Source organism: Chroococcidiopsis sp. [FACHB-1243] (assembly GCF_014696895.1).
Lineage (GTDB): Bacteria > Cyanobacteriota > Cyanobacteriia > Cyanobacteriales > Chroococcidiopsidaceae > Chroococcidiopsis.
This window is the reverse complement of record NZ_JACJQX010000038.1, coordinates 1-57,671: the sequence shown is the minus strand read 5'-3', so window position 1 is coordinate 57,671 and position 57,671 is coordinate 1. Positions and strand designations below refer to the sequence as shown.

Genomic DNA, 57,671 nt, shown 5'->3' with positions numbered 1-57,671 from the left:
TGATAACTTACTCTCTGGTCCAAAAGATGGATCTGTCAGTACTACCATTCCCCAAGGAACAACACTGCGGGATCTAAAGGTGGAGAAAGATGGAATTCACGTCAATTTATCAGAAGATTTCACCGCTGGTGGTGGTAGTACTGCTATGACAGGGCGAGTAGCACAGGTGATTTACACAGCAACAAGTCTCGATCCAAATGCCAAAGTTTGGATTGAGGTGGAAGGAGAGCCGCTGGAAGTTTTGGGCGGCGAAGGCTTAGAGTTAGAGCAACCGCTGTCACGCCAAAGTTTAGGAGAAAACTTTACACTTTAGCCTGCTACATTTGATAAGAATTATGAAATTAGCAGCGATCGCAGCGATCGTTGGCAGCAAACTGTGGCATAGTTAACCCCTCAACGTTTTCCATTTCCATTGAGTACCCGAAATTGGCGGGCTTGATGTTCGACTCGGGTAGCAAGTCGATGACAGACAAGATTCCATAATTGGAAGATCATGTCATCCTCAACGCGGTAGTAGGCGGAAGTGCCTTCACTACGGCGACTGAGAATGCCTGCCTGCCACATGATTTTTAAATGTTTGGAAACGTTGGCTTGGCTAGTCTGAGTTGCATCCACCAATTCTTGAACGCACTTTTCACCATCGCGTAACAGGCTGAGCAGCCGTAGGCGCATTGGTTCGCTTAACAAGCTGAAATACTCTGCTACTTGTTGCATGACCTCTGGAGGTACAGGCTTGGTTAATTTCATTAGAATTGACCCGTAGAAAGATGTCGCAAGATAGTTGGCAGTGATGCCAAATAGTTAACTGGTAATTAAAGTAGTTAACCATTAATCGGGGTTTATGCGCATCAGTGGCTGTCCGTATTCCACTGGTTCGCCATTTTGCACCAAAATTTCCATGACTTGTCCAGATACTTCGGCTTCAATCTCGTTCATCAGCTTCATAGCCTCGATAATACAGACAGTTTGACCGGATCTAATGCGATCGCCAACTTCTACAAATGGCGGTTCGCCTGGGGCAGGAGCGCGATAAAAAGTTCCTACCATAGGAGAAGGAATTTCCGCAAACTTTTGTTCTATGGGTGCTGACGCAGCCATTGAGACTGTGGTGGAATTAATCGCAGTAGAATCAACTCGGCGAGAAACTGAATCCATGCCAGCAGGCATTTTAGCAGAATCGAAGTGTAACTCCGTTGTACTTAGGTTACTGCTGTCTCCTGCTACAGCGGATGCAGGTGCAGCACTTTGACTACCCGTACCCTTACGTACTGTCAGTTCAAATTCCTGAGTTTTTAGGGTGAGTTCCTCAATTTCAGTTCGATCCAACGCCAAGAGTAGTTGACGTATTTCATTTAAATCCAGTGACACAGCAAATCCCTCTTCAATGTCATTTGTCATCAGTCATCAGTCATTTGTTGTCATTCCACTCATGACACATGACAAATGACAAATGACTCCTAAAAGCAATCATTCTCCCCGACCGAGATAAGTATCGTTACGGGTATCGATCCGAATGCGTTCCCCTTGAGAAATAAATAAAGGAACCATAATAGTAGCGCCAGTCTCGACAACAGCAGGCTTAGTACCACCCGTAGCCGTGTCGCCGCGTACGCCAGGATCGGTTTGCACGACTTCTAGCACGACGGAATTAGGCAATTCTACTTCCAACACTTGCTCGTCCCAGCGGACGACATTCACTTCCATGCCATCTTTGAGGTACTTGACGCGATCGCCAATTTGTGCCGCCGTCAATCGTGCTTCCTCGTAGGTTTCCATCTCCATAAAGACGAAATCATCGCCATCTTTATAGGTATGTTGCATCGTACTCTTTTCTAGATTGGCTTGGGGAACTGTTTCACCAGCACGGAAGGTTCGTTCCACTACGCTACCAGACTGGACGTTTTTTAACTTTGTCCGCACAAAAGCCGAGCCTTTCCCTGGCTTTACATGAAGGAATTCCACCACCCGCCAAACAGATCCATCTAGGACAATACTTACGCCTGGTCGAAAGTCATTACTAGAAATCATGGAACAATAGACTCACTCATCGTGCAGGACAATCGGCAATCTATTTTACCTCCTTTGTGTCGGGTTAGAGATTAGGGGTGAGGGATTAGGCATTTCACGCACCACTCTCTATGGCAAAATGACGATTGGGTCTTACTAAGTTATGCGCGAAGGTCGCGTTGCGCGTATCCGCGCCCTGCCATTGCCGCAGTGCGATGGAGAGCAAAAATTCCTCGCAGCATACCCCTTATCAGAGCTAGATCATGACAAAATTTTGCCAACGCTGGCTAAAAAATATTTCGATTGCAATTAGCATGATTGCCTTTTGTTGGAGTCTGAGTGCAGCAGCCTGGACTCCAACCTCCTACGCTGCACTACCAGCAGGAAATGCCATCACTGATGGTAAAGCTCTGTTGCGTTACGCCCTGCCAATTGACAACCAACCCGTCAGGCAACTGCAAGCAAGTTTAGAAGATATTGCCAATCAACTGCGAGCCAACCGCCGTTGGGGTGCGATCGCTAACGACCTCAAAGGCGCTTCTAGGGCAATCTCTAATCCTGAAAAAATTCTGAGTAGCGTTCCCGCAGAACGCCAGCCTCAAGCAGGAAAGATAATTGCTCAAATTAAAGATGGCATTCCCAAACTTCAAGCAGCAACAGATAAGAAAGATAAAGAAAATATCTGGGTCGAACGCGCTAACATACTCAATTTAGTTAGCGAGTTAGAAGAGTTGATGGTCAAAGAATTTCCCTATGAAGTTCCCGCTCAATACTCTAACTTGCCTCAACTCAAAGGACGGGCAACGATCGCATTTAACACCAATAAAGGTGACATTACTGTAGTTGTAGACGGCTACAGCGCCCCCGTCACCGCAGGTAATTTTGTCGATCTCGTTCAACGGGGCTTCTACAACGGATTAGAATTCATCCGTGCTGAAGATTCCTACGTTTTGCAAACAGGCGATCCCCCTGGTAAAGACCAAGGATTTATCGACCCCAATACGGGTAAGTACCGCGCCGTTCCTTTAGAAATTCTGGTCAAAGGCGATTCGGAACCTACATACGGCGTAACATTAGAGCAAGCCGGTCGTTACACTGACGAACCAGTATTGCCCTTTTCTGCCTATGGTGCAGTTGCAATGGCAAGACCGGAATTTGAGCCTGACGGTGGTTCTTCCCAATTTTTCTTCTTTTTGTTTGAGCCAGAACTAACTCCAGCCGGACGTAACTTACTAGACGGGCGCTACTCTGTATTTGGTTACGTTACCGAGGGTAAAGAAGTTCTAGAAAAGCTGAAAGCAGGTGACAAAATCGAATCAGCAAAAGTCATCCAGGGTGCAGACAAATTAGTTCAACCCCAAGTAGCATAACTAGGGAGTAAGGATTTGTAGGGGCGGGTTTAACAGATATGCCTAAAGACAAACAAAAAATTCAGCTAAACCCGCCCGCAGAAGAGCCAGTGGAAAAGAGAGCTGAGGGAGCTGAGGGAGAGAAGAGAGCTGAGGGAGCTGAGGGAGAAAAAACACTTACCACGTACCACTCACCACGCACCACTCTTTCCCGACTGCCGACTCCCGACTCCCGTACGGGCGGGTTTGGAAACCCGCCCCTACCGACTCCCGATTCCCGACTCCCGACTTCCCACAAACTATCAACCCAAATCGAAGCAATTCTTTACCTAAAAGGCAAACCGCTATCAGTCGCAGAAATTGCCGAATACGCCCAGTGCGATCGCCCTACGGCTGAAGAAGGACTGATCGAACTGATTGAAGACTACGCCCGTCGCGACAGCGCCTTAGAGGTCGTCGAAACGCCTACAGGCTACAGTCTGCAACTGCGCTCTGGTTTTCAAAACTTGGTACAGAGGTTAATTCCTCTCGAACTCGGAGTGGGGGCTTTACGCACGTTAGCAGCGATCGCCCTTCACAGCCCAATTGCTCAAAATCAACTCGTCGAGCTGCGCGGCTCTAGTGCTTACCAACACGTTCAAGAATTAGTAGAACAAGGATTCGTCCGCAAACGCCGCCAGTCAGATTCTCGCTCCTCCCTACTTCAATTAACCGAAAAATTTCATCAATACTTCCAAGTCGAACAACTACCGCAACTTCTGGGGCAGGAACGCAAGCAATCTAAGTATCAGCAGCTAGAGCTGGGTGACGATTTAGAAGATAGCTGAGGGGATTGAAAGTAATTTATCTCGTTGAGCAAACATAAGGACTAGGGCAAATATCTCTTTTCTGTAGCTTGTTTCAGGTAAAATAGCTCGATTCTGCGGTTGTTAATCGCATTTTGCCGATTATTACTAGTTTTTTACTATCCTGCTCTATTCTGAGGACGTAAACTCTCTATTCGAGCCTCAAAACATCTGATACAATTTATTTAATGAATCAGTAAAAAAAATTAATATTCTAGTCCGCAAGGTTTGCCTGTAACAGGTTCAGCTCTAACTGAGAAAACACCAAAAAGCGAGTGTTGGGTATATTATATCGGGGTTAGTTGACGTACCAAGAATGATTCTAGCTCTCACCCAGCCAGGGAAATTTGACCGAGCGGTAAACTAAACTGCATTCCCAACGCAGGTAAAAAAAATGAGTTGCCCTAGCGTGAAAGCTACAATAGCTAAATGTTAGCACTTAGTTATTAGTTTTTAGTATAGAAAAATCCTCAATCCCATAGATTCGATACTACAGCAACAAGACACTGCTTATGACCTTTAATCCTGACTTTTTGAGCGATCGCGAAGAAACGCAAGCTAACTCATTGTTGAAATATCTCCAACAGCAATCGCCGGAAATTCTAGCCCGCGTTGCTAAGTCTGTCAGCCCAGACATTCAACAAATCATCTCCCAAAACGTCCAAGGGCTGGTAGGAATGTTACCTTCAGAGCAATTCAACGTGAAAATCGTGACCGATCGCGAGAATCTAGCAGGAATTTTAGCATCAGCCATGATGACAGGATATTTTCTGCGGCAAATGGAACAAAGAATGCAGCTAGAAAATTTAGCTGATGCCGCTACCTCGCCTCAAGAGTCTAATGGTGGAGATTAAGCGCTACAAGCTTAACTGAGTTCGTCGGCGGGATAAGCGCCTGGTTTGACATGAAAAGTCTGAATGACACCCTGGCGATTGACTTCTAGTGTCAAAGTTGTTCCCAAGGTCGTTAATTCCACCTGTTCTTGAACTTGCAACGATTTAGCTACCATCTTGCCGTTGATTTTTTGAATCACGTCTCCCGCCCGCAGCCCAGCTTGAGCCGCCGGAGATTCAGCGATCGCGCGCACGATGAGTACGCCAGAATCGATTTCGACCTTTAAATCGGTTTCCTGAGCGATTTCAGTTTTCGATGCGGGGGTTAAATCGATCATTTGAATGCCCAAAAAAGGATGGCTAATGCGTCCTTTGCTAAATAACTGATTGGCAACGCGGGCAGCAGTTTCAATCGGAATGGCAAAACCGAGTCCTTGAGCATCGGTACGAATTGCCGTGTTGACACCCACGATCTCCCCTTCAGTATTTAGTAAGGGTCCACCAGAATTACCAGGATTGATTGCCGCATCAGTTTGAATAAATGTAACCCGCTTATCTGGTACGCCAACTTGGGCGCTCGTGCGGTCGGTAGCGCTGATAATTCCAATCGTGACGGTGTTATCTAAGCCTAAAGGATTGCCGATCGCGATCGCCCACTGCCCAGGAATTAAATTTTTTGAGTTACCGAGCTTGACTCGCGGCAAATTACGAGCGTTAATTTTGACAACAGCAACATCCGTCACCGGATCGACACCGACAACTTTGCCCTCAAATGTGCGACCGTCTTTCAACGTGACTTGAACCGTTCTTGCCTCGGAGACGACATGGGCATTGGTCAATAACCGACCGTTAGGACTGAGAATAAATCCAGAACCAGTCCCGCGTTCGATTCTTTCGTCAGGAATCGGTTTCTGTCCGCCAAAAAAGCGGCGGAATAGAGGATTGTTAAATGCTTCGGGTAATTGATTGGCAACTTTACGGGTCGCATTAATTCTCACGACAGCTGGTCCCACTTGCTGGACGGCAGTAGCGATAAAATTGCGATCGCTTGCGACTGCTAACCCACCTACTGAAGACGTTCTTCCTCCTGAAGCAGTTGGTGGTACGGCAACAGCAATCGTTTTTGGTTGGGGAGAGAAATGAAAATCGACATAGCGACTGCCCCAAAAACCAGCACTGCCACCCAAGACAAGTAAAGTAGAAGAGAAAGCCAGTGTTTTTAACGACAAACCCATAAATTTTGCGCCTATAGCCAGAAACGTAGATGCTAATTACTAAGTGCGATCGAGCAATAGCCTTACACGCTTTCCACCTTAAGATTTCGTGCTGGAGGCTACTCCTACTAGCAACACTTTTAGAATGTGTTATTCCAATAATGGCTCAAGCCAATCCGAACGGCACTAGTCAGACGACAACTTGTCCCCCAGCTGCTTTATCTCGCCTAATTCGCCATTCAGTCAAACCAGGCGATACTTTAGACAGCATAGCTCGACAATACAATCTTATTCCAGCTACTTTGATCGGAATGAATCCCATTTTGCAAAGTCGTAATTTGCCAAATGGAAAGTTGCCAGTTGGCAGTAAGATAGTTATTCCTCCCTATAACGGCATCAAAGTCAATGCCACGCCAGAAGAAACATGGCAGCAGCTAGCCGAAAGGTATCAAGTTCGTTCTGATGTCTTGTTTGAAGCCAACGGCTGTCAACCAGTTGCCAAAGAGGTTTTCGTTCCTGGGGTGAATTGGTCGCCCCAGCTGCCTTCTAATACTGCCAAAGGCATTCTAACAAGGTATCCACTGCCAAAAGCAGCAACAGTAGCTTTGGCTTATGGCTGGCAGTTGAATGCTAGTACGGGAAAAGTTTTCTTTCACAGTGGTTTAGACTTAGAAGCCGCCATTGGAACCCCTGTGAGGGCAGTAGGCGTGGGAACAGTAGCGTTTGCTGGCGAACAAGGGGCTTATGGCAATTTAGTCGTCATTAACCACCAAGAGGGTAAACAAAGCCGCTATGCCCAACTACAAAAGATCGGTGTCAAAGCTGGTCAAACTGTTAAATTGGGGCAAATTTTAGGAACGGTAGGTAATACAGGTTCACCGACATCGACTCAATCCCACCTACATTTTGAAATTCGCTACGCTTCCGATTTGGGATGGGTAGCAGAAGATCCAACGGGATATTTAAAGGTAGTAAAGCGGTAGTCAAGACATAAGATTTTGCATTTTTATACTTGAAGTAGTTAGCGATCGCGAAGACTATTAAATTGGTAGCCATTGACCGTGTTGACAAATATAAGAACCTATGCGAGTACCATGCTCGTACCATCTTCCATCTAGATAACATGGCTCGTAAGCAGCACGAGCAGGGGGCATACTACAAAAAGTAAGTAAACTAGCTAGCATCAGTACTTTGAATTTCATCATAACCTCCAAAAATCAACTGTAAAATTTTTTGATTGAATCTGCTTCAAATTGATGAAGATTATTCATCGCGAGGCACAAACTTTCCATCTTTGCAGATAAACTTCACCCCATCTCTTTGAATTTCTTCACCTTCTTGATAGTCTTTACCTTCATCTGTGCAAGTTTTTTTTGGAGGGGGAGAATTTCTCGAATTGTCTGTACGTCGTCCGACGATAATTTTCTGTTTGCTGCAATTAGAGAGTTGCTGACAGTTCTTAGTTTCAACAGATAAATTAGAAAGAATAGGCAAAAATAGAAAAAGATTCAAGCTCAAAGAAATTGTTTGAAATAACATTGAAAACCTCTCAATCTATTAAAAAAATGGTCGAAATTATTATTTGGCTAACATTGAGAAGAGTTCTTCACCTGGAATTTCTCTTAATGATTGTTGCTCGTATTTTTTAGGATTGAATTTTTTCGGAAAAGACGTGTCGTAATACTCAGTTCCTTTAAATGTAGCTTTTGAGAGTTCCTTGACATCACTTAAATCTACGGATATAAGTCTAGAAGTAGTTAGGTTAGCTCCTTTCATCGTCGCTCTTTGCAATGTTGAGTTAGATAAATCAACTGATATTAAATCTGTTTCAGTCAAATTTGCATCATTTAGATCGACGCGACCCATCGAACAGCTATTTAAAAGTGTGCGGTTTTTGCGGTCAATACTATTTAGTTGTACGCGACTCATCTTTGCTTCTTCAAAGTTAGCGGCGTATGCTTTAATTCCATGCATTGTTGCGTCTTGCAGATTAGAGCCTTGAAAACTTGTTAGGGTAAGCTTTGCCTTATCTAAACGAGCTTTTACTAAAGTTGAATTTTGTAGGTTTGTTTTAACTAATTTTGCGCCAATCAAATTTGCGTCAGTCAAATCTGTGTTTTCTAGAATAGCTTCCGTTAAGTTAGCTCCACTTAGTTTAATTCCTTTCATAGACGACCCTTCTAAGTTAGCAGCAGTTAAGTCAGCGCCTGTCAAATCTAGGTTATCCAAATTCATGTTACTCAGATCCTTCCCGCGCAATTCCCTTTTTAGAACAACTTCTTTACGCACGATCTTCATTAATAACTGTAATTTCTCGCTCAATCCTTTTGCAGATTCTAATCCCTTAGCATCATTGATGTTCACTCGGTCAAGTATGGCATCTTTTAAATTAGCTTGACTTAGATCGGCTCCAGCTAATTTTGCCGACGATAAATTGCTATTTTCTAAATTAAAATCTCTGAGGTCGGCATCTGAAAAATCTAAGTTTTGCAAATTTGTCTTGGATAAATCTTTACGATTATAAAAAAAGTTATTAATGGTTAGAGACTTACTATTTTCAGAATTTTCTGCTTGCAATCTTTCTACTGTTTTCGGATCTTTTTTCAATCTCTTTAAAACTTTCGGATCTTCATGAAGCATCATAACTAGTCTATATTTCCAATCGATATCTCCGACATAATCAAATTCAATATCAGTAAATTTTGCCCAGTCCAGGTTTACTCTAGTTAAGTCTGCGCCATTGATGTTCGCTAAAGTAAGATTTGATTCAGATAAGTTTGCTTGATTTAATCTCATCTTACAAAAATTAGCCTTTGTGAGATTCCTTTTACTTAGATCGACTCCTTCAAAATTTGCATTTTCAAGTTGAATCGCTGATTCAAAAACATATTTATTTCCGACTGTTCGTGAAGGTCTAGTACATTTAACTTCTTTCTCTCCAATTTTTTTATTTCCCGTGCTTGGAATCTCTAATCTGATCAAACCGATATCATATAAATATCTAAACACTTGACTTTTACGTTCGCTATCTAACTCTTTGAGGATTGTATATGTTAAAGATTTAACTGTCTGTAAGTCTGGGTTGGCATTAATTTGGATTTTTTCTATCTCCTCTAACTGGCGATCGGTGAAAACTATTTCACCTCTGATTTCGGTAAGCTTACGTAAAAGACTTCGTACATATGGTCTATCTGTGTATGTTTTCATTTGGTCAAAATATAACCTGAGTATTTCCTGTTGTTTGCGAAGATCTGTTTGCTTTGCTTCTCTTCTATCTACTTGATTACCGATTAGAAAGCTTCCCGTAGCAACAAGTATAGGGAGAATCAATAATTGCATCCAATCCCAAAGCTGTTTGTCTTGAAAACCAGACCATTTAAATTTGTAGAGGAAAGCCATGATTCTGCCCGCTACTAGCCCCAAGACTCCTCCAGTAATGAGAAGCGCGATCCAACTAGAGAGATTCAAGCTATCAATAGTAAGTCCCACTACAAATGCGATCGCCGAACCAAAAAGACAACAAGTTATATCAATCCAAAACTTTGTACGTTTCCAAAGATTCCTCTTGATATAATCAGAGCAACCTAACTTATAAAGTGAAGTTGCGATCGCACCCGTTAATAACCCTAATGCTACTCCAATTACTAAACGTAAATTCCAAGTAATGTTTAAGCTGATAACATTCAAATCTAATTTAAATGCCAGGGCTAAACCAAAAAGAAAACAAGTTATATAAATCCAAAATTTAGACTTTTTTACGTTGTCACTAAGAAATTGTACAAAGACATTGTTACTCATAACTAACCCTATTAGTTCGATCTTTGGTTATTAGTATCACTTTTTCGTATTCTGTTTCAGGAATAATTTTAAAAAACTCCTGTTGCCTCAAGCCCAATGTTTACTGATTCAGCGCAAAATAGATTGGAGCTTAAGCACTTTACCAACCTTTATCATCTATATTCTTAAATTGCTAAATGTTTATACAGAAGGGGTGATTTCTTTTGCGAAAAGTCGCCGATATTTGTAATTCTTTTTAATAAATAAAGATGCTGAAACTTGAGGAGAAAACACGCAAGTAATTTTAATTACTACATATTTAAAAGAAAATACGGAAATCATCAGTAAAATAATACTGTTGTACGTTGCTTTGATATATGAGTCGAACTATTTTTTACTAAGTAGTTGAACGGGATTCTAGACTAAGAAATACCTAGCTATCTGCCGCCATTTTTTGTAATATTTGAGACACTATGTTCGATGATACTTTATCGCTAATTTCAACCGCACCAATTTGAGTCGGTAAAATAAACCTTACTTTCCCGTCTTTGACTTTTTTGTCAGTTTGCAAAGCATCGATAATTGCTGCAATATCTATCCCTGGTGGTAACTGTGTAGGCAAACCAGCTTTCTGAATCAATGCATCTTGACGAATAGCATCTTCTGAGGAAAGCATTCCCAGTGTGACAGCAATTTGAGCGGCGGCTACCATTCCTATCGCTACAGCTTCGCCGTGGTTGACGACACGATAACCAGTCAAACTTTCTACAGCATGACCGATAGTATGACCGTAATTAAGAATTGCCCGCAGTCCTGCTTCTTTTTCATCCTTGCTCACCACATCAGCTTTTGCTTGACAAGAACGATTGAGAATATTTTGGAGTAAATCCGCACCCAAATAGCGCATTTGGTCTAAGCGTTTACTCTGTTCCATCTGAGCGAATAACTCTGCATCCCAAATCACACCATACTTAATTACCTCTGCCATTCCCGCCCGAAGTTCTCTTGCAGGGAGAGTTTGCAGGACTTGCGGATCGATGAGAACTAATCTTGGTTGATGAAATGCCCCAATCAAATTTTTGCCTTGGGGGTGATTCACACCCGTTTTCCCGCCAATGGCTGCATCTACCATTGCTAGCAGGGAAGTAGGAACTTGAATGAAATTAACCCCTCGCAGCCACGTAGCAGCGGCAAAACCCGTCATATCGCCAATCACACCACCGCCCAAAGCTACCAAGGTTGAAGACCGTTCTAAGCGCTTTTCTAGGGCTGCATTGTAAATCTTTTGAACTGAAGTAAGGGTTTTATATTGTTCTCCAGCTGGGAGGATACAGCTAGTGGCATCAAAACTAGCCGCTTGCAAAGAAGCGATCGCCCTTTCCCCATATTGTTTAAAAATCGCTGGGTTAGAAACCAGCAAAACCTTTTTCCCCAAGTTGAGTTCGCCCATCCACTCACCTAGACGATCCAATCCTGGCGCTGCGATCGCGATTTTATAAGCCTGCTGAGGTATATTTACATCAATTATATGCATATCAGTTATGAGGGAGCAGGGAGCAAGAGGAGCAGAGGAGGCGCAAGGTTGCTGAGGGAGACATTGCCAACTACCAATTACCAATTACCAACTACCAATCGTCTGTAGGCTGTATTCTATCTCAATAAATGTTTCAATAGTTTTAGTTATTTTTGGGAAAATTACAGAAATGTTGGGAGTTGTTGCTTACATCGGCTTTTTAGGTGGATTCTTCGCTCTGGCTGTAGGTTTATTATTCGGTCTGCGAGCTGCCAAGATCATCTAAATCTAAATCCATGACCATAAAGCGATCGCCTCTTTACTCAAGATAGTAAAGAGGCGATCGCCTTGTATACTGGAACTATTAGCTTTCTGGTTTTTGCTGTGCTGGGGCAATTTGGGCATTAACGCTCACTTGCTGTACCCCTTTAATTTCCCTTGCCAGAGGCTCAATGCGATCGAGTTGCTCTTGAGTCGGCACTGTACCTGAAACTTTCACGGCTCCGTCTTCAGCTTCAACCGCTAATTGGCTTGCGGGTAAATTTGCCTCTAACTTGCTACGGACTTCGCTTTCTAAATCTGCGTCAGCTCGTTGAGCATCTCCCCCAGTAGCGTTGTTGCGCTGCTCTCTAGCTCTAATATCAGACTCTAGCTGTCTTTTGCGAGTTTCATCTGTCGCGTCAGCTTGATTTTGCTGAGCAGTTTCAGTGTTAGCTACCTCACCAGTTTGATTAGCTGAATTAGGAGCTTCGGTACTGGTTTTTTCTACACCCGCTTCACACCCAAATGCACCAAGGGCAATAAAGCCACCCAGTAATAATGGAAATAATCTTTTCATTTCTCAGTCTCTCAATGGAAAGTAGTTCAAACAATTTTATTGAGTATCTGTTGACAGTTAACGGTTAACATTCAGCCGTCAACTGTCAACCACAACGCTTATAGAGTCGAGTCGCGTTTATCAACGATGATGACTTTAGGGTCGTTAGGATCGACTACACCCGAGTCGTAATTAGTGCGACGAGTATCGGTTTCTACTACGTCTGCGTCGTAAGTGGTGCGACGGGTATCGGAGTCAATGACATCACCCGTACGAACGGTGTCGCGGGTGTCGGTTGCAGCATATTCGCTCCGGCGAGGAGTATCGGCATCGGGTGCATCGTAGATCCCCCATTCTTGAATCCCACGATGATGCAGAACTGCCTCAGCTTGACGAATTTCTTCCTCCGTACCATCTACGAAAATTAAATAATCTCCTCTGGAGAGTCGATCGTTGTAAACTTTGGCGCGTTCTTCAGGAATGCCTAAACCAACCAACGCACCCGCAAGACCTCCTGCTGCTGCACCAATAGCACCACCTGAAAGTGCGGTAGCTATGGTTGTTGCTGTTGCACCCGCAAGCATAACTGGACCAATTCCAGGGATCGCTAAAGCGCCTAAACCAACTAAAAGACCGCCAATTCCCCCAATAGCACCACCGGTTAACGCTCCGGCAGCTGCACCCTCGTCAGCTTTATTGCCAACGTTCTTCTTTACATCTGCACCAGCAATATTATCGATTCGGTCTGCGTTCTTGGATACTACGTTCACGTTATCCATCGGAAAACCAGATTCCCGCAATTGATTAAGTGCGGTTTCCGCATCGTGGCGGCTGGTAAATGCACCCACAGCCCGCTTTCTACGATACAGCGATCTATCTGCCGCAGGCATTACAGTTCCAGGTGCGACAGTTCCAGGTGCATAATCTGCGGTTGGAGTCATCCCTGGCATATAACCAGCACTGTAACCAACTGGCATTCCTGTAGCGGCAGGAGTATAGTCGGCAGTTGTGTCTGTATAACTGCTCCCCATAGGCGTAGCGGAGGGCGTTGGATCGACATCGCGAGCGTCGTACACGCCATATTCCTCAATCCCACGATGGTTGAGAATTGCTTCTGCTCTAGCAATTTCTTCATCAGAACCTTTGACAATCACGAGATAATCGCCTCGATCGACGCGATCGCTATAAACTTGAGCGCGTTCTTCTGGAATTCCCAAACCGATTAAAGCACCAACAAGACCACCCGCAGCCGCACCGATCGCACCACCTGCTACTGTAGTCGTCAAAACTGTAGCTAACTCCCCAGCTACCATAATGGGACCGACTCCAGGTATTGCCAAAGCTCCTAGACCCACGAGTAAACCAGTTATACCTCCCAAAGTTCCACCCGTGAGCGCTCCGGCGGTTGCACCTTCATCGGCTTTGTTGCCAGCTTGGTTTTTATCTTGAACGTTTACGCCAGCAACATCGGCTTTGCGGTCTGCATCTTGGGCGATAATCGTGACCTTGTGCATGGGAAATCCCGCACTTTTTAGCTCCGCGATCGCAGTTTCCGCATCGTGGCGATTGGCAAACACACCGACAGCTCGCTTGTGCTGACCTACTGCCATTTTTTTACCCCCCTTTTGTTCGGTATCGACAACACTGGCACAAATACAAATTCTTGTTTTGTTGTTTGTGCTGTTATTCCTATTTATTACTTACAGAACTTTAAATTTCCTCAGTCCGAAGTTGGAAACATGACTCTACCAATAGGGAGGTTATATTTTCGTCAATCTATATAACTTAAGATGGGGCTAGTTACTACTGAATTTGTCGTTGATTATCATTAATTCGCACTGAATTTTTTCTTTATCTAAAACAGATTTTTACCAAATCGAGCCAAGTTGAATTCTTCAGATTTTGATTTTCCCGAACCAACTTTCTACGCCTACCTTTCTCGAAAATTGTTTAGGAAATGGATAGTACCCTAACTCGTTTGTATTTTTGCAAAAGTACATCTAGTGTTTGATGAAAATTTACATGTTTAGTAATTCTAAATCATTCGTAGCTCTCAAATGCCGCTCTCTGAAAGCCGATCGTTTATAGTTCAACACTCTGGACTACAAAAATAGTTTGTCGCTTCAAGAGAAACTTTACAGGGTGACAATAAAAAGATCGAGATTGTTCCAGCAAAACGATCGCAGCAACATAACTTCTTTTTCGCCAACAAACTCTTGCCGATCGCCTCGCACATTTATCGAGCAACTGTAATTGGTAGCTTTGTCCTCAAACACTATTTCTGCGCTCGGACTGCGATCGACAACAAATAACCAATCGTTACCGATCGCCAGTTCCCAATCTGATTCAGATGAATCCCCCTCCAGATAGGTCTTTTTTATGTGAAAATTCCATTATCTTCATAGTGAATTTTCACTCGCTGGCAGGGTAGGGTCTACCACCCTGTTATTTATTTACTTATCTGGCGCGATCGCTGCCCGCTCGAATATACATGGAACATCTACTACACGTATTTGCTGCTGCACCAGCCTCTGAAAGCATCACCAAAGAACCAATAGTTCCATTTTTAATTCTGCTGTTAGTCATCTTATTCGTACCACTGGTATTCGAGCGTTTCTTGAAAGTCCCAGGATTAGTCGGATTGCTAGCAGCAGGGGTAGTGCTGGGTCCCCAAGGGTTAGGGGTACTAGAGCGGGGAGCGCCACCAATGGATTTGTTGCCAGAAATCGGGTTAGTTTATCTGATGTTTGTGGCAGGCTTAGAAATTGATATGGAGCAATTTCGGCAAACACGGAATCGCTCGTTAACTTTTGGTAGCTTTACTTTCTTAGTCCCCCTAATCATGGGCACAGCAGTAGGGCTAATTTTCTTTCCTGGTAAATGGAACACTTCTATCCTCATTGGTTCCCTGTTTGCTTCTCACACCTTACTGGCATATCCGATCGTCAGCCGCTTGGGAGTCGTGAAAAATGAAGCTGTCACCGTTACGATTGGGGCGACTATCTTCACCGATATTGGTGCGTTGTTAGTACTAGCCATTTGTGTAGCTATTCATCAGGGGGATTTCTCTGCTACCCGACTAGCCACTTTAATTGGCTCTTTGGTCATCTATTCAGTCGTAGTTTTGTTTGGATTCGATCGCGCAGGCAAAGAATTTTTCAAGAGATCGAGTGACGATGAAGGCAATCAGTTTTTATTTGTCTTACTAGCAGTATTTCTTGCAGCAGTAGGCGCTCAGTTAATTGGTGTAGAAAAGATTGTCGGCGCTTTCCTGGCTGGTTTGGCAGTGAATGATGCCGTTGGGGAAGGACCAGTCAAAGAAAAAGTGCTGTTCGTCGGCAGCGTCTTGTTTATTCCGATTTTCTTTGTCAGCCTTGGATTGCTCATTGATATTCCCGCTTTCATTGCCAGCGTTAACTCCATCACGCTAACTTTAGCTATTGTCACTGGTTTGATCGTTAGTAAGTTTTTAGCAGCATATTTTGCCAAACTGATTTATCGCTACAAGTGGAATGAAATGCTGACCATGTGGTCTTTGTCAGTACCACAGGTAGGAGCAACTCTAGCAGCTACGCTAGTAGGTTACGAGGCAGGATTGTTGACTAAAGAGGTGTTAAACAGCGTCATCGTACTGTTACTCGTAACTGCAACTCTCGGTCCACTGGTCACGAGTCGGGTAGCCCCCACTTTGATCGATGCTACTCAAGAATTAGAACCAGAGCTAGGATCGCCTTATTGGAGTACAGGTGAAACGGCAACACATCCATTTGGTGTCTTGGTTCCCGTATACAACCCAAAAACAGAGCGTTACTTAATTGAAATGGCAGCTTTACTCGCTCGCCAAGCTCAGGGTAGAATCCTTCCTCTAGCGATCGCCAAAGCTACTGCTCATATGGATGCACCCCAATTAGAAGCAGCCTTTAAACGCGGCGATAGCCTACTAGAAAATGCCACCAACTTAAGCCGCGAACTGGGAGTAGAAGCAGAACCTTTATTAAGGATTGACGATGCGATCGCTCAAGGAATTAGTCGCGCTGCCAAAGAGCAACACGCTAGTTTAATTGTCATGGGCTGGGGACAACGCACTGGTTTACGCGCCCGCTTATTTGGTAATGTCATCGATAGCGTTTTATGGGCAGCTCACTGTCCGGTAGCTGTTAGCCGCTTACTCAAATCGCCCAAAGAATTTAGACAAATCTTAGTCCCAGTAGAGAATATTACACCGCAAGCGGTTAGCGTCTTGAGATTTGTCAGTTTGTTAGCCGCAGCAAATGGAGCGCATATTGTTTTGATCCACATCTGCGATCGCAATACAACTCCAGGCAGAGTCGCTTGGATACGATCGCAACTCTCTCTGTTGGTTGATAAGCTGGCTTTACCAGACCACCCAGAAATTCGCATTAAACCTCACCCTAACGTCACTCAAGCAATTCTAGAAGTAGCCAAGGACTGCGATCTCGTCGTCATACGTTCCACTAGGCGACGAACGAGTGCTGGCGGTTTAACAATCGCCGATACTACAACCCAGTTAATTAAAGCGATCGCTTGTTCTTTGATCATGCTAGGCGAACCACAACCAGCCAGCTTTTCAGCGAGTAGCGAGGAGTGAGGAGTGAGGATAACAGTGTAGAGACGTTACATGTAACGTCTCTACACTGACAACTGACACCTGATGCCTGGCATCTGGTAGCCCCTAGCACATAAATACAACAAATTTTATAAAGATTATTTTTAGATTTCGTGAATTTTGTCCTACTATCATGGTTTTTGTAACTAGCGATCGTTAGTTTTTGTTTAACTTAGGGAATAATCAACTAAGCATGTGTGTTGGTATGCTAGACTTTTCCGTTTAGCACTGCCAATCGAACTTTTGTATGCACGATTGCATCACAGATCGTTTGTCACAGAAGCACAGTTCTGATAAAAATACTTAACGAGTCTAGTTAAGACTGCTGTAACTAACAAGAAAATTTATGAGAATTTTGGTCACTGGCGGCGCTGGATTTATAGGTTCTCACCTGATCGACCGATTAATGGCACAGGGACATGAAGTTATCTGCCTAGACAACTTCTACACCGGACACAAGCGTAACATCTTGAAATGGATGAATCATCCCTACTTTGAATTAATCCGTCACGACATCACCGAACCAATTCGCCTAGAAGTAGACCAAGTTTATCACCTGGCTTGTCCTGCGTCTCCCGTTCACTACCAATTCAACCCAGTTAAAACCGTCAAAACTAATGTGATGGGAACGTTGAATATGCTAGGACTAGCAAAGCGGGTCAAAGCAAGATTTCTACTAGCTTCTACATCAGAAGTCTATGGCGATCCAGAAATCCACCCGCAAACCGAAGAGTATCGCGGTAACGTCAATCCAATTGGCATTCGCTCTTGTTATGACGAAGGCAAGCGCATTGCTGAAACTCTCGCCTTTGACTACCATCGACAAAACGATGTCGATATTCGCGTGGCGCGGATTTTTAATACTTACGGTCCCCGCATGTTAGAAAACGATGGACGAGTTGTGAGTAACCTAGTCGTACAAGCCTTGAAGAATATGCCGATGACGGTGTATGGTGATGGTTCTCAAACTCGCAGTTTTTGCTACGTGTCTGACTTGGTAGAAGGATTAATGCGATTGATGAATGGAGAGCAAATTGGTCCTGTCAATCTAGGCAATCCAGACGAGTATACCATTCTAGAACTAGCTGAAGCAGTTCGCAATCTGGTGAACCCTCAAGCAGAAATCAAATTTGCGCCCCTTCCGCAAGACGATCCGCGCCGTCGCCGCCCAGATATTACCCGCGCTAAAACCTGGCTGGGCTGGGAACCAACTTTGCCTCTATCAGAAGGATTAAAACTGACAGTAGAAGATTTTCGGCAGCGCTTGCAGCAACCCCAGCCAACAACTTACAGCGAGGCGGGAATTGTTAGTAATTCCTAGTAACTATTTGTCTAGCTAGGAGAATGGGCGATCGCTCATATCTGCATCGTTCCCACTCCACACCCAAGCTCACATCTTAAACTTCTATCACCCATACACCGTTGAGGACAAAAGTATATGCGTGTTTGCGTAATCGGTACAGGCTATGTCGGTTTAGTTACGGGTGCTTGCTTAGCTCACATCGGACACCATGTCATCTGCGTGGACAACAATGAAGAGAAAGTCAAGCTCATGAAAGCCGGACAGTCTCCGATTTTTGAACCAGGGCTGTCCGAGATCATGACAGGAGCAATGCAGGCAGGGACGTTAGAGTTTACCACAGACATCGCTGGCGGCGTGGCACATGGAGAAATCTTATTTATTGCCGTAGGCACTCCACCGCTACCAACTGGAGAAAGCGATACTCGCTATGTTGAGGCTGTAGCCCGCAGCATTGGCGCTCATTTGGATGGTGGATATAAAGTAATCGTCAACAAGTCTACAGTGCCAATCGGCTCTGGTGACTGGGTACGAATGATCGTTCTCGATGGCATTGTCGAACGCCAGAAGGTGTTAGTTGGCGCTGGTGGTGGCGAAGTCACGACTTTGGAAAGCGTCCCTGCATTTGATGTCGTGAGCAATCCTGAGTTTTTGCGTGAAGGTTGCGCCGTATACGATACTTTTAACCCCGATCGCATTGTCTTGGGTGGTAGCAGCTCCAAAGCGATCGCCATGATGCAAGAGCTGTACGCTCCAATTATCGAGCGCCAGTACGCCGAAGACAAGTCTTTACCCTCCGTACCAGTTCTCGCCACCGATATTAGTTCGGCAGAGATGATTAAGTATGCAGCAAACGCATTTTTAGCCACTAAAATTAGCTTTATTAACGAAGTTGCCAATATTTGCGATCGCGTCGGTGCAGATGTGACCCAAGTTGCTAAAGGTATCGGTTTAGATTCCCGCATTGGTAATAAGTTCTTGCAAGCGGGCATTGGTTGGGGTGGTTCCTGCTTTCCCAAAGATGTTTCAGCGCTGATTCATACTGCTGATGACTACGGCTACGATACTCATCTGCTCAAAGCTGCTGTTAGCGTTAACCAACGCCAGCGTTTAATTGCTGTAGAAAAACTCCAGCAGGTACTCAAGATCCTCAAAGGGAAAACAGTCGGACTATTGGGACTGACATTTAAACCCGATACTGATGATATGCGCGATGCTCCTGCTCTCAATTTAATCGAGCATCTCAACCGCTTAGGAGCAAAGGTAAAAGCCTACGATCCAATTGTCGCCCAATCTGGAATGCGTCATGGGCTAACGGGCGTTTTGGTAGAAACAGATCCCGAACGCCTTGCCGATGGCTGCGATGCTCTAGTCCTCGTCACTGATTGGCAGCAGTTCCGCAATCTTGACTACAACAAGATGGCATCGTTGATGACTAACCCCGTCATGATTGACGGTCGTAACTACCTCGATCGCGAAGCTCTACAACAAGCTGGATTCTACTACGTTGGCGTAGGACGCTAAAACAAAAGAGCGTGTAGACTAGCTCTATACGCTCTATCCTTTTCCTGGTACGCGCTCGATCTGAGCGTAGCCGCTAAAAACTAACAACTTGCCTTTAGTTTCTAAGCGGTTTAGCCGCATGGTAACGCCATCTAAGTCGAAGCGATCGAGATCGACCATATTATTCAGAATTTCTGCCAAAGCTCGTGCTAAAGCCAGGGAAGTCTCTCGTTGAGATTCTGGTAGCGTCTCTACTTCAAATCTGGGGTTTTGAAATTGTACTCGTCGCCGCCGTTCAATACCTAAAGTTGCTGTGAGGCTAACTGGTACTAATTCCCCTTGAGATAAGTCTGCCTTAGCCCAGATCTTAATTTCATTCTCCGGCAATAACTCTACCCGAACTTCCTGAAACGAGACTGGCTTACCGCCAGATAATTCAGTCAAACTAGGTAAAGTCAAGTTGAGCAGGCGTTTTTTCACCAGTTCTGCTTCAAACGCCCTGTTAATTCCTTCTTCTGATAGCGTAACTTGAGCTACAGCTTGAGTCGGTTGTTTGAGGGCAAGTTTACCACCTAGAACAGAGCTGAAATCTATCGCTACAGCATCCGTCTCAAAAGACATCTCCTCTGCCCAAAATTCGCGCCGGATCAGCAAACCGCGACCGCTCATCTTGAAGCTATCAATGCTACCTTGCAAGAGTTTGCTGGAAGGGTAACAACGAACGGCAACTTCTACCGACTCACTTTGTGTAAATAAGTGACGAATTGTCTTGCTGGCAACAGTATTGAGCATTTGCTCGCCCCAATCAGTGCCAGTAGGATTAGTAAAACCAGTTAATCCGCCAAACATAAGTTTACGCGATTGTAGAAGTTATCCATACTCTCCCTTTGTAACAAAATGTGAACGAGCTAGCAAGGTTTGCACCATAGGTAATACTAATCATTTCTAGGTGGTAAACTAATCATTCCCTCAGCCAGTATAAGTTACAGCGATTTTATGCTATTCTAAAATAGAGAGTACATTCGGCAGTTGTGTTTGTGTTTGCTAATTCAGATGCTCTTCCGAACCGTCATCTCGACAACGATCGGACTCAGGAGAGAGCAGTAATGTCCATATATGTAGGTAACTTGTCATATGACGTTACCCAAGAAGATTTGACTAAAGTATTTGCCGATTACGGCACTGTGACACGAGTACAGCTACCTATAGACCGAGAAAGCGGTCGTCCGCGTGGTTTTGGTTTCGTTGAAATGGAAACAGAAGCCGCAGAAGAAGCCGCTATTTCAGAGCTAGATGGCGCTAGATGGATGGGACGAGTGCTGAAGGTAAATAAAGCCAAGCCACGCGAGGAAGGTGGTAGTAGAACTGGCAACAGCAGAGGTAGCTATAACCGCCGCGAATCTTCTAGAAGCTACTAGGTAAGAAGTCGGAAGTCAGAAGTCAGAAGTTAAGGGCAAAAGCATAGAACTATAGTAGGGTAGGCAACGCCCACTCGCCGCTTAAACTTCTAGTATGTATTCTTTTGAGTCAAGACAAGATACGCAAATCAGTTTGCATTTAAGAGGCTGAAGGAGAGAAATATGTTCCCTTCAGCCTTTTGTATTGGTTTTTTTGTATGAACTGGAGATCGCTACCCTATCTTTACCGTCAGACAGAAGAAATTCACGTAGTGGACTGCCATTGTGAAAAGAACTGTCGCAGAGGACTGAAAATGGAAGCAAAACAACTTCGCCCGCAGCGCAACCCTTTAATTGCATCTGGAATTATCCTTGGGTTGGGAACTGGTGGACTATTTGATGGGATATTGCTCCATCAAATCTTGCAATGGCATCACATGCTCAGCAGCGTTCGACCGACTGTCACTGTTGCAGAAATGAAAGTCAACATGGTGTGGGATGGATTTTTCGATGCTGCTACGTGGATATTAACTTTATTAGGAATATTTTTACTCTGGCGGGCAGGCGAACAAAAAAACGTGTTTTGGTCGGGCAAAACTTTCTTTGGTGCTTTGTTGCTAGGCGTAGGACTATTCGACTTCTTTGAGGGGTTAATCGACCATCAAGTTCTCGGCATTCACCATGTCAAGCCAGGGACTAATGAGTTAATTTGGGATATCGGTTTTCTCGTTCTAGGCGCTATTTTAGCGATCGCGGGATGGATACTGATAAAGTCTGAAGAAAAAGCAATTAGTAAGTCGTAAGTCGTAAGTCGTAAGTCGTAAGTCAAAAGTTACTCACTACTCACAAACGACCAATGACTAATGACCAATGACCAATGACCAATGACCAATGGCAAATAGTGAATTTGAAAAAAATAGTATGGGTTGGCAGTTATCTCAATTACAGCAACAGGCAGGGGAATGGCTCGAACTCCAAACGATGAGGTTGAATAAAAACATTCCCCAGTTGCCAGAAGGCATCCCTTCATGGTTAGTGGAGGGATTCAAAGCGATCGCCTGGATAGCGGCATTTGCCTTGTTGCTGTGGCTAGTGAGGTATGTATGGCGGCGGTTGGAACCTTATTTCATAGAATTGAAAACTAGGCGCGCTGTTGGTGGAAAGACGACTTCTAGAACCAGTGAAATGCCAGTCGAAGCTTGGTTAAAGCGATCGCAAACTTATTTCGATCGAGGTAACTATCGCGAAGCTTGTCGCTGTTTGTATATGGCAATGTTACAACTGTTGCACGAACGAGCGATCGTTCGCCATCAACCCAGTCGCACAGATCGGGAATACTGGCAATTAGTTCAACAACTACCCCAGTCTCAGTCTTATCGCACGCTGATTACTACCCACGAGCAATTATGCTTTAGCAATGGTGAAGTTTTATCAGAAACATTTGAACGATGTCAGCAGGCATATCGAGATATTGCCAGACAAGAATAGATCTATTGCACAAATTCAACTGGGCGCACAGACTAGAATGGCACTACACAAACGTCCGCCTGGGTAGACTGAGTTTGTATAGCTGCGAATTCTCTTCATGGTAGGTGGAGTGTGCGAAATCTACGTCATCGATGGTGGTTAGGGGCAATTGCGATCGCTGCGATCGTCTTTCTCAGCCTAGTTACTGCACCCAATAATCCTTCGCGTCTTGGCTCTACCTACAGCCGCAGCCCCGATGGATATGGAGCTTGGTATGCATACATGCAAAACCGAGGCACACCTGTCCAGCGATGGCAAAAGCCATTTAGTGAGTCAAGCAAACACGATCGCATGACACTGCTGCGCGTCCTCAGCCAACCAAATTCTGGCTTGAATTACGTAGAAAAGCAGTGGGTAGAACGAGGTAACACTCTGATAATTTTGGGCATACCCCAGCCAGTAACACCAGCTGAGTTCAGCACCAAGCAACAAAACAACGAGTTAATTAACATTAAAATCGATACGCGGCGCAGAGCAAGGATAAACCAGCAACAGCGATCGCTATTGGGCGATCGCTATGGTGCAGTTGTATGGCAAGAAAAAATTGGTGAAGGACAGGTCATATTCTGTGTCACCCCTTATTTAGCAGCAAATGCCTACCAAGACTATCCCAATAACTATAAATACTTAGCTCAACTTGTGACTCAAGGAGACCGATCGATCTGGATAGACGAATACATTCACGGCTACCGAGATAAAGAAGCCAGAGAACGAGCGGGTGAAAGGGATTTTCTGTCTTATTTGGCACAAAGACCCTTAGCTGCTGCCTTATTTCAAGCCGTAATCGTGCTATTTGTGTTTATTCTGGCTAGCAATCGTCGTTTTGGGCAACCAGCCACGCTTAAAACAGCGATCGCAGACAATAGCACTGCTTATATTGAAGCTTTAGCAGGGGTGTTGCAAAAAGCCCAAGCCAGCGATTTTGTCATAGATACAGTTGGTAATGCCGAGCAAAAACAACTCCAGCAAGCTTTAGGACTCGGACAAATTCCCTTAGAACGGCAAGCACTGATTCAAGCATGGGTACAGCAAACGGGGCGATCGCCTACCGAACTCGAACAATTGCTGCGGCTGCATGGGCAAAAGCGCCGCCCCAGTGACAAAGACCTATTAAATTGGTTAAAACAATGGCGCACCATCCGCAGTTATGTTAAACCTGATTAGTTATCACGTTTCTTTCAGTAGGGGCGCACAGCTGTGCGCCCCTACTCTAATCCCTACTTACCCCTTCTCATGTCCGAAACCCGTGCTGGATTAAATCGCCTCAGTGAAGCCCTCGATCGAGTTGTTGTCGGTCAATCTCAATTAGTACAACAATTATTAGTGGCAATGCTAGCGGGGGGACATGTCATTTTAGAAGGCGTACCAGGCACGGGAAAAACTCTGCTGGTGAAAGTGATGGCGCAACTCATTCAAGCGGAATTTCGCCGCGTGCAACTGACACCAGATGTCTTACCTGCCGACATCACAGGTACGAATATTCTCGACCTTAACAGTCGCAACTTTACGCTGAAAAAGGGACCCGTATTTACTGAAGTTTTGTTGGCAGATGAAATCAACCGCACGCCACCCAAAACACAAGCCGCTTTATTAGAAGCAATGGCAGAACAGCAAGTGACTTTGGATGGTGAAAGCTTGCCGCTACCAGAATTATTTTGGGCGATCGCCACGCAAAATCCTTTGGAATTTGAGGGAACTTATCCTTTACCAGAAGCCCAACTAGACAGATTTTTATTCAAATTAACGGTAGGCTATCCCGATCGCCAGCATGAAAAGCAAATGCTGCTGAACAGCCAAAAGGGTTTTCAATCTCGACGGCTAGATATTGCTCAAATCGAACCCGTTGCTAACGTGAAGTTGGTTTTACAAGCGCGTCAGGAAGTCAAATCGGTACAAGTAGCAGAGCCAATTGTAGACTATCTCCTTGCTCTGGTGCAGCGATCGCGCCAACATCCCGATTTAACTTTGGGTGCTTCCCCTCGTTGTGCCGTAGCTTGGCTGCAAACCAGTCAAGCCGCCGCATGGCTTGCCGGACGAGATTACGTCACCCCTGATGATGTCAAAGCTGTAACTCCACCTCTGCTGCGTCACCGTCTCATCCTCAAACCCGAAAGTTTACTCGATGGGATTCAAATTGAAACATTAATTACTAACTTATTAAATCAAGTTTCAGTTCCAAGATAATTTGGAATTCGGAATTCAAGACGAATCTAAACTTGAAGTGTAAAATTACACTTCAAGTTTAGATTTAGATATGAATAACTATACTCCTATTACTGAGAAAACACAGAAATTTGCAATTAGAGTGATTAAGGCTTGTAGCTTTTTAGACGAAAAGCCAGGAGTGTGTAGAACTTTATCTAAGCAGTTGTTGAGGAGCGGTACAAGTATTGGTGCAAATGTCCGCGAAGCGCAATCGGCACAATCAGACAAAGATTTTTTAAGCAAGTTAGAAGTTGCACTCAAAGAAGCCCGTGAAACTGAGTACTGGTTAGAAATCCTCATTGAATTTGGTATGGTTAAACTCAACAAATTTCAGCCTTTACTGACTGAAGCATCAGAAATTGTTGGTATTCTTGTCACCTCCACCCGAAAACTAAAACAGAAATAATTCCGAATTCCGAATTCTCCCCAAACAGATCGTTTTTGACTAAATTTGGGGAACCTTTATAGTATGTTCACCATCTCTTAACAAATCTATAGGTAGAGTAGGCAGTATACTGCTTGCGATCGCTAAGTGCATAAGTGTGAGGAATAACGAAGTTAGTATGACAGCAATGTATACAGTTACGACGATCGGTCAGACAGAGCAAACAGCTTTGATGCGGGGAGAAATTTTAGTTCAAACGCGCCCTCATTCGACATGGGGCGGGGCTGTGACAGCATGTATGTATCTACCAATGCAGCGATCGCAAGTCTGGCAGCAGCTTACCGATTATCCTCGTTGGGTACAATATTTTCCCGACGTGATCCAGAGCGAAGTCTTGCAGCGAGGTGATGTGAAGCACTTATATCAAGTTGCCCGCAAAGCCTTTCTCATTTTCACTGCTCAAGTTGAAATCTATTTAAACGTGTTTGAGGAAGTCCAGCAGCGCATTCAATTTCGCATGGAAAAAGGTACTTTCACCGACTTTACAGCAGATTTAAACCTGCAAGATTGCGGAATTGGCACTTTACTCACTTATGCCGTACAAGCTACGCCTAACGTTCCAATTCCATCGATTTTTATTCAACAAGCGATGCAATTTGAATTACCAGAAAATATGCGGAAAATGAGGCAAGCGATTTGTAAGAATCAATAGAGTTGTTTGTCAGCCATGTCATCAGAACAGGCAAAAAGAATTTTAGATTTTTGGTTTGGTACTCCCGAACAGGCTAGTTATGGAAAACCAAGACAGATTTGGTTCATTAAAAAGCCTGAATTCGATCGAGAAGTGGAAGCCCGCTTTCTGAGCGATTACGAACAAGCCGCAGCAGGGAATTTAGACACCTGGAAAAGTTCTCCCCTCAGCTGTCTGGCTTTGATCTTGCTGCTCGATCAGTTTCCTCGCAATATGTTTCGCGGTAAGTCTCAAGCTTTCGCTACTGACTGGCAAGCCCTATCTACCGCACAGTATGCCGTTGCCCAAGGCTACGATCGCGAATTATTACCCGTACAACGCTGGTTTATTTACTGTCCTTTTGAACACAGCGAAAACCTAGAGGACCAAAATCGTTCTGTAGCTCTATTTCAACAACTGAGTGACGATCCTGATAGTGCTGATGCAATTACCTATGCCTTGCGTCACCGCGAAGTCATTTTAAGATTCGGACGCTTTCCCCACCGCAACAAAATTTTAGAGCGAGTCTCTACCCCAGAAGAAGAAGAGTTTTTGCAACAGCCAGGTTCGTCTTTTTAGACTGATTATTTTGTTGCCACAACTGCCAAATTCCAAGCATATCTTTTCATGCCAGGGATTTTTTTCAGCAGCTTATCCCACTTTTCTAAACGTAAATAGGCTGGAGCTAATCTTTGATGTTCAATAATTATTTTTTTCCAGTAACGTTCTTTATTTGGATCGGCTCTTTCTATTAAATAAAACTGCAAAAATATCCAGAGTGTGGCAATCCAAAAAGTATCGTAATTGGTATGAGAAAAATTGCGTTCGACAAACTTAACGATCGCAATATCGAGCGGCATTTCATCTTCCGTGCGAACTTTAGTAGCGATGCGACGGTAAACGTTGATAATGGGATTGTGTTTTAATGGCTCCCAAAAGCAAGCTTTTCCCCCAGGCTTAAGAACTCGATGCATCTCCAATATAGCAGTGTGAGGATCGGGAAGATGGTGTAGTAGATTGGCAGCGTAAACAAAATCAAAAGAATTATCGGGACAATCTAGAGCAGATGCATCCATCGTTCGTCCCTCGATTTTTACACCATTTTTAGCTGCTAAATCTAAAGCAACTTCTACCATACCTGGAGAATAATCAGATGCCATGCATAGCGCCCCTTTTTTAGCAAAATAAACGCTGTTTTCGCCTGCACCGCAACCTAAATCTAAGATTTTTTTTCCTTGCACGTCTCCCATCTGTCTGAGAATAAATCGATTTTCTGGAGCCGTGCAAGCTTCAAAATAGTCTGCTACCCGAATTCCCTCAACATCAATTGCCGCAGCCCAAGCATCGTGAAACTGTTTTTCTCTTTCTAATCTTCGATCTTCCATAAGAGGGGAGCCGGGTCAGGATACTTTTAAAGAATCGATTTCTACAATACAACTTTTGATTAAATCATTTTTATCGCTAGTTTGAACATTTAATAATAAATAAGTTGGTTTAGGAATTTGACTAGCCAATGATACTTGAAGTTTGTGAGACTTATTGGTGAAAGATTGCGATGCGATCGCGCTGACGAGTTGACCTTGGCGATCGCGCATTTCTATAGTGAGCGTAGCACCATTACAGGTTTTGCCAAATAGAGTCACTTTACCTGTGACTTGGGTGCGGTTGGATAAAGTTCCCAAATACAAGAATGATATTGGTTGTATTCCTCTTTCTCGAACAGCATACGCTAGTAATCTATAGGTACGGGTGATGTTTTTAGTCACTTTGTTGTCTTGCCATAGATGACTCAAACTCATCCAATCCAATTGTCCCCCAGGACGCTGCCCAATTCTCTGTTGCATGGTGGCAAGGGTTTGGATTGCCGTTTCTATAGAAGTGGGACGCAAGCGCTGATAAATACTCACAACAGCACCATCGGCTAAGCGAAACTGTACGGGTAAAAGCTGAAAATCTTGGGCTATTTCCCAATTTTGCCGAAAAGCATTAGAGACAACTGTAACAACATCATGTTCTTTGAGAGGTAGCCACTCTCCTACCACTGGAACTTTGGTAAAGTCACTCTCAAAATTCGGTAAGGGGTGAGGGATAACGACATACTCTGCTTGTAAAAGTCTTTCTACAGGATAAAAATCTTGAGAATCAACTTGAGGCACACCTAGCAACAGTAAGTTATCTCGATCGTGTTGTTTGTATACACTACGTTCGACTGCCCGCACCATACCACTGTTGAGCTGCAACCGCTGGAAACCAACAATATAAATTGGCTTTTTATTAGTCGCAATTTGGCGTAAGTAAGCTACTAATCGGATCGCTTCATCATAATCTGCCCGGACTAAGGGAGGAATATTCAGCGTCCATAGAGAACGCAGTGAATGCTGGAAATTCCCAATGGGAGTGAGGGCGATCGCTAAGTTACTCGCGAGATAACAAACAACTATGCCTAAAGCGAGATGACGAAAATTGCCCTTGAGTTTCAAGTAAGCCGTCCAAACACCGCTAGCTAACCCCAGCACCACAATTGGGGTCAAATGGAGGCAATAAAACACGTTGGCATAGCGTAAGAGAATCAACCATTCTACTACTGAGACTACGCCAAACAGCCAGATGAAACTAAATGCTGGAAGATACAGAGTACGAGTCAAAATTCCAGCTAAAAATCCGATCGCGGCAAGTATGAGCGTTGCCCAGCCAAAGTAAGCAGCATAGAGTCCGACAATTGTATTAATTGGGAAACTCCAAGAAGCATACAGTCCTCGATAATCTGTAACCAGCGCGTTATAAGTGAACTGCGAAGCGATCGCGGCGATCGTGAAAAAACAAATGATGGCAATTAAACCAATCTTTACTGCAACTTGCCGTAATTTCTGCCACGCTAGTTGTGGTTTTATACGTTTAGTCGTCAAGAAAAAGATTGATGCTTGCAGAGACATTGCAACTAAAACAGCGATCGCTCCGTAAGTAAAATGACGACGAAAGAGAATCGCCAATCCTAACAAAACTCCAATTGCTGGTACGCGCCACCAGCGTTTAAGTCTCATATCTTGCAAGTAAATCCAAACCGCTAACCCAATTAGTACAGCCCCTCCCGTATCTGGAATGCCAAGAAAAGTTGGTATCCAATTGATAGGAATTAATAAGCTGAAAATTGCCGTTGACCAAAAAACAGCTAGAGAATTGACTGAAATCAATCGCGTCCCCAAACCTCCCATCACCAAGGAAAAGGGTAGTAAATAAATGAGTGCTAAACCAATTTGATAAACCGATCGCGACTCACCAAATAGTAGGATAAATGGTACTAATGGCAGAGTGTAAATTTTATTTCGTTCTGCTCCTAGCGATTGCAAAAAGTTGCTAATGCCTGCGATGGGAGATTGACGAAAGGCACTAGCAACCTCGATAGTTTTGTAATACCAATCGATCCACCAATGAAAGTTACGTTCGCTAGATGTATATAGTGCTGTGGCGATCGCGGTTAGCAGTACTAACAAGGCAAACAAACTCAAATTGACCGAATGCCAATTGACTGAATGTCGAAGTCGGACAGTGGGCATATTTTATCGAACGCAATCTTCAACCTACAGTAAAGGTGGGCGTTGCCCACCCTACTTATTATTAGCTTCAACCTACAGTCAAGGTGGGCATTACCCACCCTACTGACTACTTACTATTAGCCCCCCTTGTAAAGGGGGGATGGGGGGATCTTGTTGCCCCTTGTAAGGGGGGTTGGGGGATCTAAAACTATGCTAACGAGCGATCGCGTTGCTGTTGATGCTGCAATGCCGCATAAAGACGATTCAGGGCGTTAACGTATGCCTGGGCAGAAGCAACGATAATGTCTGTATTCGCTGCATGACCGGAATAGACTTTATCTTCATAGCGCAGTCGGATCGTGACTTCCCCGATTGCATCAATTCCCGCCGTCACGGACTGGACGGAAAATTCGATTAACTGATTGGGGACGTTTACCACCCGATTGATCGCCTTATATATAGCATCCACGGGTCCCGTTCCGATCGCTGCATCGGTGAGTTCTTCACCATCTTGAGTCCGTAAGGTGACAGTTGCAGTCGGACGAGTGCAATCGCCACAAGATACTTGGACTAATTCTAAATGAAAGACTTCTGGAGTTGTCTTGATCTCGTCGTTGACAATCGCCTCTAAATCCCAGTCAGAAATATCTTTTTTCTTATCCGCTAAGTCTTTAAACCGTAAGAAAGCTTTATTTAATTCTGTTTCTGACAGGTTAAAGCCCAATTCCTGCAAGCGCGCACTAAAAGCATGGCGACCGGAGTGTTTGCCTAAGACGATTTGGTTATTGGTCAAACCAATTGACTCGGCATCCATAATCTCATAAGTGAGCTTATTTTTGAGAATACCATCTTGGTGAATGCCGGATTCGTGTGCGAAAGCATTTGCTCCAACAATTGCCTTATTCGGCTGCACTAGCATTCCTGTCAGGTTAGAAACTAAGCGAGAAGTGCGGTAAATTTCCCGCGTATCGATATTAGTTAGCGGTGCTTCTGACTCTGCCGGACGACCTAAAAAGGGGTTGAAGTATTGCCTGCGAACGTGCAGCGCCATCACGATTTCTTCTAGCGCTGTATTCCCAGCCCGTTCGCCAATGCCGTTAACGGCACATTCTAGCTGTCTTGCCCCATTTTTCACGGCTTCGAGAAAGTTAGCAACGGCTAAACCAATATCGTTATGACCGTGAACGGAAATAATGGCGCGATCGATGTTGGGAACATTTTCTTTAATACCTTTAATTAATGCCCCAAATTCACTCGGAGTCGTGTAACCGACAGTATCGGGGATATTAATTGTCGTTGCTCCAGCCGCGATCGCCCGTTCCAAAACTTGATACAAGTATTCTGGATCGGTGCGGGTAGCATCCATAGTTGAGAATTCTACATCGTCCATAAAAGACTTAGCGTAAGCCACCATTTCTTCCGCGATCGCTAAGACTTCGGCTTTCGATTTTTTCAACTGATATTCTAAGTGAATATCTGATGTGGAAATAAATGTATGAATTCTGCCTTTAACGGCTGGCTTGAGGGCTTCGGCTGCGGCTTTAATGTCAGCTTTAATTGCCCTTGCCAAACTACAGACGATCGGTCCATCAATCGTCCCGACTTCTTTAGCAACCCTTGTCACTGCCTCAAAATCGCCAGGACTAGCAAAGGCAAAGCCTGCCTCAATCACGTCTACTCCCAAGCGAGCTAGTTGACGGGCGATCGCTAATTTTTCATCGACGTTTAGCGTTGCCCCTGGACACTGTTCGCCATCCCGCAACGTAGTATCGAAAATTATGACCCGCTCTGTTTTCAATTGATTGTCCATAGATTTACCAGACATTTATCCCTGTTTTAGCTATTAGTAATCGTATAAAAAACACGCACCACGCATCACGCACTACGTCACAGCTAATACGGCGCGAAGACGCTTCACCGCCCGTTGCTGTTCCACTTTTATCTAATAATCAGCTTTCTCAATGGATTCTCTAATATCATTTAGATCGATGTAGCGATCGGTAGCATTCCGTAACTCTCTGGCAATCATTCCTTCTGTAGATACAACTGTAATATGAGTATTTTTTGACCTTAATAATTCTATAGCTCTCTCGAAATCTCCATCACCACTAAATAAAACTACGCGATCGTACTGATCTACTGTATTAAACATATCTACTACAATTTCTATATCTAAGTTCGCTTTTTGCGAATAGCGACCTGAGGTATCGTCGTAGTACTCTTTTAAAATTTTAGTGCGAACGGTGTATCCCAAACTAATGAGTGCATCCCGAAAACCCCTTTGATCTTGAGGATCTTTCAATCCAGTGTACCAAAAGGCGTTAATTAGTACTGTATCTGGTTGTTCTTTCCTAAAGTACTCCAGCACCCTTCGCGGATCGAAAAACCAACCATTTTTTTGTTGTGCGTAGAACATATTGTTCCCGTCTACAAATATAGACAGACGGTTCATCATAGAACAAGGCATAGAAATTTAATACCTAAAAATTTTCCAAAAACTATTTAACGTCGAATTCTCAATTATAACAATTTTTTATGCATCATTTTATGAATTGTATGCTATGGATCTCAATCGATTTTACATTTATCCTTCCTAAGTTTTAGTGAGAATCTCGTCTGGGAAGTTAAACCATGCTTGCTAAACCTTTACCAGGTTAGCTTAAGCGCAACACCTATTTTTAACATCTACCTTTAAATTAACTAAATTCGCAGTTAATTTTATCAGTTGGTTGGTAGTTTCCACAGTTCAGACCGAACGTAGTTGTCACTAGAGACAGCTGGCGATCGCAGAAATTGACACATTGCGCGTAAAATTCTCATAAATTCCAATTGGATGAGACAGGTTTTCTCCCTAGATAGGGAACTCTAACTAATAGGGTCAGACAGTCAAAAAAGAAACTAGGGCGATCGGTAGAGCTGGATTGTGTGGTCTAGTGTATGGTAACTAGTCACGACTTGAAAGTTCCCTTGTTGTAAGCTCCTTGTTAACTGTCTCTATCCTCTAACTCCCAGTCTGACATAACTATATGGGACAAGATCGTACACTGTCCGATGTACAAAAGATACCATCGCTGCTTCAGAAGAGTGAGTCTTTACGATCTTTCCGGTGGGAGCAGCTCATAGCCGGATTTTGGGGAGTGGCTGCGGCAGTAGCTACAGCCACTAATGGGACATTAGTACAAATGATTGAGTACCAAACCCAGGCGCTATTTTTTGAAATTCGGGGCGCTGTTGTACCACCAGAGGATATTGTTATCCTGACAATTGACGAGCAATCTTTATCAATTCCTCAACAATACTATCAAACTAATCCTCAACAATATGCCGCTCTCAAGCCTTTACAAGCTTGGCCCTGGCAGCGACTTGCTTACGCTCAAGCGATCGATCAATTAATGATAGCAGGAGCGCGTGCTGTTGCTTTAGACATAGTATTCGCATCCCCTAGCAGCTATGGAAGTGCAGACGATCGCGAATTTGCGAAAGTGTTACAACGCTACGCTGGCAGAGTTACCTTAGCAGCAGAGTACGAGCAATCGCAATTGCGCCAAGGTAATATCATTCAACTAACTAAACCAGTTCGTTTCTTGTGGACGAAGCCAATGTCAGTTGGTTTTGTCAATTTCCCCCTAGAGTTAGATGGTAAAATTCACAGATTTTCTAGCGAATTTCCTTTAAGTTTGGCAACAAAATATCGACAGCAATTCGATAATTATGCAGCTATGGGGGTAGAAATGCCCTCTTTTGAGCAAGCGGTGGCATCTTCGATTCGTAATTGTAGGGGCGCACAGCTGTGCGCCCCTACTTCCACTAAAGGCGATCGCATTTATTTCTACGGTCCTGCGGGGACGTTTGAATATATCCCTTTTTGGCATGTTCTCGATACCGAGAATTGGAACACGTACTTGCAACAGGGGCGTTATTTTCAGAACAAGATTGTGATTGTTGGCGCAACAGCTGCTTCGCTGCAAGACTTTCACAAAACACCTTTTTCCTACAGCTGGCTGTATCCCAAGCCAATGCCAGGGGTAGAAATTCAAGCCAATGCGATCGCCACGCGGTTACAGCAAAGAGCAATCGCCTTGGCAATTCCCAATCCCTTTTTTCAGGGGTTGTTGGTGTTGCTATTAGGTGCTGGAACGACAATTTTGCTAGCAAAAGCCCAGCACCTCAGATCTCAACTAGGATGGACGATCGGAATTGCGATCGCGTGGGGTGGTATCAGTTACGCCGTCTTCACATATCAGTACTCGATCTTACCCACTGCCGTGCCGATATTAACAATTGTGTTGTGTGGTGGTTCTTACTTGACGATCAAAACGATGAGCGATCGCCGCCAGACAATCCAGCTCAAACCTGCTACCACAGAAAATACTACTGTTTTAGAGTCTCCAGAGGCAAACAACCAACAAGACGAGATCCAAAAATTACTGCCACACGAATTAGTTACGGCGGGGAAAATTCTCAGCGGACGCTACCAAGTTACCAAAGTTTTAGCTTCGGGTGGGTTTAGTGAAACTTACATTGCAGAAGATTTACAACGTCCCGGCAAACCTCTCTGTGTTGTGAAGCGAATGAAACCTTCTAGCAATCATCCTCAGCATTTACAGATGGCTAGCAGGTTGTTTCAACTTGAAGCAGAAACCTTAGAAATTTTAGGTAAACACGACCGAATTCCCCAGTTACTTGCCTATTTTGAAGAAGGTGAAGAATTCTTTTTAGTCCAAGAGTTGATTAACGGACATCCCCTCAGTTGGGAACTCAAACCTGGCAAGCCTGTGAGCGAGATTGCCGCAATCGCGATTCTGCAAGATTTACTGCCAATCCTGGCATTCGTTCACAGGTGCAAGACAATTCACCGCGATATCAAGCCTAGCAACATTATGCGACGGCACTCCGATGGCAAGCTCGTCATCATTGATTTTGGTGCTGTTAAGCAAGTTAGCAATCAAATGCTAGCAACTGGGCAAACTAACTTGACAGTTAGCATTGGTACTCTAGGTTATGCTCCTGCCGAACAAACCGCAGGTCGTGCTTTCTACAGCAGTGATATTTATGCAGTCGGTATGTTGTTAATTAAAGCCTTAACGGGATTTGCACCTCACGAACTTCAACTCGACCCACAAACGGGTGAAGTGCTTTGGTTAGACAAAGCTGAGGTGAGCCAGGAGTTAGCAACTTTTATCGGTAAAATGGTGCGGTATGACTATACGCAGCGCTATCAATCAGCCTCAGACGCTCTGGTTGCTCTTCAAAATTTAACTGGTACTGATAATACTAATAATAATAACTTTGGCGATCGCGACGACTTACTAGCTGTTGCCATACCCGCAGAAGTTGAATCAGAAGATTTAGAAGCAAGTACGGTATTTTGGCGGGCATCATCTAATCCAGTAGGGGCTGTAGAAGAAGTTGATTTAGAAGAGAAAGTGTAAGTTCGTTCTTGCGATCTTTCGTCTCTTTTGATTTAATTCTCAATCGCCAACAATCTCTTTGAGATGTGAGATTTATTTTCGGGATTTGTCGTTCTTATCAGGATTATTATTTCTACCACCGCCGTCACCGTCACCGATGCCATTGTTATCTTTATCGGGATGACGATCTCTGCCACCGCCGTTCCCATCGCCAATACCATTATTATCTCTATCGGGATGACGATTTTTATCTTTGGTAGAACCATCGCGATCGCCTATCGGAATTAAATCATTATCTGAAGCAGATTCAGAATTGCCGGGTAAAATTTCCCAGCGATCGAGAATGACTGTGCCGTTGTCAATCAAGTCTGTAGTCGAATCAGAAGTGTTAATCCGTAAATTATTACTATCTTGTTGTAAAGGTGGTGACGGCGAGTCTGAACTACGGACAAAGCTAGGATTAACAATAATTTCTTCACCCGTAAGCGATGACTGCGCGGCAACGGCGGCACTCGTTTCAGCCTGTACTTGAGCGATCGCAACATCAGCAGCAGTCACATTTTTTTTATTGAGATTCAATCCACTTACTAAGTCACTCGATTCATAAAATGTTTTTAGATCGAAGTTGTAAAGCGCTGTAATTTTACCTTTAACAACGACTGCTAATTGACCCGCTTTCAATACTTGTCGCTGATAGTTTTTTTGATCGACTACTTCAATCTGGCTATTTGTTAATGCGCCGACTACGGTAGTCTTACTATTGGCAATATGACGAATAAACAATGCAGAACCGCGAATTGCTGCTGTTGCGTTTGGTGTCCATACTTCTGTCGTACCTCGACCAGGTGGAATCAGCAGTAATGCAGTACCATTTGATAGTTTCAAATTTCGGTTTTGAGCAGAAAATCTAAATAGTGCTTGCTCGCCAATTCTTGCTAAAGAGCCATCATTAAAACGCAGCTCTGCCAGTGCCTCTCGACCTGTGGATAATGCATCCCCTGGGACTATGCCATCAGCCACCTTTGCTGGACGAGCAGCTTGGCTTTGAGGCATTAATTGTACGAGATTGCGTAGGCTTTTAATTTCAGCACGGGTTAAAACTGTATCTGCTTGGGCTGCTTTTGGGAGTGTAGACGCACCCCATAGCAAAATCGAGATGAAAAGAATGAATCGGTGAGACATGTAATTAGGAATTGGTAGTTAATAGCTAATGGTTAATAGTCAAGTGTCAAAGTACTTCAATTATTTAGAATGCCCAAATTGTCAGTAAATAGAAACAGAATTTATACGGTTAACTGTTAGTTCTACACGAAGCGATCGCAATTAAGATTTAGTGAATAAATTAATGTTGAGTATTTTTTCTGAGTTGAAAGTTTAACTTAATTTCATGAATCCCGTAATTTTGCGGTTATAGATCGACGTTTTTTTCAACTAATCTTGATTTGCGATCTAAGCACTTAAGGATTAACTGAGAGCTAGATGAATTTTTGCGATCGCAACTATTTGCATTATTAATTTTTGTCTCTATCGTGTTTAAACTTAAATTTACAATTAAACAGCCCAGGCGGAGTGAATTCATGCTTACGCAAACGAAGTTCGCCTGCGGGAACTCAAAAACTAGTGTCAGCGGATTCTACCCACGTAGCTGCGATTTTAATCGCCCAGTAATAGCTAGCTTCATCTTCAGCATGGCAAGTAGCGCTATTTGCTTTTTTTTTCTTCAAATCCAATAATTGCTGCCCCTTTAGAGGGTGAAAAAGCACCATCACCAGCAACAACATTAAGCGATCGCACTTCAGTCAAAAACGAACAAATAGGAGATCCAGAACTAGGAGTTCTGCGTTTACAAGAGCAACAATTACAGTCTCCTCCTGACGAACCTATCGCACATTTACTAGGGCAGGTTGGCTATTTCCAAGGTAGTAATATTTTTTCAGCAATTGATGCAATTGATGATAGATTATTTTCCACTAACTTAACTTTTGCAATCGCACCCAAGCTAGGATCGAAAACAAGTTTGTTTACGGCAATTGATGGTGGTTTAGTTCGGTATAGCGAACATAACCGAGCTGATTACAACAAATTAAGGTTAAGGGCAATTTTACGCCAAAAACTTACACCACGGATGTTTGGTGAAATTGGCTGGAACAATCAATATTTATTTGATGCCAAGACAGGCGATCGCTTTTTGAACGAACACGCTCTACGTTTAGCGCTCCAGCGCCAAGATAAAATAACGAATGAGTTATGGTTAAATTCAACCTATGAATTTCGTCTAGGATTTGCCGAACCAGATACCCGCAGTCGTGCAATCAATTCTTTATCTACCGAGCTGTCTTACCATATCAGCCCTCGCTTCCAGGTTAGTTTAGAATATTTACTAGCTTTATCAAATTTCACGCAACGCGATCGCGACGATACCTACCACCTAATTCTCGGTAGCGCGATCTATGCCGTATCGCGTGGAAGCCAAATTAGCCTTCAAAGTGGTGTTAGTTTTGGTAATTCATCCGATCCAAATATTGGTTTTAATAATTCATTTTTTAGCGTGAATTATACATTTGATATCGGGAATTGGTAGTTGATGATTTTTCTCCCTTGTCTTTTTCGTCTCTCTCTTCCCTACTCCCTACTTCCTACTCCCTCAGAATAACTAATCCAATCACTCCAACTGCCTGCATAAAGTTTACCTGTAGAAAATCCTGCCAATTCTAGCGAGAGTAAATCGACGCAAGCAGTCACGCCAGAACCACAGTAGACAATAATTTCTGATGATGATTCTAAGTCTTTCCAGCGCTGCTGTTGTTCTATTATGGGTTTGAGGTAGCCGCGATCGTCTGTCACCTCTTGCCAGGGATAATTGACTGCGCCTGGGATATGACCCGCAACTGGATCTATAGGTTCTCGTTCGCCACGATAGCGATCGCCTTCTCGCGCATCGACTAATGTTACTCCTGGCAAATCCTTGCGTGCTTTTACCGCTTCTCTATCCACAACTTGCCCTGATTGCATTTTGGGGATGAACTCACCAGCTTTTGCTATAGGAACATCGGATGTCGCCGGATAACCAGCCGCTAGCCACCCTTGAAACCCTCCATCTAACACGGCAACTCGTTCGTGTCCTAAATAGCGTAGCAGCCACCACAGCCGCGCCGCAAAAGCCAATCGGGAATCATCGTAAGCAACCACTGTCGTTTGAGAATTTATGCCCATCGCCGATAGCTTTACTGCCAACTCCGTTACGTTTGGTAAGGGATGCCTTCCGCCATGCTGACTTACTGGACTGGAAAGATCCCGATTTAAGTCTAGGTTGTAAGCACCAGGGATGTGACTCAATTGGTACTGTTGTCTTCCAAGTTGCGGATCGGCAAGGGAAAAACGACAATCCGCGATCGCCACTTGCGGATCTGCTAAATGTTCGTAAAGCCATGCGGCAGTGACGCTATGAGTCATAAGGCGAAAGTCAAAAGTTAAAAGTTAAAAGTCAAAAATAATTCTTAATTCTCTCTACAGCCTATACCCTAAATCCTTTCCCGACTCTCGTACGGGCGGGTTTAGCAAAAGAATCATGCTGATGGCAATCGATCTTCGCTCAAAACCCGCCCCTACAAACCGACTCCCCTGTACGGGCGCACAGAGAAAGCGCCCCTATCGACTCCCCTTCTTTAGAATTTTTAACAAATTTTCTCATCAAATCGTTCTACTGTAACGATTTAGGTGGAATACTAAATACACTTGCAAACTTTGTTGGTAGTAGTTGACTATAAAAGTTGAGAAATTTAGCATGAGCAGTAATTTAGCAACAAAACTCCGTGAAGGGACGAAAAAAGCCCACACAATGGCAGAAAATGTTGGTTTTGTCAAGTGTTTTTTAAAAGGAGTAGTAGAGCCAACTTCTTACCGCAAGCTGGTTGCTAATCTCTATTTCGTCTACTCGGCGATGGAAGAAGAAATGGAGCGGCATCAACAGCACCCTATCTTATCAAAGATGTACTTTAAGGAATTGAATCGCCAGCGCAGCTTGGAGCAAGACCTGAAGTATTATTACGGCAACCAATGGCGCGAGCAAATTAGTTTATCTCCAGCTGGGGAAGCTTACGTGCAGCGGATACGGGAAGTCTCTAATAATGCTCCAGAACTATTAATATCGCACCTGTATACTCGTTATTTGGGCGATCTTTCTGGCGGACAAATTCTCAAAGGTATTGCTCAAAGAGCGATGAATCTTGCGGATGGGCAAGGCACTGCTTTCTATGAATTTGCGGAAATTTCTGATGAAAAGCAATTTAAAAACACCTATCGACAAAGACTAGACGAATTACCAATTGATGAAGCTACAGCAGATCGCATTGTTGAAGAAGCTAATGCTGCTTTTGGCATGAACATGAAGATGTTTAACGAATTAGAAGGTAATTTGATCAAAGCGATCGGTGTTATGTTATTCAACAGCTTAACTCGCCGTCGTAATCGTGGTAATACCGAGCTAGCAACTAGCAATTCGTAAATTAGTCATCAGTCATCAGTCATTGGTCATTGGTTGAACCTAGATGCCTGACGAGCGATCGATGACAGAATGCAAGTTACAATCCTGGGGATGAGGTGACAAATGTGTCATCGTGTCTTCAGGATTGTCTGCTGTTGAAGATGTAGAGACGTTCCATGAAACGTCTCTACATCTTCGATGAATTACACATTTACAAACTATCAATACACTCTAGTGAATCATTAGTTGGTTTATTGACTTTAGTACTGACAGGATATGCAACCATTGCCTCTGAGGAGTATGGCTGTAACAATGGTTCTAGCTGTTCTGGTTCTTGAATTTGAGGATCGAGCCACTGGTTATAGTCTTCTGGTTTGAGAATAACAGGCATCCGGTCGTGAACCGATCGCAAAAGAGAATTAGCCGTTGTCGTCAGAAGAGTGCAAGAATCAATTTTCTCGCCGTCTGGTGCTTGCCAAGTTTCCCACAAACCTGCAAAAGCAAAAGGTCGCCCATCTTGTAAGCGAAAATAAAAGGGTTGTTTTTTGCCTTTTTGTGACTGCCATTCGTAAAAGCCATCGGCAACAACTAGACAACGGCGGCGACGAAATGCAGAACGGAAAGTGGGTTTTTCAGCAACGGTTTCTGCTCTAGCATTAATCATTTTTGCACCCATCGATGCATCTTTTGCCCATGAGGGAATTAAACCCCAACGTAACATTTGAAATCGACGGCGATCGCCCTCTGATAAGATTGTTGGAACTGGTTGAGTCGGTGCGATATTATATCGTGGAGCTAATTCGGGAATTAAGGAAAGCTGAAAGGTAGAAGCGATCGCTTCTGCGGGTTGGCTAAGGGTAAATCTACCACACATAAAACTATTTTGGTAATGGGTAATTGGTAGTTGGTGAGTGGCTAGTGGCTGGTGACTAGTGGAACCAGACTCAATTCTTGTCACTGGTTCCACTAGTCACTGATAACTGATAACTGATTTTGACTTTTGACTTTTAGCTTTTAACTTCTCTATAATCGTTACGTCTTCTACCCAACGAAAGTCATGCTCAAGTTGTATGATTTTTTACCTTCGGGGAATGGTTATAAAGTTCGGCTGTTGTTAACTCAGCTTGGTATTCCCTTTAAGCGAGTAGAAATTAATATTCTTAAAGGTGAAAGTCGTACTCCAGATTTTCTCACGAAAAATGCTAATGGACGCATCCCGATTTTACAGTTGGAATTGGGAAATTTTTTAGCAGAATCGAATGCTATTCTCTTCTATTTTAGCGAAGATACTGAATTTTTGCCCGCTGATAAATTGCTCCGCGCCCGAGTTTTACAATGGCTATTTTTCGAGCAATATAGTCACGAACCTAATATTGCTACTCCTAGATTTTGGATTACTGAACTTGGTAAAGCGGATGAATATCGGGAAGCGATAGAACAGAAACGTCAAGCTGGTTATGCTGCGCTGTCAGTGATGGAACAACATTTAACTAATCAGAAATTTTTTGTTGGCGATCGCTATTCTATTGCTGATATTAGTTTATTTGCCTATACTCACGTTGCCGATGAGGGAGGTTTCGATTTATCTCAGTTTCCAGCAATTCAAGCCTGGATAGAGCGAGTTAAAGCTCAACCGAATCATATTCCAATTACGCAACAACAATTTTGACATTATTGTTTTGGGGTGCGTTATTAACGCACCCTACGATTGAAAGGAGAATTAGAAGCGGAAAGTCGTGCGGATAGTTGCTAACCAAATATCGTTGTTATCTTCAATATGACCTGGGTTAGTCACGAGAACCACACCTGGAGTAACGAACAGATTGTCACTGACTCGAAAACGGTAGAACATTTCAAAGTGCAGTGAAGTTGCTTCATCTTTCACTCCTACTCTTTTTGGCAATTCATTTTGGGGGTCTCCAGCACTTCCAATCCCTACTGTATCTAAGTTACGGTTATTATCAGTTACAGGGACTTCTGATTCACCTCTACGAGAAGTTTCAAAAAAAGGTACTGGTGTACCTGGCGTTTCGGGTCCTGCATCAACTAGTTTTGGTGGCATACCAAAGAGAAATGCGAATAAGTCTCCTTCCCTACCAAAGGGGTCGGATAAACCGAGAGAAAATAGGTAAGTAGCTGCATTAGCAAAAGGTTTTTTACCAGCAGAAGCCCCAATCCCATCAGGAATATTATCGCCATCTATATTAGTTTCGCGAAAGTCGGGAAGTCTTTCTAAAAAATTAGTAGACATATATCCTCCCCAAGCACCAAAGGTCAATTTAGGAGAGATGCGCCACTGTACCGTTGCACCAATAGCATTCGTTTTTGCTGCCAAATCTCCAACAAAAAAACGACAGCAAGCTTCAAAGCCAGAACCGCTAATTCCAGGTGGTGCTGGAACGGATGAATCAGACCATAAACCATTTGTTTCTGCATTGACGCTACCTGTATATGTACCTAGAGTTCCATCGCTGGTGTAAGCATTTACATAAGTTAAGCCAGTAATTAAGTTGTTGGTTGGCGTTGCTAATAATTGCACGCCTAGTGCGCTGCGGTCTGCTCCAAAGACTCCACTGTCGGGATTGTTACTTCCTCCAGTACCATAAGCTACTTGTAGCCTTGCATTTTTGGCAAATAACCAGTCAAAACCTGCTCCTGCATCTAATACGCCACCAAGCTTGAAGATGGGACTGGCTTCGCCAAAGCGAGAAATTGAACCCCTGCCAGTGTCAAAGTAAGCTGAATTGGCTGAAAGGACATTACTGAGACTAAAACCAAAGGGAATGACGCTAAAAACGACGCGATCGTTAAACGCAGGAAATCGATATTCTAGTAAATCTAAAATGACATCATTGTTTAAACCTGCTTGATATGATAGTCGTGCCATATATGTATTGAGTGACTCGGCACTTGTAAAACCACCACCATCAAAATTACCTGTGACTAAGTAAGTTCGCAGACGGTCTTTTCCAGTAAATGAAGTTTCTAATCCCAAGCGAATCAAATGAGCCAGAACTGTATTCTTGTCTGGATCTCCTCGATCTATACAATCAACTTCGTCATTATTGTTACGATCGCTGAAAGGTCCGGTGTTGTCTGGAAAAACTCCACATCCTCCAGGGGGATTGCCGCCAAAGGCACTGGCAACACCAAAGATTACTTCTCCACCTAAAACGGTAGTCGTGGAAAACTGATTGGCTTCTAACTCGGCTGCTTGTGCTTCTAAAGCGTCAACTCGACCCCGCAAAGTTGCTAATTCACTGCTAAATTCCGATTGCAGGCGATTTAGGGTTTCTAAATCTTCTTTGCTGACGACATCTGCCGAACCAGCAGCAATCAGTTCGTTAATTCGATCCATAGCTGCATTCAAGCCTGCGGCAAACTCGTAGCGCGTCATGGCACGATTGCCTCGAAAAGTACCGTCGGGATAACCTGCAATGACTCCATAACGTTCTACTAAAGATTGCAATGCCTGAAATGCCCAATCAGTAGGTTGCACATCTGACAGTTGAGATACGGATGTGACTTGTGCTAGCGTTGAAGACGTGTCTTGAATTTGTTGAGCTGTAAAGTTGAAATCTGTATCCGGTGTTGCTGGTGCTAGAGGCGCTAGGGTAGCCGCACTAGTTCGGTTTGTCTCAGACTTTTTTAACGACTGAGTTGTTGTTTGAGTTGGCTGAGATATTGCTATATCCGTCTCGCCTGCATGTACTGCGGCTGTTTTAAACAACAGAGCAGAAACAGCTATAGGTGTTGTCAATAACAAGATGGAAAATATGGAAAAAGTAGATTCGATCCTCACAGTTACTTTCCTCTGATCCACAATTCAAGGCGTTTAATTTTGCATAGAAAACTTACAGAAGCTCGGTCGAACTTCTGTTGAAATTCGGTACTGACCCTAAGCAAATAAAATTCTTTTATTTCTTAAAAGCTAGAATGACACGATCGCGATAATTACAATCCAATTAACAAAAAATCTTAATTTTTATCTGTAATATTATTTGAGAAAAACAGATTAGGGTAGGGTGGGCAATGTCCACCCTACAGATGAGAGGATTTGAAATAAGCTTTTTTTCAAAGCAGATCGCCATACTATTTCAGTATTAATACAGATAGCGATCGCTAAAAAAAATATAGTTTTAACTACGAAAATTACGCTCCCGAAATAAAGATTTTGCGCTGCTGAAACTCTCCCACTTGAGCAAAGCATAAAGAAGTATTTTCTTACTCTGGACAGCGTTCTTCACTCGTACCAAGTAAGACTGTACGACTACCTGCTGAGGGACAATCTCTAACAGCGGCGTGTTTGAAGTCACGGCTGAAGGTTTTGTAAATATCATCGATCGTGTCTGCCGATCGCGGTCTTTTTTCTGGCATTCCCCGGCTGACAACGGCAGGCTGCACGGGAGGCGGCTCAAATTTGATATAGGGAAACACGCCTGCAAGAGGCTGAATTTTTTTCGCTTCTTCGGTGAGGTCGGAAACTCGAATTCCCAAATTGAATTTACTTTGAATCGCAGTTTGAGCTATGGAGTTTCCTCCCATCAGGGAAGCTACTAAAGTTCCTGGTACAGAGACACTTGTTGCTTCACCTGCGCGTCCGTGAATCCCTACTAACTCGCCGCGATCGTTAAAAACAGGACCCCCACTCATCCCCCGCTGCGTTTCACAACTGTATTGAATGCTGTAACCTCCATCCGTAGTGCGAGGGGTAACTCTAATCACTTCACCAGGAGCAAATAACCTTTGCCGTCGCGCCGTTTCATTTCCAGGGTCAGGCCAGCCAGAGACAAAGGCTCGTTCACCTTGGTTGGGGCTACCTGGTAGGTTTGCTAAAGGATAGTTCTTGTCACTCTTAAATTGGACGATCGCGACATCAAGCCCTTGAATAGTTTCGCCACTTTCGCCCTGTTCTTTTCCCATTGGGACGATATTCGATCGCGTGCTTTCGTCGTCTACGGGATAAACTGCGCCATCAAAGGTACGTACCCCATAAAAACCACCTCGACCACGGACAACGTGCAAGTTAGTCGCCACGTAGTAAATATTGCCGCGCTTAGCGATAATCACTCCAGAACCAGGGTTAAACTCGCGTCGAGCTTCAACGTCACCTTTTTGTAGGTCTTGACCAACTACCACTGTTGTTTGCGAGGCGATCGCGTCAATTTCCGTCTGATTCAACGTTTTGGAAGCATTGCTAGGCTGAGTTTGCTGGGCGATCGCATCTGCTTGTACCGTGAGTCCTGTCATCTTGCCCGTAAAAGCGATCGTCGCAGCAGTGACAACTCCGGCGATAAAAATTGTATATTTTAAATTTCGAGTTTGAAAAAACTTTTTCCAGCCATTCATAAGTAAGTCAAAAGTTAAAATCAGTTATCAGTTAACAGTTATCAGGGAGCAGGGAGCAGGGAGTAGGGAGCAGAGGGAATAAGAAAGCTGAGGGAGCTGAGGGAGCAACTACCCATTACCCATTACCCATTACCCATTACCAATAACAATTTAGATCTCATTTTGCGATTGAGGTTGAGCCAAGTTTTTTTCAGCTTGATGCTGAAAAGCGGCAATTGGAATCGCCCAGCTCAGCGCTTCCATTTGATTAAATAGTTCTACCGATGGCTTTGTCCCATCGGCAAATGTAAATACATCAATGCCTTGAAGTGGATATTTCAAGCGACCGTTGATCCCAATAAGTTCTCCTTTTTGATTCAAAACAGGTCCACCACTCATCCCTTGTTCGATTTCGTTGGTGTAACCTAAACTGTATCCTTCTGGTAAGGTTCGTTCTAAGAGTAAAGCAACAGTTCCCGTTGTTAGCCGAAATGCTTTCATTCCCCAGTTACGTGTTTCTTCAACACGACTTTTATTGAGGAATTGATAATTAGGAAAACCAGATGCATAGACGCGATCGCCTTTTGTTAAAACAAGAGAATTTCCTAAGATAGCAACGCGATAGGATTTAGAGCTATCAAATTGTAGTAAGGCGAGATCGACACCTGTTAAAGTCTGCGTCAAGCGGCGGGCTGGATGAGTCGCGCCATCAGCAGTAAGAATGCTAAATTCACCGTCCTGACTACCTGCTACTACATGGTCGCAGGTGAGAACGGTGTATGTCTGAGCCTGACGTTGTACGATCGCCCCAGAACCCATACTTGTTTTTGTCAAGACTCTGACTGTCACTTGTTGAGCAACTTCTACTATTGCCGAACTTTTTACTGAATCTACAGGTGTTGTATTCGCAATTTTTTCAGTACTAGCATCAGATTTTGTATTCGGTTTTGATGGTGATAACCATAAGATTGCAGCGATCGCCAGCAGTCCGAGATTAAAGAAGACAATAGTGGCTGATGATAATTTCACTTTCGCTGCATCCCAATTTCAATCGCTCAATCGGCTGTCATACGTAAATTACGAGGTTCGAGTTGGCGATCGCTCTCAATCTCGACTACTCATACATTTACCTTATTCCGCTACCTTATTCCGCTGATAACGCTCGCTCAATTTCTTCTCCAAAAGGTGCATAATATTGTGGCGCACTTTGTTGGACTGCCGTACCCGTTCCTTTCAGGCTGAAAGTCACTAATTGTTCGAGAATTTGGCGTTCTTTGCCTCGATCTGATTCGCGCAATGTCATTAGAATATTTTTCCGGTTGCAGATTTCGTTTCGACTGCCAACATAGCAAATGACTGGTTTGCTGTTAACTCGTCCGTATGTCAGTTGCAAGTTTCTCAGCTTCCCGCCTTTGGCAGCTACAACTTCAGTCAAGCGATCGCTAACTATTTTACAACGCTCGTGCGGCGTGTATTGCGTTCCAAACTCATTGCTGTTCCAGGTAATAACTGGTGCTGTGATCCGTTCGCCGCGTTTGGCGATCGTTGCATAGCCCTGACCTGAAGCTATGCAATGAAAAGTTGTCGCACCACCAGCACTAGCTACTGCTTCTGCTCGGACGAACTCGTTAGCAACAGCGATCCCACTTATAACTGCGATCGCTGTTGCTAAATATTTAGTAAATTTTTTTAAATTTTTAGTTGTGTGATTGCCTATCATCGCTCGTACCTCAAGGGCAGTTAAAATTTCAATTACATTCACAGTCAGCTCAAGTACCCTGAACTTGACAAGTCTGCTTGACGAGACTAGCGTATTTGAACTATACCGCGTTCTACATCCAAATATGCTACGATTCCGGTCAAATTTTGAAAAAAATATAAAATTATACTTCAACAGCTATTTTGTATACGTAACATACTTATAAAAACACTTCATATACGTACTAAAGAAGTTAAAAGTCAAAAGTCAAAAGTCGGGAAGGAGTGGTGCGAGATCGTTCTCCCCCAGTTTCCCCAGCTCCTCCAACTTCCTCCTGCTCCCTGCTCCCTACTCCCTGCTCCCGTTAACTGTCAAATCTCCGACCAGTCTTGAATCAGGATTTGAGCTTGGGAATAGAGAGGACTGTCTTGAGGAATTTGTCTGGCAATCGCGATCGCTTCAGCAAAGTTACTACTTCCTGCGAGTTGCTTGGCATGTTCGAGATGACACTCATTTAGTATTGCCCGCGCTTCGGCGTACACTGTTGAATCGCGGGTAACTGTTTCGGCTCTACTCGCACAAGCTTCGTATCGTGCTTGATGTTTTAAAGTTTGAATTTCATCGATAACTTGAGCTGTCAGACGAAACTGAATGTATGAATAAACTACTGCTCCCAGTGCCACAATACCAACACCAATAGCCGCACCGACAAAAAACAAAGTAGAGGTGGATAAGCGGCGTTGACGCGCTGGAGGTATTAGGATTGAATCGTCCGTGCTGGAATTAGCTAGATTACTCTGCTGTGCGGCAGGGAACTGAGCGCTTGCCCGAACTTCTTGCTTATGTGGAGGTAACGAGGTGTCTGGCAGCAATGTCGGAGGAATGGCTTTTATTGGCTGTGGTGGTACATATGCTCTAGTCGTCGCCGCATTAGGTGTAGCGGGAACAGATGATTGTGGGTGCGTGGGTGCAGGAGGAGATGGATGAAGAGAATTATCGATCGCTTCTTCAGGCTTGTGGGTAAGAGTAGCGTTTAATACTTGCTTTAATTGCTCTACTGAGGCAAAGCGATCGTTAGGTGATTTTTGCAAGCACTGCATGACAGCTGCTTCTAGTTGCGGCGATAAATTTTCGCAACCAGGCTGCAACCTGATGGGGATCGGTGGTTTTGTCTTGTGTGCCATTGCCCAACCCATGCCCGTAATTGAATAGGCTTGAGCGCCAAAACCAAACGGATCTATGCCGCTGAGGAGTTCGTAGAGAATGACACCCAAGCTATAGATATCCGCTCTTGCATCTATAGTGTTGGCAGCCCGCAACTGTTCTGGAGCAGCATAGCGAAATGTGCCGATAAACCCATAAGTTAAATTCGTGCGATCGAGCGATTCATCGCGGATTTTGGCAATTCCAAAATCCAAAATCTTTACTAGTTCTCCAAGTGCTGTAGGTACGACAAATATATTATCTGGTTTGAGATCGCGGTGAACTACCTTGACGTGTTCGCTGGCTGTCGCTCCACTCCACCAGAGATCGATGCCTGAGTGAGCTAGACGCAATCCTTCACAAACCTGAGTCACAATTTTGATCGTTCGCTCGACGGGTAACCGTTGCTGTTGTTTCAGCAATTGTTTCAGGCTGTCCCCGCGCAGATACTCCATGACATAAAAAGGATGCCCTTCATCCGTAACGCCATAATCGCTCACATTCACGATATGGTCGCTTTTTAGGGCTGCACAAATAGCAACTTCCCGCTCGAACCGCTTTCTCAAAGACTTTGAGGCTACTAATTTATCTTTTAGCAACTTCAATGCTACGTGTTGTCCTAATAAGGTATCCATTGCCAGAAAAACATCGCCCATTCCGCCTGAACCCAAACGCCGCTCCAAGCGATAGCGTTGGCGATCGCCAATACTCCGACCAATCCAGGTTTCTGGCTGAGCAGGAAATGTCATGGAGCTTTCTCTATGTGTTGCTTCTGGACTTGTTGCCTTTTTTGGGCGTGCGATCGCGAACGAGACTATGATACTACTATTATTGCTTGAGCAGTTATCAGTGACCAGTGACCAGTGACCAATGACTAAAGACCAATGACTACTCGCTCTAAATCGAAATATTATCCAACAGTCGGGCGGGTTTGAGTTGTAGAGGCGTTGCACCATGTTCGTATTCGTCGGGAAAAATTGCTCTGACGCGCTTAACGACTGAAATCATGTAGCTGTAGTCTGGCGCTAAACTGTTGGGGATGTATCCTGCTTCTTGCGCCAAAATCGAGGGGACTCCATTCATGATGCGGTAAATTTGCTGGCGCAGGTTTTTGTCTACACTAGGTGCAACCAAAACCACGCCAGGTGGGACTTCGTGCGGATCGGTGTAGAGAATGCGAAACTCGGTGGGGCTGAAATACGAACTGTGTAGGTAAAATTCTTCTTTAGAAAGAGCGCCTGCTGTAGCTTTCCCTGTAGCAACCCATTCCAAAACTGTTTTAGGTGTGGGTGCAAGCATAATCTCTGCTAGAGTTAGACCGTAGAGATTGTAAATGGGAAAAAAATATCCGGTAGCTGAACCTGGCTGTCCGAGGGCAAGCGGTTGATTTTGTAATTCTTTTAACTCAACAATCGGATTATCTTTGCGCACGACTAGAATAGAGCGCAAATTAGCAATTCCCTGAAGGGAAAATATCGGGGTGTATTGGTGTTTGTCGATCGCGATCGTAGCTAATCCAGGCTCGGCAAAAGCTAGAGACCAAGCATGATTCTGAATTCGTTCTAGAGCCTTATTTTCGTTAAAAGCAGGTTCTAACTGTACGATAACTCCAATTTTTTCACTTAAATATCGAGTAAATTTGGCATAACGATTGATGGTCTGTTCCCCTGCGTTATAACTGACTACACCGAGAACTAGACCTTGGCGCTTGCTCGATAGCGATCGCACCCCACATGCTGTGAGGAGAAATAATTGTAAAAATAACGTACGGCGAGATAACTTGTTAAAAGTTGGCAGTCGGAATTTAGAAGTTGGAGATAATGTAGTAAATCGATCGGGAAGGCTCATTTTAGGAGACGACGGCAAAAATCGGCGGCTTTTTGAGGATCGGGGATTTCATTGGCTAATCGATTGACTAATTCCAACTCGGAAATTTGCATTCCAGATTTTAGAACTTTTTGAATGAGAATCGGCGCGATCGGTCCAATCAGATCGATTAAAGTTTTTTCGCACCGTTGAATAAAATTAGTATCAAGTGCTGACTGCGCTAAATTATTTGATAATTGATTATGGGAAAATTTATTGCCGTTGGTGCTGTGGGTTTGAGATTTAGCTGCTGACTCAGCTTCGATCGCTTTTGCCTGACGCTCGAATTCTGCTTGTTGCTTGGCAGGCAGGTAAACTGAGAGGTTTTCTACCAACTGCTCGACGCTGTATGATTGAGCTGCTACTTGTCGAAACACAGTAGTTGCAATCGGTCCAGCAAATTCTGTAAACAGCTTGACCAGCGATCGGTGTTGGGCTGACAGGGATACGTCGGTAGCTTCTAACGGGACTCGGGGCGCAGACAGACGTTGAGTAAAGTCAGGTGGAAAAGTTGGCTCGGGTAAATGAGTAGTAGTTAGTTCGGATGGGTGTGCGGGAGGGGGCAATGTCGCAATTGTCGTTGCTGCACCTAAACCTGGGACAATTGTATTATTCGCCAGATCGATCGCTACGGCAGCTTGCAAGGCACGGCTTAACTCGTCTACAGAACTAAAGCGATCGCGGGGCGATTTCTGCAAGCACCGCATGACGACGGCTTCTAGTTGTAGCGAAAAATGCTCGCACCGAGGTTGCGATCGCAACTGAATCGGGGGCTTGGAAGCATGAGCGAATACCCATGACATACCGCTAATCGTATTGCTATTGCGACGGAAATTAAACCTAAATGGGTCGCTTCCAGTCAGCATTTCGTAAAGAATTACGCCGAGGCTGTAAATATCGGCACGTTCGTCTACTTCTGTCCCTAGCTCAAACTGTTCGGGAGCTGCATAGTGAAAAGTCCCAATAAAAACGTTTGTCAGATTGGTAAATTCATTCGTATCGTTACAAATTTTAGCAATCCCAAAATCGAGAATTTTGACGAGTTCTCCCAATGCAGTAGGAACGAGAAAAATATTATCTGGCTTGAGATCGCGATGGACGACTTTGATCTGCTTGCTAGCGGTTGCTCCATTTTGCCATAGGTGTACGCCTTGATGCGCTAACCGCAAACCTTGACACACTTGGACCGCGATCGACAGACTGCGTTCGATGCCCAGCTGTTGCTGCTGGCGTAGCAGTTGTCCTAAGCTCTGTCCTTGCAGGTACTCCATGACGTAGAAGGGATACCCCTCATCGGTAACGCCGTAGTCGCTAATATTCACGATGTGATCGCTTTTGAGCGCAGCACAGAGAGTCACTTCTCGCTCGAACCGCTTTCTCAGATCGGCTGATTCTGCTAGCGATCCTTTGAGGATCTTTAAAGCGACTAGTTTGCCAATCGGTACGTCCCTGGCGATGAAGACATCTCCCATTCCGCCCGCGCCTAGATGTTGTTCTAGTCTATAGCGCTGGCGTTCGCCAACGCAGCGACCGAGCCAGTTGTCTTTTTGTAATGGCGAGTTCATGGAGCAGAGCGCATTAAAACTGGTATGAAAATAACTTGCCAACAGTATAGGCGATGACTTCCAAGCTAGATGCAGCTAAGCCTGCTAAAAATATATTTCTTTCATCACCATTAAAGCCTAATATGAACTTTTACTGCTAAAATTTTTTGAGGAAGGCAGAGGGTAGAGGGCAGAAGAAAAGAATTGCATTTCGCCCTCAAATATGCGGGGTTAAAGCTCCTAAATATTTGTATAAGTATAGAGCGGGATATATTTCAAGATCTGATTGCAGAAATACGCTGCTCCGCGCGAATCTCCCAAATATACGTAGATTTTTTGCGGCAAACCACGATCGCTTGATACTAGCTTTTAGCCTAGCCTGAAAATCTTTATTTCTCTTTAAATACTATTTCATTGTAATGGTAGATACTATCATACGTTGCCGCTCAGCACTGTCACAAGATCTTGTAACAGATGTTGTAACAATATGTGCAGAACGTGCATATATCGAGTTAGCTGAGAGTATAAAATTTTAATGAAATTGGAGAAAACCCGAATATTCGATAATATACTGCAATCTCAGAGAAAATTTTCCAGCTACGACATCAAACTACAGAATAATTAAAAAAATAAAAATATTATGATTCAGTCTTCTGCACGTCTGGAGATTGGTAGACGTGACGGTAGTAAGCAAGAGTTTCCACTCAACGGCGATGTGGTGCGAATTGGTCGAGCGGGAGACAATAACTTAGTTTTGAGCGAAAGTAATGTTTCGCGCTATCACGCTCAGCTTGCGTCCCAAGGTATAAATGGATACTTACTAACAGATTTAGGAAGTAGTACTGGCACTTTCGTCAATAATGCTAGGTTGGCTCCTAGTCAACCGAGGCAACTCAAAGATGGAGACACGATTAGAATCGGGGGTTGCGAGTTGCGCTTTTGCGGTGTTGAGGAAGTCACTACAGGTGCAACTGCAACCCAGATGACGGGCATAGGGACAACTGTTGGTTTTGAAGCCACGAATTTTGCTGCACCACCGCAAGCGATTCAGACTCAGATCGTCACACCCATGTTGCGGGTGATGACTCCAGCGGGAACGCAAGATATTCCGATTGTCAAAACCCAGATGATGATCGGTCGCGATCCTAGTTGTGATGTCCCGATTAATTTTCCCCAAGTTTCGTCACGGCACGCCGAATTGGTCGAGCGTCAAGGCAGCTACACGATAGTCGATCTAGGGAGCAGAAATGGGTTGTTATATCAAGGGCAACGCATTAGCGAACGGCGGTTAATGGATGGAGACGCGATCGCGATCGGTTCTGGCATTACTCTAACTTTCCAGACAACTGCTAGCGACCAAGTGCCGAGTATTACGCATCAACTGAATCTGAGCAACCGGAATAATTTAACGATCGGTCGCGACGAACAAAACGATATTGCGATCGACCATCCGACCGTATCGCGTTATCATGCCAGAATTTCGCGTCAAGATGGGACGTTTGCGATCGCCGACCTCAATTCCAGTAACGGTACTTTTGTCAACGGCAAGCGCGTCAGCGGTTCGCAGTCGCTCAGACCTGAAGATACAATTCGCATCGGTCCGACTCGTTTTGTCTTCAACGTTGATGAGACTTTAGTGAGCTTCAACGAAGAAGGTAATCTGCGTCTGGATGCCGTCAACTTAACGAAGGTTGTCGGTAAAGGCACGACCTTGCTTGATGACATTTCGCTGTCGATCTTGCCGCGAGAATTTATCGTAATTGCCGGAGTCAGCGGTGGTGGGAAATCAACCCTCCTCGACGCACTCAACGGCTTTCGCCCTGCTACAAGTGGGATGGTACTGGTAAACGGAGAAGATTTGTATAAAAACTTCAATGCCTACCGTACCGAACTCGGTTACGTCCCTCAAGATGACATCATTCACAAAGAACTGACCGTCAAGCAAGCGCTCGATTTTGCCGCTCAGTTGCGGATGCCTTCCGATACTACACCAGGAGAACGCCAAAAACGGGTACAAGAAGTTTTGACAGATTTAGAATTGCTGCAACGTCAGGATGTACCTGTAAAAGCCTTGAGCGGCGGACAGCGCAAGCGGGTATCAATTGGAGTCGAGCTAATTACCAAACCCAGCCTATTTTTCCTTGATGAAGCGACATCCGGTCTTGACCCTGGTACGGAACTTCAAATCATGAAGTTGCTGCGGAAATTGTCAGATCAAGGACGGACAATCCTGCTAATTACTCACGCTACAAAGAACGTCACGCTGTGCGATCGCGTGATATTTTTGGCGAAAGGGGGACGAGTCGCCTATTTTGGTCCGCCAGCAGAAGCAATTGACTATTTCGGTGTGGAAGAGTTCGACCAGATCTACGGCAAGGTAGAACACGAACTATCCCCTGAAGAATGGCAGCAACGCTTTAGAAATTCGCGTCACTATCACAAGTACGTATTAGAGCGCCAACAACAGCTGCAAATGCCCCAGATGGCACAAAGAAGCCACCGAGCCAAACAGAAACCAGGTAGTACGATTAAGCAAGTTTCGGCATGGCAGCAGTTTATCATCATGTCGCGGCGCAACTTAGCAATTTTGATGCGCGATCGCGCTGGTTTGTTTTTAATGGGTGCGATCGCACCAATTCTCGGCTTACTAGATTTTGTCACCTGGCAGCGCAATGTTTTCGACTTTAAAGAAGGTAATGCGGGACAGGTAATTACCATGCTATTCTCTGCTGCTTTAATTGCGGTGATTGTGGGTAGTCTGGCAACTATGCGCGAGATTGTTAAAGAACAAGAGATTTATCGCCGCGAACGCATGATCGGGCTGAAAATTTTGCCCTATATCATGTCTAAAGTTTGGATTGGGGTCATAATAGCTCTATATCAAGCAGCAATCTTTTTGTTATTTAAATGGCTGGCGATCGAGCTTCCTGGCGGTACAGACGAGTTATTTAATATGTATATCACCTTCTTCCTTGCTACCTTAGCAGGAATGGTGATGGGACTTTTGGTGTCTGCAATTTCACCCAATCAGAACGTAGCACCCCTACTCACAATTATTTTTCTCGTACCACAAATTACGTTTGGTGGCGGAATGCTACCTGTAGAGAATTTCGGACCTCCAGGGCAATTGATTAACCGTCTCACGATTACAAAATGGTCGTTTGAGTCATTGGTTACCATCACGGGAATGGGTCGCGATATTGCCGACGATTCTTATTGGAAACTATCAGACAAAGATCGTGAAAAACAAACTCCCGAACAGAAAAAGCGCAGTCAGTGCTTAAGCACAAAAATGTTTAAAAACTGCGAATTTCCTGGGCTGATGGCAAAATACGATCCAGTAGTAGATAAGCCAGAACCAGTCAAACCCAAAGATCCTGGCAAGGCTCCTTCAGATCCTAGAAAACTCGACGACTATGAAAAGAAAGTAGACAAATACAAGAAAGATGTAGATGTCTGGCAAAAGGATTATAGCGAGTGGAAAGGAAAATTCGAGGGTGCAATTAAGAGTGGAGAAGGATTGATCGAACGCTTCAAAAAAGACTATGGTAGTTCGTTCAAAGTGAATTTGGCTTGGCACTGGTCGATGTTGGGAGTGCTTATGGCTGCTATGTTTAGCATTTTGTTTGCAGTGCAAAAGCGCAAAGATATTGTTTGAAGTAGAGGCGGGTTTAGCCGAAATCTGAGCGCAGTTCACAATGTAAGTTAAATCCGCCCGAACACAACCCAAAAGTCAAAACTATTTGAATGACTGCATATCGTAGCGGAAATTTACCTTGACTGCGACGAAAGAGATCCCCCCAACCCCCCTTAAAAAGGGGGGCTAGTAAAAACAGCTTTTCTTAAAAAGGGAGACTAAAGGCAACGGAGCTATTGCAACCCCACAAATTAACATCAAAAATTTCAATTTTAAAATTATGCGACAAAGTTTGAGATCCAAAGCAATAACAATGGCAGCATTGTCAGCATTGACATTTTTTGCTGCTGTGCCAGTAGTAAAAGCTCAATCAGGTGCTGCACAACCGTCTTCAGCTAATGCAGCTAAGAGTTGTATTTGCGACCCTAAAGATCCTTTCGACCCTAGAGCGAGAATGCCAAAAGGACCATTTAAAGGTCAGTGCTTGAGCTGCGAACAACGCTCTGTGAGAATGCTTTCTCCTGCGGAGGCTGCGCCGTATAAACCTGCGCCAGGAATGATGATGGTTGCTAACTTCAAACATAAAGGGAAGTACTGGGTAGCTCAGATTCCTAAAAATGCTGTAGAAGATGCCATCTTTCAAATTCAATATTATAATGTTTTACGTAGTTCGTACAGCGCTCACGGACAGATGCGCTTTCATCTCAAACCAGGTCGTGAAGCAATTTTAATTCCACAATCTGTAGGAGATAAGCGACAAAAAGCAATTCGGATGCGGGATTTCATTTATTCTGCTAATGCAATCTGGGTACGCTCAGGGATATGGGATCCCGTTTCTGGGTTAGTTGATTTTTATGCTGTAGCCCATGAAATAGCTGGCTTAGAAGATAAAATTCAAGATGCTGTCAAGTACCCATTTACGGATCGAATCGAGCAAATTAGATTAGCATTAACTCCGCAGCAAAAACAGCAACTGTTATTTAATGTCATTATGCAAGGCGATCGCGATCGCACTAATCTCATGTACGATACTCTCAAGCGGAATTGTACGACAGAATCTCTGCGAGCGATCGATCGCACGACTGGTTATCAACCGAGAACGCCGCAAGAAAAACAAGAATATTTTATCGGTATACCCACGGGTCCAGAACTTAATGAAGCTCTATTAAATCAAAATTTGACTCCTGAAACCTTGAATCAGTTATTAACAGAGCAAGTTAAAAAGCTACCAACTGTTCAATTGCCAACGCCTCCTTTAGATGCAATTGTCCGACGCGGACTTGTAGACCCTCGTAAAATTCCAAATTTAGAAGCAGAATTTGCTACTGAATTTAGCAGTCGAAAACGTTAAATAATACAACTTTTCTTGTCAACACGTAACAATGAAAGCTCTGACAAAAAACACTAATCTGTTCTTAACAAGAGTTGCATTATGTTGGGGATTGCTTGGTATCTCTCAGCCATTAAATGCTCAATCTCCTGCTAACACAGTAAGTCTTATTTCTAATGTTAAATCCGTTCAATTTGAACAGTTATGTTTTCAACGCTCTATAGGCTGTGCAGAGATTGGCAAAGCTGCTCATCTGACCACAGATTTAATCTATCAGTTATTTGACACTGAAAGAACGAAAAATCCAACACAGCGTACTAACATTGTTAATCAGATTGCTCGTTTATATGACGCTAAAGACATTAATGTAATCAATAAAAGACTAAAGCTCTCTGATTTTTTTCTTGTTAAAAAAGATAGAGTTTTTGGCGGATATGCAATTTTAATTCGGCAATTAGAAAAGCAACAACTAGGAAGAAGAAAACTTTCTTATGTCATTGCCTTTAAAGGAACATATGTAGGGTTAGAAGATCCCAACGATTTAGCTGCAAACGTAGCTGGACTACCAGTTAATATGTATAGAAATGCGGCGGTTTTGATCCATGAGGGATTTAAAAATTATGCTGGTTCGGTTTTTGCAGATGAAAAATCGAAAGAACTCGTATCTGAAATTTTACGCTGGCAAAAACAGCCTAATACTGAGGTTGAAGTCTTAATTACCGGACATAGTTTAGGTGGAACTGCAATTCTCTACGCTGCCATGCTAGCAGATGCAGGAATTTTACCATCAAATATGAGAGTTATAGTTTTTGGTGCGCCAGCATTTACTCAACAAAATTTTCAGCAACGATATCCAACCCTAGTTTCAAAAATAACTAGAGTCGAGACTGAAGGAGACTTTCTCAGCTATGAAAAACCAGGATTAATGCGACCAATTTATGATAGTCTCAGTTATATTCCTTTGGGAAAGTTGATAAAAGCTACAGCTTCTGAAGAATATAGAGAATTAATGAAAGAGAGAGAGATAGTATTAAAGCAATATCAAGCTTCCTCTTCTCCAGAATCAAGAGCTAATTATATTAATGTTATGAAAAAAGTAATTACCGCTCAGTCAAATATTCACGTATATAGCTATCGATACTTTTATGAATATTATCGCAGAACTCAAGGTGCTAGTTTAACTAAAAGTGGCGATCGGTAGTTATTATCGAGCGTCAGGCTTGGATCTCGTCATAAAATTAGAGTATACCTCGCGGAAACTTACCCTATGGTTACTACTATTCAAATAAAAACTTATACCGTCGATGAATTCCTCGAACTGGATCTACCAGAAGGGAAAACATACGAACTCATCAATGGCGTTATAGTACCGATGGCAGAACCCTCTGGAAAACATGAAAATTTGCGTACCGATCTAAGTAAGCTGTCATGAAAAAACCAAACTATGTAAAGATAGATAAATCTGGAAAAGACGCAGAACAAATGTATTAGGGAAGCGAGTAAAATGGGCGCTCGTTTAAGGGTATTTCTGACTCGTGAGCAAGACAAAACTCTATTAAACTTGAGAACTGCGGATGTACCACAAAAAGTCAAAGATCGAGCAGAGAT

51 protein-coding genes (1 of these 51 running past the window's edge) are annotated in these 57,671 nt (G+C 43.9%); 25 read left to right on the top strand and 26 right to left on the bottom strand.

All coding sequences use genetic code 11. The features are described 5' to 3' along the window. On the top strand, window positions 1–313 hold the final stretch of the coding sequence (locus H6G17_RS24545) for a GerMN domain-containing protein (protein WP_192161206.1). 314 nt of this gene lie to the left of the window's left edge; only the last 313 of its 627 coding nucleotides appear in the window; its start codon lies beyond the left edge, outside the window; its stop codon occupies window positions 311–313. Window positions 314–393: 80 nt separating this feature from the next. Here the strand turns inward: H6G17_RS24545 and H6G17_RS24540 are convergent, their stop codons facing one another. From H6G17_RS24540 to efp, 3 genes are all read right to left on the bottom strand, one after another. Beyond that, a complete protein-coding gene (locus H6G17_RS24540) occupies window positions 394–747 on the bottom strand; it encodes a metalloregulator ArsR/SmtB family transcription factor (RefSeq protein WP_015155914.1) in 354 nt (117 codons plus the stop codon). An 81-nt stretch (window positions 748–828) separates the two neighbouring features. Then, window positions 829–1,368: an acetyl-CoA carboxylase biotin carboxyl carrier protein gene (gene accB / locus H6G17_RS24535; RefSeq protein ID WP_106548265.1), complete on the bottom strand. Its 540-nt coding sequence runs from the start codon at window positions 1,366–1,368 to the stop codon at window positions 829–831. A 99-nt stretch (window positions 1,369–1,467) separates the two neighbouring features. Further along, window positions 1,468–2,028, bottom strand: a complete 561-nt coding sequence (efp, locus tag H6G17_RS24530; protein ID WP_106548263.1) for an elongation factor P — start codon at window positions 2,026–2,028, stop codon at window positions 1,468–1,470. Window positions 2,029–2,270: 242 nt separating this feature from the next. Here efp and H6G17_RS24525 point away from each other — a divergent pair, with 242 nt between their 5' ends. The 3 genes from H6G17_RS24525 to H6G17_RS24515 all read left to right on the top strand — a co-directional run bounded on the left by H6G17_RS24525 (window position 2,271) and on the right by H6G17_RS24515 (window position 5,055). Beyond that, window positions 2,271–3,377 carry a peptidylprolyl isomerase gene (locus H6G17_RS24525; protein WP_192161205.1) on the top strand — a complete coding sequence of 369 codons (1,107 nt, stop codon included), beginning with the start codon at window positions 2,271–2,273 and terminating at the stop codon, window positions 3,375–3,377. 290 nt (window positions 3,378–3,667) lie between these two features. Next, on the top strand, window positions 3,668–4,183 hold the full coding sequence (gene scpB / locus H6G17_RS24520) for an SMC-Scp complex subunit ScpB (RefSeq protein WP_347276465.1): 516 nt from the start codon (window positions 3,668–3,670) through the stop codon (window positions 4,181–4,183). A 530-nt stretch (window positions 4,184–4,713) separates the two neighbouring features. Further along, on the top strand, window positions 4,714–5,055 hold the full coding sequence (locus tag H6G17_RS24515) for a DUF760 domain-containing protein (protein WP_015155920.1): 342 nt from the start codon (window positions 4,714–4,716) through the stop codon (window positions 5,053–5,055). Between the two features lie 11 nt (window positions 5,056–5,066). Here the strand turns inward: H6G17_RS24515 and H6G17_RS24510 are convergent, their stop codons facing one another. Further along, window positions 5,067–6,269, bottom strand: coding sequence for an HhoA/HhoB/HtrA family serine endopeptidase (locus H6G17_RS24510; protein WP_192161204.1), 1,203 nt, complete (start codon window positions 6,267–6,269; stop codon window positions 5,067–5,069). 140 nt (window positions 6,270–6,409) lie between these two features. Between H6G17_RS24510 and H6G17_RS24505 the strand changes: the two genes are divergently transcribed. After that, entirely contained in the window at window positions 6,410–7,231 is an 822-nt protein-coding gene (locus H6G17_RS24505; RefSeq protein WP_192161203.1) for a M23 family metallopeptidase, read from the top strand. A gap of 57 nt (window positions 7,232–7,288) precedes the next feature. Here H6G17_RS24505 and H6G17_RS24500 read toward each other — a convergent pair whose 3' ends face one another. The 4 genes from H6G17_RS24500 to aroB all read right to left on the bottom strand — a co-directional run bounded on the left by H6G17_RS24500 (window position 7,289) and on the right by aroB (window position 11,559). Then, on the bottom strand, window positions 7,289–7,453 hold the full coding sequence (locus tag H6G17_RS24500) for a hypothetical protein (RefSeq protein ID WP_192161202.1): 165 nt from the start codon (window positions 7,451–7,453) through the stop codon (window positions 7,289–7,291). Window positions 7,454–7,511: 58 nt separating this feature from the next. Next, window positions 7,512–7,787, bottom strand: coding sequence for a hypothetical protein (locus H6G17_RS24495; RefSeq protein WP_192161201.1), 276 nt, complete (start codon window positions 7,785–7,787; stop codon window positions 7,512–7,514). A gap of 39 nt (window positions 7,788–7,826) precedes the next feature. Beyond that, complete coding sequence (locus H6G17_RS24490) at window positions 7,827–10,046, bottom strand: pentapeptide repeat-containing protein (protein ID WP_192161200.1); 2,220 nt, start codon at window positions 10,044–10,046, stop codon at window positions 7,827–7,829. A gap of 412 nt (window positions 10,047–10,458) precedes the next feature. Next, window positions 10,459–11,559: a 3-dehydroquinate synthase gene (gene aroB, locus H6G17_RS24485; RefSeq protein ID WP_192161199.1), complete on the bottom strand. Its 1,101-nt coding sequence runs from the start codon at window positions 11,557–11,559 to the stop codon at window positions 10,459–10,461. A 169-nt stretch (window positions 11,560–11,728) separates the two neighbouring features. Here aroB and petL point away from each other — a divergent pair, with 169 nt between their 5' ends. Continuing rightward, complete coding sequence (petL, locus tag H6G17_RS24480) at window positions 11,729–11,824, top strand: cytochrome b6-f complex subunit PetL (protein ID WP_192161198.1); 96 nt, start codon at window positions 11,729–11,731, stop codon at window positions 11,822–11,824. A gap of 78 nt (window positions 11,825–11,902) precedes the next feature. Here the strand turns inward: petL and H6G17_RS24475 are convergent, their stop codons facing one another. The 3 genes from H6G17_RS24475 to H6G17_RS24465 all read right to left on the bottom strand — a co-directional run bounded on the left by H6G17_RS24475 (window position 11,903) and on the right by H6G17_RS24465 (window position 14,631). Beyond that, window positions 11,903–12,376, bottom strand: coding sequence for a BON domain-containing protein (locus H6G17_RS24475; RefSeq protein WP_192161197.1), 474 nt, complete (start codon window positions 12,374–12,376; stop codon window positions 11,903–11,905). 98 nt (window positions 12,377–12,474) lie between these two features. Continuing rightward, window positions 12,475–13,965: a general stress protein gene (locus H6G17_RS24470; protein WP_192161196.1), complete on the bottom strand. Its 1,491-nt coding sequence runs from the start codon at window positions 13,963–13,965 to the stop codon at window positions 12,475–12,477. Between the two features lie 525 nt (window positions 13,966–14,490). Further along, window positions 14,491–14,631, bottom strand: a complete 141-nt coding sequence (locus H6G17_RS24465; protein ID WP_192161195.1) for a hypothetical protein — start codon at window positions 14,629–14,631, stop codon at window positions 14,491–14,493. A 215-nt stretch (window positions 14,632–14,846) separates the two neighbouring features. Between H6G17_RS24465 and H6G17_RS24460 the strand changes: the two genes are divergently transcribed. The 3 genes from H6G17_RS24460 to H6G17_RS24450 all read left to right on the top strand — a co-directional run bounded on the left by H6G17_RS24460 (window position 14,847) and on the right by H6G17_RS24450 (window position 19,806). Next, window positions 14,847–16,964 (top strand): cation:proton antiporter, encoded by a 2,118-nt coding sequence (locus tag H6G17_RS24460; RefSeq protein WP_192161194.1) that lies wholly within the window; start codon window positions 14,847–14,849, stop codon window positions 16,962–16,964. A 364-nt stretch (window positions 16,965–17,328) separates the two neighbouring features. Beyond that, entirely contained in the window at window positions 17,329–18,303 is a 975-nt protein-coding gene (locus tag H6G17_RS24455) for a UDP-glucuronic acid decarboxylase family protein (protein WP_192161193.1), read from the top strand. Window positions 18,304–18,420: 117 nt separating this feature from the next. Beyond that, window positions 18,421–19,806 carry a UDP-glucose/GDP-mannose dehydrogenase family protein gene (locus tag H6G17_RS24450; protein WP_192161192.1) on the top strand — a complete coding sequence of 462 codons (1,386 nt, stop codon included), beginning with the start codon at window positions 18,421–18,423 and terminating at the stop codon, window positions 19,804–19,806. 33 nt (window positions 19,807–19,839) lie between these two features. Here H6G17_RS24450 and H6G17_RS24445 read toward each other — a convergent pair whose 3' ends face one another. Next, window positions 19,840–20,634 carry a DUF2993 domain-containing protein gene (locus tag H6G17_RS24445; RefSeq protein WP_192161191.1) on the bottom strand — a complete coding sequence of 265 codons (795 nt, stop codon included), beginning with the start codon at window positions 20,632–20,634 and terminating at the stop codon, window positions 19,840–19,842. Window positions 20,635–20,891: 257 nt separating this feature from the next. Here H6G17_RS24445 and H6G17_RS24440 point away from each other — a divergent pair, with 257 nt between their 5' ends. The 8 genes from H6G17_RS24440 to H6G17_RS24405 all read left to right on the top strand — a co-directional run bounded on the left by H6G17_RS24440 (window position 20,892) and on the right by H6G17_RS24405 (window position 26,608). Next, window positions 20,892–21,203, top strand: a complete 312-nt coding sequence (locus tag H6G17_RS24440) for an RNA-binding protein (protein ID WP_192161190.1) — start codon at window positions 20,892–20,894, stop codon at window positions 21,201–21,203. Window positions 21,204–21,496: 293 nt separating this feature from the next. Beyond that, complete coding sequence (locus H6G17_RS24435; RefSeq protein ID WP_192161216.1) at window positions 21,497–21,985, top strand: DUF2243 domain-containing protein; 489 nt, start codon at window positions 21,497–21,499, stop codon at window positions 21,983–21,985. Between the two features lie 88 nt (window positions 21,986–22,073). After that, a complete protein-coding gene (locus tag H6G17_RS24430; RefSeq protein WP_192161189.1) occupies window positions 22,074–22,670 on the top strand; it encodes a DUF4129 domain-containing protein in 597 nt (198 codons plus the stop codon). 111 nt (window positions 22,671–22,781) lie between these two features. Further along, complete coding sequence (locus H6G17_RS24425; RefSeq protein ID WP_192161188.1) at window positions 22,782–23,873, top strand: DUF4350 domain-containing protein; 1,092 nt, start codon at window positions 22,782–22,784, stop codon at window positions 23,871–23,873. Between the two features lie 69 nt (window positions 23,874–23,942). Then, window positions 23,943–24,893 carry a MoxR family ATPase gene (locus tag H6G17_RS24420; protein WP_192161187.1) on the top strand — a complete coding sequence of 317 codons (951 nt, stop codon included), beginning with the start codon at window positions 23,943–23,945 and terminating at the stop codon, window positions 24,891–24,893. Window positions 24,894–24,963: 70 nt separating this feature from the next. Further along, window positions 24,964–25,320, top strand: a complete 357-nt coding sequence (locus H6G17_RS24415; RefSeq protein WP_192161186.1) for a four helix bundle protein — start codon at window positions 24,964–24,966, stop codon at window positions 25,318–25,320. Window positions 25,321–25,477: 157 nt separating this feature from the next. Continuing rightward, window positions 25,478–26,011 carry an SRPBCC family protein gene (locus H6G17_RS24410; protein ID WP_192161185.1) on the top strand — a complete coding sequence of 178 codons (534 nt, stop codon included), beginning with the start codon at window positions 25,478–25,480 and terminating at the stop codon, window positions 26,009–26,011. A 15-nt stretch (window positions 26,012–26,026) separates the two neighbouring features. After that, window positions 26,027–26,608 carry a DUF924 family protein gene (locus tag H6G17_RS24405; protein WP_192161184.1) on the top strand — a complete coding sequence of 194 codons (582 nt, stop codon included), beginning with the start codon at window positions 26,027–26,029 and terminating at the stop codon, window positions 26,606–26,608. Window positions 26,609–26,613: 5 nt separating this feature from the next. Here H6G17_RS24405 and H6G17_RS24400 read toward each other — a convergent pair whose 3' ends face one another. The 4 genes from H6G17_RS24400 to H6G17_RS24385 form a co-directional block, all read right to left on the bottom strand. Continuing rightward, window positions 26,614–27,414: a class I SAM-dependent methyltransferase gene (locus H6G17_RS24400; protein ID WP_192161183.1), complete on the bottom strand. Its 801-nt coding sequence runs from the start codon at window positions 27,412–27,414 to the stop codon at window positions 26,614–26,616. A gap of 15 nt (window positions 27,415–27,429) precedes the next feature. Next, window positions 27,430–29,583 (bottom strand): hypothetical protein, encoded by a 2,154-nt coding sequence (locus H6G17_RS24395; protein ID WP_192161182.1) that lies wholly within the window; start codon window positions 29,581–29,583, stop codon window positions 27,430–27,432. 187 nt (window positions 29,584–29,770) lie between these two features. After that, the gene (locus H6G17_RS24390; RefSeq protein ID WP_192161181.1) at window positions 29,771–31,372 is read right to left on the bottom strand and encodes a 2-isopropylmalate synthase; all 1,602 of its coding nucleotides are present in this window, start codon (window positions 31,370–31,372) and stop codon (window positions 29,771–29,773) included. 132 nt (window positions 31,373–31,504) lie between these two features. Then, entirely contained in the window at window positions 31,505–32,029 is a 525-nt protein-coding gene (locus tag H6G17_RS24385) for an NYN domain-containing protein (RefSeq protein ID WP_039714205.1), read from the bottom strand. A gap of 559 nt (window positions 32,030–32,588) precedes the next feature. On the opposite strand from H6G17_RS24385, the gene H6G17_RS24380 reads away from it, so the two are divergent. After that, window positions 32,589–34,994, top strand: coding sequence for a serine/threonine-protein kinase (locus tag H6G17_RS24380; protein WP_192161180.1), 2,406 nt, complete (start codon window positions 32,589–32,591; stop codon window positions 34,992–34,994). Window positions 34,995–35,066: 72 nt separating this feature from the next. Here the strand turns inward: H6G17_RS24380 and H6G17_RS24375 are convergent, their stop codons facing one another. Beyond that, window positions 35,067–36,155 (bottom strand): FecR family protein, encoded by a 1,089-nt coding sequence (locus H6G17_RS24375; protein ID WP_192161179.1) that lies wholly within the window; start codon window positions 36,153–36,155, stop codon window positions 35,067–35,069. A gap of 523 nt (window positions 36,156–36,678) precedes the next feature. On the opposite strand from H6G17_RS24375, the gene H6G17_RS24370 reads away from it, so the two are divergent. Continuing rightward, window positions 36,679–37,554, top strand: a complete 876-nt coding sequence (locus tag H6G17_RS24370) for a hypothetical protein (RefSeq protein ID WP_192161178.1) — start codon at window positions 36,679–36,681, stop codon at window positions 37,552–37,554. A gap of 41 nt (window positions 37,555–37,595) precedes the next feature. On the opposite strand, the gene H6G17_RS24365 is transcribed toward H6G17_RS24370, so the two are convergent. After that, window positions 37,596–38,426, bottom strand: coding sequence for a sulfurtransferase (locus tag H6G17_RS24365; protein ID WP_192161177.1), 831 nt, complete (start codon window positions 38,424–38,426; stop codon window positions 37,596–37,598). 331 nt (window positions 38,427–38,757) lie between these two features. On the opposite strand from H6G17_RS24365, the gene H6G17_RS24360 reads away from it, so the two are divergent. Beyond that, window positions 38,758–39,477, top strand: a complete 720-nt coding sequence (locus tag H6G17_RS24360) for a heme oxygenase (biliverdin-producing) (protein WP_192161176.1) — start codon at window positions 38,758–38,760, stop codon at window positions 39,475–39,477. 190 nt (window positions 39,478–39,667) lie between these two features. Here the strand turns inward: H6G17_RS24360 and H6G17_RS24355 are convergent, their stop codons facing one another. Next, complete coding sequence (locus H6G17_RS24355; RefSeq protein ID WP_192161215.1) at window positions 39,668–40,330, bottom strand: SOS response-associated peptidase; 663 nt, start codon at window positions 40,328–40,330, stop codon at window positions 39,668–39,670. A gap of 183 nt (window positions 40,331–40,513) precedes the next feature. Here H6G17_RS24355 and H6G17_RS24350 point away from each other — a divergent pair, with 183 nt between their 5' ends. Beyond that, entirely contained in the window at window positions 40,514–41,125 is a 612-nt protein-coding gene (locus H6G17_RS24350) for a glutathione S-transferase family protein (RefSeq protein ID WP_192161175.1), read from the top strand. 51 nt (window positions 41,126–41,176) lie between these two features. Here the strand turns inward: H6G17_RS24350 and H6G17_RS24345 are convergent, their stop codons facing one another. The 7 genes from H6G17_RS24345 to H6G17_RS24315 all read right to left on the bottom strand — a co-directional run bounded on the left by H6G17_RS24345 (window position 41,177) and on the right by H6G17_RS24315 (window position 51,117). Next, window positions 41,177–43,258 (bottom strand): iron uptake porin, encoded by a 2,082-nt coding sequence (locus H6G17_RS24345; RefSeq protein ID WP_192161174.1) that lies wholly within the window; start codon window positions 43,256–43,258, stop codon window positions 41,177–41,179. 422 nt (window positions 43,259–43,680) lie between these two features. Beyond that, window positions 43,681–44,805 carry a serine protease gene (locus H6G17_RS24340; protein ID WP_192161173.1) on the bottom strand — a complete coding sequence of 375 codons (1,125 nt, stop codon included), beginning with the start codon at window positions 44,803–44,805 and terminating at the stop codon, window positions 43,681–43,683. Between the two features lie 150 nt (window positions 44,806–44,955). After that, the gene (locus tag H6G17_RS24335; protein WP_192161172.1) at window positions 44,956–45,813 is read right to left on the bottom strand and encodes a trypsin-like peptidase domain-containing protein; all 858 of its coding nucleotides are present in this window, start codon (window positions 45,811–45,813) and stop codon (window positions 44,956–44,958) included. A gap of 115 nt (window positions 45,814–45,928) precedes the next feature. Beyond that, window positions 45,929–46,546 (bottom strand): COP23 domain-containing protein, encoded by a 618-nt coding sequence (locus tag H6G17_RS24330; RefSeq protein WP_192161171.1) that lies wholly within the window; start codon window positions 46,544–46,546, stop codon window positions 45,929–45,931. A gap of 308 nt (window positions 46,547–46,854) precedes the next feature. Further along, entirely contained in the window at window positions 46,855–48,435 is a 1,581-nt protein-coding gene (locus H6G17_RS24325) for a serine/threonine-protein kinase (RefSeq protein WP_192161170.1), read from the bottom strand. Window positions 48,436–48,583: 148 nt separating this feature from the next. After that, window positions 48,584–49,534 (bottom strand): PhnD/SsuA/transferrin family substrate-binding protein, encoded by a 951-nt coding sequence (locus H6G17_RS24320; RefSeq protein ID WP_192161169.1) that lies wholly within the window; start codon window positions 49,532–49,534, stop codon window positions 48,584–48,586. After that, window positions 49,531–51,117: a serine/threonine-protein kinase gene (locus tag H6G17_RS24315; RefSeq protein ID WP_192161168.1), complete on the bottom strand. Its 1,587-nt coding sequence runs from the start codon at window positions 51,115–51,117 to the stop codon at window positions 49,531–49,533. The genes H6G17_RS24320 and H6G17_RS24315 overlap by 4 nt, the downstream gene beginning before the upstream one ends. A 619-nt stretch (window positions 51,118–51,736) precedes the next feature. Here H6G17_RS24315 and H6G17_RS24310 point away from each other — a divergent pair. The 4 genes from H6G17_RS24310 to H6G17_RS24295 all read left to right on the top strand — a co-directional run bounded on the left by H6G17_RS24310 (window position 51,737) and on the right by H6G17_RS24295 (window position 57,495). Then, window positions 51,737–54,754 carry an ABC transporter ATP-binding protein/permease gene (locus H6G17_RS24310; protein ID WP_192161167.1) on the top strand — a complete coding sequence of 1,006 codons (3,018 nt, stop codon included), beginning with the start codon at window positions 51,737–51,739 and terminating at the stop codon, window positions 54,752–54,754. A 292-nt stretch (window positions 54,755–55,046) separates the two neighbouring features. Next, complete coding sequence (locus H6G17_RS24305) at window positions 55,047–56,084, top strand: DUF4105 domain-containing protein (protein ID WP_242038575.1); 1,038 nt, start codon at window positions 55,047–55,049, stop codon at window positions 56,082–56,084. A gap of 31 nt (window positions 56,085–56,115) precedes the next feature. Then, on the top strand, window positions 56,116–57,264 hold the full coding sequence (locus tag H6G17_RS24300) for an Mbeg1-like protein (protein ID WP_192161165.1): 1,149 nt from the start codon (window positions 56,116–56,118) through the stop codon (window positions 57,262–57,264). Window positions 57,265–57,330: 66 nt separating this feature from the next. Further along, window positions 57,331–57,495, top strand: coding sequence for a Uma2 family endonuclease (locus H6G17_RS24295; protein WP_192161164.1), 165 nt, complete (start codon window positions 57,331–57,333; stop codon window positions 57,493–57,495). Window positions 57,496–57,671: the final 176 nt, after the last annotated feature.

Coding starts and splice junctions, on each gene's coding strand:
- H6G17_RS24540 (WP_015155914.1), bottom strand. CDS start 747: ATGAAATTAACCAAGCCTGTACCTCCAGAGGTCATGCAACAAGTAGCA.
- efp (WP_106548263.1), bottom strand. CDS start 2,028: ATGATTTCTAGTAATGACTTTCGACCAGGCGTAAGTATTGTCCTAGAT.
- H6G17_RS24525 (WP_192161205.1), top strand. CDS start 2,271: ATGACAAAATTTTGCCAACGCTGGCTAAAAAATATTTCGATTGCAATT.
- H6G17_RS24515 (WP_015155920.1), top strand. CDS start 4,714: ATGACCTTTAATCCTGACTTTTTGAGCGATCGCGAAGAAACGCAAGCT.
- H6G17_RS24510 (WP_192161204.1), bottom strand. CDS start 6,269: ATGGGTTTGTCGTTAAAAACACTGGCTTTCTCTTCTACTTTACTTGTC.
- H6G17_RS24505 (WP_192161203.1), top strand. CDS start 6,410: ATGGCTCAAGCCAATCCGAACGGCACTAGTCAGACGACAACTTGTCCC.
- H6G17_RS24500 (WP_192161202.1), bottom strand. CDS start 7,453: ATGATGAAATTCAAAGTACTGATGCTAGCTAGTTTACTTACTTTTTGT.
- H6G17_RS24495 (WP_192161201.1), bottom strand. CDS start 7,787: ATGTTATTTCAAACAATTTCTTTGAGCTTGAATCTTTTTCTATTTTTG.
- H6G17_RS24490 (WP_192161200.1), bottom strand. CDS start 10,046: ATGAGTAACAATGTCTTTGTACAATTTCTTAGTGACAACGTAAAAAAG.
- aroB (WP_192161199.1), bottom strand. CDS start 11,559: ATGCATATAATTGATGTAAATATACCTCAGCAGGCTTATAAAATCGCG.
- petL (WP_192161198.1), top strand. CDS start 11,729: ATGTTGGGAGTTGTTGCTTACATCGGCTTTTTAGGTGGATTCTTCGCT.
- H6G17_RS24475 (WP_192161197.1), bottom strand. CDS start 12,376: ATGAAAAGATTATTTCCATTATTACTGGGTGGCTTTATTGCCCTTGGT.
- H6G17_RS24470 (WP_192161196.1), bottom strand. CDS start 13,965: ATGGCAGTAGGTCAGCACAAGCGAGCTGTCGGTGTGTTTGCCAATCGC.
- H6G17_RS24460 (WP_192161194.1), top strand. CDS start 14,847: ATGGAACATCTACTACACGTATTTGCTGCTGCACCAGCCTCTGAAAGC.
- H6G17_RS24455 (WP_192161193.1), top strand. CDS start 17,329: ATGAGAATTTTGGTCACTGGCGGCGCTGGATTTATAGGTTCTCACCTG.
- H6G17_RS24450 (WP_192161192.1), top strand. CDS start 18,421: ATGCGTGTTTGCGTAATCGGTACAGGCTATGTCGGTTTAGTTACGGGT.
- H6G17_RS24445 (WP_192161191.1), bottom strand. CDS start 20,634: ATGTTTGGCGGATTAACTGGTTTTACTAATCCTACTGGCACTGATTGG.
- H6G17_RS24440 (WP_192161190.1), top strand. CDS start 20,892: ATGTCCATATATGTAGGTAACTTGTCATATGACGTTACCCAAGAAGAT.
- H6G17_RS24435 (WP_192161216.1), top strand. CDS start 21,497: ATGGAAGCAAAACAACTTCGCCCGCAGCGCAACCCTTTAATTGCATCT.
- H6G17_RS24430 (WP_192161189.1), top strand. CDS start 22,074: ATGGCAAATAGTGAATTTGAAAAAAATAGTATGGGTTGGCAGTTATCT.
- H6G17_RS24420 (WP_192161187.1), top strand. CDS start 23,943: ATGTCCGAAACCCGTGCTGGATTAAATCGCCTCAGTGAAGCCCTCGAT.
- H6G17_RS24415 (WP_192161186.1), top strand. CDS start 24,964: ATGAATAACTATACTCCTATTACTGAGAAAACACAGAAATTTGCAATT.
- H6G17_RS24410 (WP_192161185.1), top strand. CDS start 25,478: ATGACAGCAATGTATACAGTTACGACGATCGGTCAGACAGAGCAAACA.
- H6G17_RS24405 (WP_192161184.1), top strand. CDS start 26,027: ATGTCATCAGAACAGGCAAAAAGAATTTTAGATTTTTGGTTTGGTACT.
- H6G17_RS24400 (WP_192161183.1), bottom strand. CDS start 27,414: ATGGAAGATCGAAGATTAGAAAGAGAAAAACAGTTTCACGATGCTTGG.
- H6G17_RS24395 (WP_192161182.1), bottom strand. CDS start 29,583: ATGCCCACTGTCCGACTTCGACATTCAGTCAATTGGCATTCGGTCAAT.
- H6G17_RS24390 (WP_192161181.1), bottom strand. CDS start 31,372: ATGGACAATCAATTGAAAACAGAGCGGGTCATAATTTTCGATACTACG.
- H6G17_RS24385 (WP_039714205.1), bottom strand. CDS start 32,029: ATGCCTTGTTCTATGATGAACCGTCTGTCTATATTTGTAGACGGGAAC.
- H6G17_RS24380 (WP_192161180.1), top strand. CDS start 32,589: ATGGGACAAGATCGTACACTGTCCGATGTACAAAAGATACCATCGCTG.
- H6G17_RS24375 (WP_192161179.1), bottom strand. CDS start 36,155: ATGTCTCACCGATTCATTCTTTTCATCTCGATTTTGCTATGGGGTGCG.
- H6G17_RS24365 (WP_192161177.1), bottom strand. CDS start 38,426: ATGACTCATAGCGTCACTGCCGCATGGCTTTACGAACATTTAGCAGAT.
- H6G17_RS24360 (WP_192161176.1), top strand. CDS start 38,758: ATGAGCAGTAATTTAGCAACAAAACTCCGTGAAGGGACGAAAAAAGCC.
- H6G17_RS24355 (WP_192161215.1), bottom strand. CDS start 40,330: ATGTGTGGTAGATTTACCCTTAGCCAACCCGCAGAAGCGATCGCTTCT.
- H6G17_RS24350 (WP_192161175.1), top strand. CDS start 40,514: ATGCTCAAGTTGTATGATTTTTTACCTTCGGGGAATGGTTATAAAGTT.
- H6G17_RS24340 (WP_192161173.1), bottom strand. CDS start 44,805: ATGAATGGCTGGAAAAAGTTTTTTCAAACTCGAAATTTAAAATATACA.
- H6G17_RS24325 (WP_192161170.1), bottom strand. CDS start 48,435: ATGACATTTCCTGCTCAGCCAGAAACCTGGATTGGTCGGAGTATTGGC.
- H6G17_RS24320 (WP_192161169.1), bottom strand. CDS start 49,534: ATGAGCCTTCCCGATCGATTTACTACATTATCTCCAACTTCTAAATTC.
- H6G17_RS24315 (WP_192161168.1), bottom strand. CDS start 51,117: ATGAACTCGCCATTACAAAAAGACAACTGGCTCGGTCGCTGCGTTGGC.
- H6G17_RS24310 (WP_192161167.1), top strand. CDS start 51,737: ATGATTCAGTCTTCTGCACGTCTGGAGATTGGTAGACGTGACGGTAGT.
- H6G17_RS24305 (WP_242038575.1), top strand. CDS start 55,047: ATGGCAGCATTGTCAGCATTGACATTTTTTGCTGCTGTGCCAGTAGTA.
- H6G17_RS24300 (WP_192161165.1), top strand. CDS start 56,116: ATGAAAGCTCTGACAAAAAACACTAATCTGTTCTTAACAAGAGTTGCA.
- H6G17_RS24295 (WP_192161164.1), top strand. CDS start 57,331: ATGGTTACTACTATTCAAATAAAAACTTATACCGTCGATGAATTCCTC.